The following is a 57671-nucleotide window of genomic DNA, read 5'->3' as shown; positions in this document are numbered from 1 at the left end:
CCGGGGCGACGATGACCTCGGTGAAGATCTCGGCGACCTGCTCGGCCATCTCGACCGACACGGGGCGGTTGACGGCGATGACGCCGCCGAACGCGGAGAGCGGGTCGCAGGCGTGCGCCTTGCGGTGCGCCTCGGCGACGTCGGCGCCGATCGCGATGCCGCACGGGTTGGCGTGCTTGATGATCGCGACGCAGGGCTCGTCGTGGTCGTACGCGGCCCGGCGCGCGGCGTCGGTGTCCGTGTAGTTGTTGTAGGACATCTCCTTGCCGTGCAGCTGCTCGGCCTCGGCGAGGCCGCCCGTGCCGTCGACGTAGAGCGCGGCGCCCTGGTGCGGGTTCTCGCCGTAGCGCAGCACGTTCTTGCGCGCGTAGGTGGCGCCCAGGAAGTCGGGGAAGCCGGAGTCGTCCGCGGCGGCGTAGTCGTCGGCGAACCAGGAGGCCACGGCCACGTCGTACGCGGCGGTGTGCTGGAAGGCCTGGGCGGCGAAGCGCTTGCGCTGGGCCAGCGTGAAGCCGCCCTCCTTGACCGCGTCGAGGACCGCGCCGTAAGCGCCGGGGTCGGTGACGATGGCCACGGACGGGTGGTTCTTGGCGGCGGCGCGCACCATGGAGGGGCCGCCGATGTCGATCTGCTCGACGCACTCGTCGGCGCTCGCGCCGGACGCGACGGTCTCGCGGAACGGGTAGAGGTTCACGACGACCAGGTCGAAGGGCTCGACGCCCAGCTCGGCCAGCTGCTCGCGGTGGGAGTCGAGGCGCAGGTCGGCGAGGATGCCGGCGTGCACCCGCGGGTGGAGCGTCTTGACGCGCCCGTCGAGGCACTCGGGGAAGCCGGTGAGCTCCTCGACCTTGGTGACCGGGACGCCGGCCGCGGCGATCCGCGACGCGGTGGAGCCGGTGGAGACGAGCTCGACCCCGGCCTCGTTCAGTCCACGGGCGAGCTCCTCGAGGCCCGTCTTGTCGTAGACGCTGACCAGCGCGCGGCGGATGGGCTTAACGGTGTCGTTCACCGACATGAACCTTTCGTCCCTCAATGCTGTAGCCGTTGCGGGCGAGTCGCCCCACGACCTCGACGAGCAGCGAGCGCTCGACGTCCTTGATGCGCTCGTGGAGCGCGGCCTCATCGTCCTCGTCCCGCACCTCGACCACGCCCTGGGCGATGATCGGGCCGGTGTCGACGCCGTCGTCGACGAAGTGGACGGTGCATCCGGTGACCTTCGCCCCGTAGGCGAGGGCGTCGCGCACCCCGTGGGCACCGGGAAAACTGGGGAGCAGGGCCGGGTGGGTGTTCACGACCCGGCCGCCGAAGCGGGCGAGGAACTCCTTGCCGACGATCTTCATGAAGCCGGCCGAGACGACGAGGTCCGGCTCGTGGGCGGCGGTGGCCTCGGTGAGGGCGCGGTCCCACTCCTCGCGGCTGCCGTGGTCCTTGACCCGGCAGACGAAGGTGGGGATCCCGGCCCGCTCGGCCCGCTCCAGGCCCGCGATCCCGTCGCGGTCGGCGCCCACGGCGACGACCTCGGCGCCGTACCCCTCGGGGTCGGCGGCGATGGCGTCGAGCAGGGCCTGGAGGTTCGTGCCGGACCCGGAGACCAGGACGACGAGGCGGGCGGCAGCCACTGGGTCACTCTTTCCGTGGTGTTTGTGCGGTCCTACGAAAGAATCGCAGCCCGCGATACGGGGAACCCTACGAAGGGGTCGGCCGTCAGCAACGATACCGGCACTCCGGACGGCCCCCACGGGACGGGGGCGGGGCAGGGGGGTAGCGTCAGGGTCCGACGACGTGCCACAGCAGGCCACACCCGCGCACTACAGACAGAGGGAAGACGTCCAGCACATGCCGGATCGCCAGTCCACGAACGACAACAACCCGTTCGCGCCGCCGCCGGAGGGGCAGCCCGAGCAGCCGTGGCAGCCGCGGCGCCCAGAGGGCTCCGAGGACGGTTCCGCGGGCCCGGGGTGGAGCAGCAGCCAGCCGGGACGTTCCTCCGACGGCTTCGGCCGCCGCCCCGAGCAGCCCTCGGGCGGGCAGGGCGGTCCGGGCGGCGGGCAGGGCGGTCCCGAGGGCGGTCAGGGTCCGGGCCTGCGCTGGGATCCGACCGACCCGGCCCAGCGCCGGGCGCGGTACGCGGTGCTCTCGGGCATGTGGGCGTTCTTCTTCGCGATCTTCGACATCCCCCAGCTGGCCCTGCTGCTCGGCGCGCTCGGCCTGTACTGGGCGATCAGCGCGCTGCGCACCCGGCTGAAGGCCCCGGAGGCGACCGAGGGTCCGCTGACGCCGGTGCAGGTCGCGGCGGCGGCCGGGGCGGCCCGGTCGAAGCGGACGGCGGCGATCAGCGGTCTGGTCGCCTCCTCGGTGGCCCTGATGATCGTCGCCAGCGGTTTCGCGATGCACCTCGTCTACCGGGACTTCTACGAGTGCCGGGACGACGCCCTGACCAAGCAGGCCGAGCTGGCCTGCAACGACCTGCTGCCGAAGCCGCTGCAGGACACCTTCGGGGTGCGCGAGTAGGTCACGCTTGGCCGGGTGGTTCGGGGGCCGGGCCGGGGGCCGGTCCGGCGGCCGGTTCCGGGGCCCGGGCGGGGGGCGGTTCCGGGAACGGCCGCGGAGGCGCGGGCGCGGGCGAAGGAGCCGACGGGGGCGCGAGCGGCTCCGCCGCGGGCTCCCAGGCAGCCGGCAGGAAGCCGTACCCCTCGCCGCCCGCACCGTCGTCCATGCCGCCCAGGCCGCCCATGTCGTCCAGGCCGCCCAGGCCATCCCTGGCATCCATGGCGTCCATGACGGCCAGGGCGCCCAGATGGGGCGGCGCGTCGGGGGCCACGTCGGCGGCCGGCTCCCGGGGCTCCGGCGCCGGGGACACGTTCGCCCGTCCGTTGGCCGGTCCGCTGGCCGGTCCGTTCGCAGCTCCGTTGGCCGGTCCGTCGGCCGGTACGGGCGTGGCCGCCGGCACGGCAGCCGTCGTCGGCCGGGGAGCGCGGCGCCCCCAGGCCCGTACCGCGAGCGCCGTCGGCACGCCCACGACCGAGCCCCACAGCACCGCCGCGGCCCCCGCCTCCCACCACACCGGACCGAAGGCCGCGAGCCGCCCCGCACCGAGCGGGCCGCCGGACAGCGCGGCGAGCAGGGCCACGGCCGCCCCACACGCCCAGGAGGCACCGAGCGCGGCCTGGACCGCCTCCCGGAGCTCCCAGCCGCGGGCCGCGCGCCCCACCCGGTGCCCGAGCAGCAGCACGGCGACGGCCGGGACGGCGACGGCCGTCCAGTGCAGCCACGTGCCGCGGCCCTCCGCCGGCAGGGCGGCGAGCAGCGGGAAGTCGGGCACGGCGAGGGTGCCGGCGAAGCCCAGCGGGGTGACCAGGGCACCCGTACCGACCGAGAAGCCGGGGCCGAGGCCGTAGGAGGCGCCCCAGACGACGGCGTTCGGCAGCAGCGCGACGGCGAGCAGCACGACGGCGGCCCGCCCCGACCACTCGCCCGCGAGGCCGTCGAGGGAGGCCTGGGCGTCGCCGGCGTGCCAGACCATCGAGGCCGCCGCGACGGCGGCGCCGCCGGCGCACAGGACGCCCAGCGCGAGCCCGGCGGCGCGCAGGGCGGCGGCCGTCTGCTCCCGGCCCGGCAACGGCCTGCCGTGCGCGGTCCAGGCGCCCGCGGCGGCCGCGGCGAGGACGCAGAGGGGCGTCCACACCCCGGCGGTGACCAGGTCGGCGGGCAGCTCCCCGCTCTCGGTGTAGACCACGACCACGGCCGCGACCAGCAGGTATCCGCCCGTCACGGCCGCGATGGCGCCGCTCGTCGAGGGGGCCGGCTGCCCGTCGTCGGGGTCGAGGGTGTCCCGGGCGGCGCGGTGCGCGAGCCACAGCGGCAGGGCGCTGAGCAGCAGCGGGGTGACACCGAGGGGCGCGGGGACCCTGGTCAGGGTGTCGGTGCGGATCAGGTCGGCGCCGTGGGCGAGCAGCCAGAGTCCCGCGGCGGTGTGCAGGGCCCCGCCGGGGCCGCTGTCGGGGAACGGGGAGGCGATCCAGGCCGCCGTCACGAGCACGGCCAGCGCCCCGAGCCCGAGGCCCGCCGCGACGCCGCCGCGCACGAACGCGGTGGCCAGGGCGGCGGAGCGGGCCCCCTGGGACGGGACCTCGGGTGACAACGGCAGGGGGTGCTCGGTCACTTGCGTCACGGGGCCATGCTGCCAGCGACACGCGGTTTGCCCTCGTAACAGGCGAATGGCCGTTGTGTCGCTCAAGATACGTTTATGTACTTTTCGGCCCAGAGTCGCACCGGCTGCACCGCGGGAGGTCGTCACCGATGAGTCCGACGAGTCAGGCCGTCTCGCTGCCCTCCCCCAAGGAGCGGCGGCGCCTGCGCGAGGCCCTCTCGCTGAGCGAGGAGCAGGTCGCGGAGGCCATGGGTGTCACGCGTGCCACCGTCCGGTCCTGGGAGACCGGCCGCAGCGCCCCGAGGGGCCGCAAGCGGGAGGCGTACGCGAAGCTGCTCGGCGTGTACGAGGAGCCCACGGCGCCCCGCACGGAGAAGCCCGCCCGGCCGGCCCCGGCCGCCACCCGGCCCCGTGCCGCCGCCAAGGGCTCGGCGCGCCCGCCCAAGGCCCCCTCGACCCCGATGAACCCGACGAACCCGATGAGCCCGACGGGCACCCCCTCGCCCCCCGCGTCCCACCAGGAACGCCTGAAACCGGCCACGGAGCGGACTCCCGCGAGGGCCGGGGCGAGCGCGGGGGCGAAGGCCGGGACCACGGCGGGGACCACGGCCGGGACGACGGCCGAGGCGGCGACCCTCACCGGCGGCGCGAAGGGCAGCGCCGGACCGGCCGCCGACACGAGGGGCGGCACGCCCGCAGAGCCCCCCGGGAGTGCTGAGGCCGCCGGGACTGCTGAGACCGCTGGAGCCGCGGCGGCCGCGAAAACCCCCGAGGCGTCCGGGCCCGTCGAGCCGGTCGAGGCCGGGCTCACGCCCGAGGAGGCGTTCGACGCGCTGTACGCGTACGCCGCCCCCGGTCTCGTCCACCAGACCTATCTGCTCACCGGGCGCCGCAGCCTCTCCCGCGAGTCCGTCGAGCACGCGTTCCACCACGCCTGGCAGCACTGGCCCGAGGTCGCCGTCGACCGCGACCCGGTCGGCTGGGTGCGCGCCGCGGCGTACGAGTACGCCCTCTCCCCGTGGCACCGTTTCCGGCGGCGCCACCGGCACCCCGACGCGGCGCCCACCGAGGCCTCCCGGCGCGCCCTCCTCGGGGCACTCCTGGAGCTGCCGCCCCCGTACCGGCGCACCGTGCTGCTGTACGACGGACTCGGCCTCGACCTGCCGGAGACGGCGGCGGAGACCGAGGCGAGCACCCCGGCGGCCGGGAACCGGCTGCTGCACGCCCGCACCGTCATCGGCCAGCGGGTCCCCGGGCTCGCCGATCCCGAGGCGCTGCAACGGCGACTGAGCGCCCTGGTCGCGGAGGCGCCGACGGCGACCCTCCCCGCGGCGCGCAGCGTGCGCACGGGCAGCGAGCGGCGCAGCCGACTGCTGACCCGGGCCGTCTTCGGGGTGACCGCGGCGCTCATCGGCGTCACGGCCTTCACGGTGTCCACGGCGCCGACCCGCTACATCCCCGTGAACGCGCCCGGCGAGGTCGTCGAGGGCGTCCCGGTCCGCGGCGGGCCGCAGAAGCTGGGCCCGGAGGACGAGGAGCTCCGCGACATGCTGCGCTCCCGGCCGAACCCCGGCCCGGAGCGGCTGATCCCCCGGGCGGAGTAACGGCGGGCGGGCGGCGCCGGGCCAGGACGAAGGGGCCCCGCCCCACCCGGGCGACCGGGTGGGGCGGGGCCCCTTCACGTACGGCGGGAGCAGCCGCGGACGGCTACGCCTGGAGTCAGCCCGCGAGGATCGCGCGCGCCAGCTTGGCCGTCTCGGTCGGCGTCTTGCCGACCTTGACGCCGGCGGCCTCCAGGGCCTCCTTCTTCGCCTGGGCGGTGCCGGAGGAGCCGGAGACGATGGCGCCGGCGTGGCCCATGGTCTTGCCCTCGGGCGCGGTGAAGCCCGCGACGTAGCCGACGACCGGCTTGGTGACGTTGGCCTTGATGAAGTCGGCCGCACGCTCCTCGGCGTCGCCGCCGATCTCGCCGATCATGACGATCAGGTCGGTGTCCGGGTCGGCCTCGAAGGCCGCCAGGGCGTCGATGTGCGTGGTGCCGATGACCGGGTCGCCACCGATGCCGACGGCGGAGGAGAAGCCGATGTCACGGAGCTCGTACATCATCTGGTACGTCAGCGTGCCGGACTTCGAGACCAGGCCGATGCGGCCCGGCTTCGTGATGTCGCCCGGGATGATGCCGGCGTTGGACTGGCCCGGGGTGATGAGACCGGGGCAGTTCGGGCCGATGAGGCGGGTCTTGCCGCCCTTCTCCACGGCGTACGCGTAGAACGCGGCGGAGTCGTGGACGGCGATGCCCTCGGTGATGACGACGGCGAGGGGGATCTCGGCGTCGATCGCCTCGACGACGGCGGCCTTGGCGAAGGCCGGCGGGACGAAGAGGACCGAGACGTTGGCGCCGGTCTCCTTCATCGCCTCGGCGACGGTGCCGAAGACCGGGATCTCGGTGCCGTCGAAGTCGACGGTCGTGCCGGCCTTGCGCGGGTTCACGCCACCGACGATGTTGGTGCCGTCACCCAGCATGAGCTTGGTGTGCTTCATGCCCGTGGCACCGGTCATGCCCTGGACGATGACCTTGCTGTCCTTGTTGAGGAAGATAGCCATGGCTGTGTGTCCTCGTCCCTTACTTCGCAGCCGCGAGCTCGGCGGCCTTGTCGGCCGCGCCGTCCATGGTGTCCACGCGCTGAACCAGCGGGTGGTTGGCGTCCGACAGGATCTTGCGACCCAGCTCCGCGTTGTTGCCGTCGAGGCGCACGACCAGCGGCTTGGTGACCTCTTCGCCCTTCGAGGCGAGGAGCTCCAGGGCCTGGACGATGCCGTTGGCGACCTCGTCACAGGCGGTGATGCCGCCGAAGACGTTGACGAACACGGACTTGACGTCCGCGTCGCCCAGGATGATCTCCAGGCCGTTCGCCATGACCTCGGCGGAGGCGCCGCCGCCGATGTCGAGGAAGTTGGCCGGCTTCACGCCGCCGTGGTTCTCACCGGCGTACGCGACGACGTCCAGGGTCGACATGACCAGGCCGGCGCCGTTGCCGATGATGCCGACCTCGCCGTCGAGCTTCACGTAGTTGAGGCCCTTGGCCTTGGCAGCAGCCTCGAGCGGGTTGGCTGCGGCCTTGTCCTCGAGCGCCTCGTGCTCGGGCTGACGGAAGTCGGCGTTCTCGTCGAGCGAGACCTTGCCGTCGAGGGCCAGGATGCGGCCGTCCTTGGTCTTGACCAGGGGGTTGACCTCGACGAGGAGGGCGTCCTCGGCGACGAAGGTGTCCCACAGGGTGACCAGGACCTCGGCGACGCCCTCGGCGACCTCGGCCGGGAACTTCGCCTGGGCGACGATCTCGCGGGCCTTCTCGATGTCCACGCCGTGGTTGGCGTCGACCGGGACCTTGGCGAGGGCCTCGGGGGTCTTCTCCGCGACCTCCTCGATGTCCATGCCGCCCTGCACCGAGGCCATGGCCAGGAAGGTGCGGTTGGTGCGGTCGAGCAGGTACGAGACGTAGTACTCGGCCTCGATCTCCGGGGACAGCTCGGCGATCATCACCTTGTGGACCGTGTGGCCCTTGATGTCCATGCCCAGGATGTCCGTGGCGCGGGCGACGGCCTCGTCCGCGTTGGCGGCCAGCTTGACGCCGCCGGCCTTGCCGCGGCCGCCGACCTTCACCTGCGCCTTGACGACCGACTTGCCGCCAAGCCGCTCGGTGGCCTCGCGCGCCGCCTCAGGCGTGTCGATGACTTCACCGGCCAGCACCGGTACACCGTGCTTGGCGAAGAGGTCCCTCGCCTGGTACTCGAACAGGTCCACGCGCGTCCCTTTTCTAGATGATCGCGGTTCGTTGTCTGCGTGGGCGTGCCGCGGAGGGCAACGTGACTGCGCTGTCACTAGGGAGGCGTACACGGTGTCCGTGGACGCGGCATGTCCGTCTCGCAGGTTATCCCCGTGGGACGTGGGTCCCTAAATCGCAGATCACAACGGAGCGGTGATACGGGTCACAGAACGTAGGGGTGGCGGGGCGTTCCGTGGAGGGGGCGGCCGGCTCCCCCGGCACCCTTGTGGCAGGCGGGGGGCGGGCGTTGCGCCCCTCACGGCGCGCCGGGCGGCGGGGTGAGGGGCGCGGGGACGCGATTGTGATATGAGCCTCAGTCGGGCTCCACGCACCCGTCCGGGTGGCCCGCCGGCGACGGATTCCGCAGCGGGCGGCGGAACACGCTCTCGGGGCGGGGCTCGTTCCAGAGCTCGGGCGCGGCCTCGGATCAAGGCTCGGGTATCGGCAGGGGGCGCTTCTCCAGTGCGGCGGCCATGATCTCCGGGAACAGGTCGGGGGTGCAGGCGAAGGCGGGGGCGCCGAGGGCGGCGAGCGCGGCGGCGTGCTCCCGGTCGTAGGCGGGCGCCCCCTCGTCGGAGAGCGCGAGCAGACAGACGAACTGCACTCCGGAGGCCTTCATCGCGGCGACCCGCTTCAGCATCTCGTCGCGGATGCCGCCCTCGTAGAGATCACTGATGAGGACGACGACGGTGTCGGCGGGACGGGTGATCCGCGACTGGCAGTAGGCCAGCGCCCGGTTGATGTCCGTGCCGCCGCCGAGCTGGGTGCCGAAGAGGACGTCGACGGGGTCGTCGAGCTGGTCGGTGAGGTCGACGACCGCGGTGTCGAAGACGACGAGGCGGGTGTCGAGGGCACGCATGGAGGCGAGGACGGCCCCGAAGACGGAGGAGTAGACGACGGAGGCGGCCATGGAGCCGGACTGGTCGACGCAGAGGACCACCTCCTTCTTGACCGACTGGGCGGCCCGGCCGTAGCCGACGAGCCGTTCGGGCACGACCGTGCGGTACTCCGGGAGGTAGTTCTTGAGGTTGGCGCGGATGGTGCGGTCCCAGTCGATGTCCCGGTGGCGGGGGCGGCTGATCCGGGCCGACCGGTCCAGCGCGCCGGTGAGGGTGGCGCGGGTGCGGGTGGCCAGCCGCCGCTCCAGGTCGTCGACGACCTTGCGCACGACGGCCCGCGCGGTGTCCTTGGTGGTCTCCGGCATGGCCTTGCCGAGGGAGAGCAGGGTGCCGACGAGGTGCACGTCCGGCTCCACGGCCGCCAGCATCTCGGGCTCCAGGAGCAGCGTGGCGAGCCCGAGCCGGTCGATCGCGTCGCGCTGCATGACCTGGACGACGGAGCTGGGGAAGTACGTACGGATGTCGCCGAGCCAGCGGGCGACGGAGGGCGCGGAGCCGCCGAGCCCGGCGGACCGGTCGCGGCCTGCGGAGCGGTCCTCGCGCTTCTCGTAGAGGGCCCCGAGGGCGCCGTCCATGGCGGCGTCGACGCCGGTGAGGGTGTGGCCGGTGCCGTCGGCGGCGCCGCCGCCGAGGACGAGCCGCCAGCGGCGCAGTCGCTCGTCGTCCGTGAGGCTCATGCGGGGACCTCCGTGCCGAGGATGAGGTGCAGCAGGGGCAGGACGCCGTCGGCGCGCTCCTGGTCGGGTGCGGTGGCGAAGCCCGGTATCGCCGCGGCGGGCCGGGCCGGCCCCGCCGCGGGGCCGCGGGCGACGAGCTCGCCGAGGGTGCGGCGCACCCCGGGCTCGTACGCCGAGAACGTGCGCCGCAGCAGCGGCAGCACATCGGTGAAGGCCTCGTCCGGTACGGCGCGGAGCCATCCGTCGACGAGCCCGAGCAGCCGCTCGTCGTGCACGAGCAGCAGCCCGCCGCCGGAGGCCCCGCCGACGAAGCCCTCGATCCAGGCGGCGGCGTCGGCCGGTGGCGTCCCGGGCGACAGCGCGAGCCCCATCAGCCGGGCGGCGTCGTCCTCGTCGAGCCGCCCCTCGTCGAGGAGGAGCCGGGCGGCCCGCCCCCGCAGCACGCCGGGCACCCGCTCCCGCCCGACGAGCCGGCGGAGCACCGCGGCCCAGCGGTCGACGAGGGTGGCGGCGCCCGGGGTCGCGGGGGCCGCGCCCGGGGTCGCGGGGGCCGGGTCGTCGCCGTCGCCGGCGGGCCCGGCGGTGGCGTCGTGGAGCAGCCCGACGGCGGTGTGGACGCCGTCGAGGTGGCCGCGCATCTCGGTGGCGGCGTCGGTGTCGAGGCCGGTGCAGGCGGGCGGGAGGCCGACGCAGACGCGTTCGGCGAGTCCCGCGGCGACCTCGCCGAGCGCGGTGGTGTCGGTGGCGCGCACGTCGCCGTAGCGCAGGGAACGGGCGAGGGCGGGCAGGGCCTGGGCGAGGTGGGCCACGTCGGCGTCCAGCGCGGCGCGGTCGGCGAGCGCCCCGAGGACGGCGGGCAGGGCCTCGGAGAGCCCGGCCAGGAGGCACTGCTCGGCGAGGGCCGTGAGTGCGGCGAGGTCCTGCGCGGCGGCGGCCCTGGCCTCGGCGCGCGCGGTGGCGGCGGCCTCGACGGTGGTGCCCCACACCCCCGCCTCGGCGACCTGCACATGGAGCTCGGGCTCCCAGCGCAGCCGCCAGCTCTCCCGGAAGGTGCCGGTGGAGGCGCGTCCCGTGGCGGGGGCGCCCCAGTCGACGCCGAGCAGCCGGAGCCGGTGGAGCAGCCGGCTGCGGGCCGCGTCGTTGTCCTTGCGGAGGTCGAGCTCCAGCTCGCGCTGCTCGGCCTCGGGCTTGAGGCGCAGGGAGCGCTGGAGCCGGGAGAGGTCGCGCTGGAGGGGGACGGCGGGGGCTCCGTCGGGGACGGTGCCGAGGACGTCCCCGACGACGAGCCGGTCGCGGACGAGGTCGAGGGGGACGTCGGAGCCGTCGCACATCACGGCCCGCACCGCGTCGCCGGTCTCGGCGAGCCCTGCGCCCGGGCGGCCGCGCATCGCGGCGAGGGTGTCGGCGAGCCGGACGGCCTCGATGACGTGCGCGGAGGAGACGGCGAGGTCCTCGGCCCGCAGGAGCCCGGCGACCTTGGTCATCCACCGCTCCAGGGGCCGGTCGGGGACGGTGAACAGGTGCGCGTACCAGCCGGGTGCCTCGATGCCGGCGCCGTAGCCGGAGCGGCGGGCGAGCCTGCGGTGCGTCCAGGGCACCCAGGTGAGCTCGGTCCTGACCTTGGGCAGGCCCTTGAGCAGGGCCCGGTCGGCGGTGACGGTGCTCGCCCGGCGCAGCGCGGGCACGTGCCAGGCGCCGCAGACGACGGCGACGTCGTCGCCGAACTCCTTCCGCGCGGCGCGCAGCTGCAGCCGCATGTACGCCTCGCGCACCAGGTCGCGCGGGTGTCCGCCGTGCCCGTACGCCTCGCGCAGGGCGCCCATCGCCTCGGCGAGGGCGTCGAAGGGCGCGAACGGGTCGGCGGAGCCGCGCAGTTCGATCACGTCCTCCCACCAGCGCTCGGCGTCCTCGTACCCGGCGGCGGCGGCGAGCTCGGCCACGGGGTCGACGCGCAGGCCCCGGCCGCGGGCGGCGTCCTGGGGGCCCTCGCCGTCCGCGCCGGGCCCGTCGGACGTGCCGTCCGTGCCGTCCGCGTCGCCCGGGTGCCCCTCCGGGAGCGGTTCGGTGACGGCGAGGGTGTGGGCGGCGGGCAGGTCGATGAAGCGGACCTCCGCGCCGTGTCCCAGCGCCCAGCGGATCGCGACCCACTCGGGAGAGAACTCGGCCATCGGCCAGAACGCGGCGCGCCCCGGGTCGTCCACGGCGTGCGCGAGCAGCGCGACGGGCGGGCGCATCCCCTCCTGCGCGGCGAGCCCGACCAGGCCGTCCGCCTCGGGCGGCCCCTCGATCAGCAGCGCCTTGGGCCGCCCCGCCTCCAGCGCGGCGCGCACGGCCCGCGCGGAGCCGGGCCCGTGGTGCCGCACGCCGAGCAGCAGCGGACCGGCGGCGCTCCGGGTCACGCCGTCACCTCGCGGCAGGCGCGGTAGAAGTCCTTCCAGCCGTCTCTCTCCCGCACCACCGTCTCCAGGTACTCCTGCCAGATGACGCGGTCCGCGGCCGGGTCGCGGACGACCGCGCCGAGGATGCCCGCGGCGACGTCGGCGGAGCGCAGCACGCCGTCGCCGAAGTGGGCGGCGAGGGCGAGGCCGCCGGTGACGACGGAGATCGCCTCGGCCGTGGACAGCGTCCCCGAGGGGGACTTGAGCTTGGTGCGCCCGTCCGTCGTGATCCCGTCGCGCAGCTCGCGGAAGACGGTGACGACGCGGCGGATCTCCTCGACGCCCTCCGGCACGGCCGGCAGCTCCAACGAGCGCCCGATCTGGTCGACGCGCCGCGCCACGATGTCGACCTCGGCGTCCGGGGTGGCGGGCAGCGGCAGCACGACGGTGTTGAAGCGGCGGCGCAGGGCGCTGGAGAGCTCGTTGACGCCCCGGTCGCGGTCGTTGGCGGTGGCGATGAGGTTGAAGCCGCCGACGGCCTGGACCTCCTCGCCGAGCTCGGGGATCGGCAGCGTCTTCTCGGAGAGCACGGTGATGAGCGTGTCCTGCACGTCCGCGGGGATGCGGGTCAGCTCCTCGACCCGGGCGGTCATGCCCCGCGCCATGGCCCGCATGACGGGGCTGGGCACGAGCGCGCTCCGGCTGGGGCCGTGGGCGAGCAGCTGCGCGTAGTTCCAGCCGTAGCGGATCGCCTCCTCGGGCGTGCCGGCGGTGCCCTGGACCAGCAGGGTCGAGTCGCCGCTGACGGCGGCGGCCAGGTGCTCGGAGACCCAGGTCTTGGCGGTGCCGGGGACGCCGAGCAGGAGCAGGGCGCGGTCGGTGGCGAGAGTGGTGACGGCGACCTCGACGATCCGGCGCGGTCCCACGTACTTGGGTGTGATCACCGTGCCGTCGGGCAGCGTCCCGCCGAGCAGATAGGTGGCGACGGCCCAGGGCGAGAGCCGCCAGCGGGCGGGGCGCGGCCGGTCGTCCGCGGCGGCGAGCGCGGCGAGTTCATGGGCGAAGGCGTCCTCGGCGTGCGGCCGCAGGGCCTGGCCGCCGGTGGTGGGCGCGTCCGTGGTGGTTTCGGGCAGGGTCATGGGTCCCCCTCCAGATCGTTCGACCTGCTGTGCGATCCACGGTGCACCATCCCACTGACAATCGGCCCCGGTCGCCTGCCGGCCGGGGGAAACCGCAGGTGGTGGCCGTTGTCAGTGAAGGGTCGTACGGTCGGTCACATGAACGAACAGGGGGCGCTCTGGACGGTGGATCAGGTGCTGGCACTGGCTCCTGACGACGCCTCACGCAGAGCGGGAAGCAAGCTGGGCTCGGCCGGACCCTGGTCGGGCGCGGGGAGCGCCGGGGGTGCCGTGTGGGGCCTGTGCAAGGGCAGCGGGCGGACGCCGTACCGCACGGTGGTGGACACCACGGGCCCGGCGTACAGGTGCAGTTGCCCGAGCCGGAAGTTCCCGTGCAAGCACGCGCTGGGGTTGCTGCTGCTGTGGGCCGGCGGCGGCGCCCCGGCCGCGGGCGTCCCCGACTGGGCGGAGGAGTGGCTCGCGGCCCGGCGCGAGCGGACACCGGCCGCCGGGGCCGCGGCGGAGGCGGGCCCCGCCGACCCGGAGGCGGCGCGCCGCCGTGCGGAGCGCCGGGCGGCCCGGGTGACCGCGGGTGCGCAGGAGTTGGAGCAGCGCCTGGCCGACCTGCTGCGGGGCGGACTCGCCGCGGCGGAGCAGTCGGGGTACGGGCTGTGGGAGGAGACGGCGGCCCGCATGGTCGACGCGCAGGCGCCGGGGCTCGCGGGCCGGGTGCGGGAGCTGGGGGCGATATCGGGCTCGGGTCCCGGCTGGCCGGTGCGGCTCCTGGAGGAGTGCGCGCTGACCCATCTCCTCGACCGGGCCTGGCTGTCGGCGGACCGGCTGCCCGCCCCGCTGGCGGCGACGGTGCGGACCCGGGTGGGGCTCACGGCCCCGCCGGAGGGCCCGGTGCTGCGGGACCGCTGGCTGGTCCTCGCGCAGCACGACTCCGCCGACGGCAAGCTGACGATGCGTCGCATATGGCTGCACGGCGAGTCCGGCGGGCGCACGGCGCTGCTGCTCTCCTTCGGTGCGGGGGGCCGGGCCCCCCAGCACGCCTTCCCGGTGGGGGCGGTGCTCGACGCGGCGCTGCGGCCGTACGAGGGCGGGGGCGGGCTCCGCGCGGAGCTGGTCGAGCAGTTCGGCGTGGCCGCGCCCGCCGGTGCCCCGCCCGCCGGCGGCACGGTCGGCGCCGCGCTCACGGCGTACGGGCGCGCGCTGCGCGACGATCCGTGGCTGGACGCCTGGCCGGTGACCCTGACCGAGGTCGCCCCGGCCCGCGCGGAGTACGGCTGGCAGCTCGCGGACGCCGGGTGCGCCGGGGGCGACGAGCGGGAGGCCGTGCCCCTCACCCGCGCGGCGCAGGCCCGGCCGGGCCTGTGGCGTCTGGTGGCCCTGTCGGGCGGCGGCCCGCTCACGGTCTTCGGCGAGTGCGGCCATCAGGGCTTCACCCCGCTCGCCGCCTGGTCGCCGGAGGCCCCGGGCGAGACGGTGCCGCTGGTCTGACGCCCCGTCCGCACGCCCCCGACCCGTCTCGGAACGACCCTGACCCACACTTCTGGAGGAGGCCATGGCGGCCATGGACGCCTGGGAAGAGCTCGTCACCTCGGCACTGCTGGGCACCGACCGCAGACCGCACCCGGGCGCCTCCGGGGACGCGGCGCCGGTCGCCCTGCTCGACGCCGCCGCCGTGCACACCGTGCGGCGCAGGGCGGGGCTGCGGCCCGGGCCCGCCGCGCCGCCGCTGGAGGCAGCCCCGGAGGACGGCCGCCGACCGCTGCCGGCGGCGGCCAGACGCCGGCTGGCCCGGCTGCTCGCGGGCCGGGCCGCGCCCGCGCCGTCCGGGGGGCGGCGCGGGGCGGCGCCCGATCTGACGGAGCTGCTGCCCCAGTGGCTGGCCGCCGCCCACGAGCGGGGCTACCGCGCACCGGCGGCCGCACTGCCCGCGCTCCTCGACGCCGCCCGTGCCAGGACCGATCTGCGGCCCCAGGCGCTGGCCTTCGCCGGGCCGCGGGGGCTGTGGCTGGCCCGGCTGAACGCGGAGTGGAAGTTCGCGCTGCGCGGCTCCGGCGGGGGCGGCGCGCTGCCCGCCCCCGGCGACGCCGAGGCCGTCGCGGCCCTGTGGGAGGAGGGCCTGTTCGCGGAGCGGGTGGCGCTGCTCGCGGCCGTGCGGGCCGATGACCCCGCCGAGGGGCGCCGGCTGCTCGCCTCGACGTGGGGCACGGAGCGCGCGGAGGACCGGCTGATGTTCCTGGACTCGCTGCGCGCGGGTCTGTCCGCGGCGGACGAGGAGTTCCTGGAGGCGGCGCTGTCGGACCGCAGCCGCAACGTCCGGGCGACGGCCGCCGAGCTGCTCTCGGCGCTGCCGGGCTCGGCGCTGGCCGCGCGGATGGCGGAGCGGGCCGTGTCGTGCGTCTCCCTGGACCGTACGGAGGGTGCGGAGGCGATCGTCGTCGAGGCACCGCACGAGTGCGACGCGGGCATGCAGCACGACGGGGTGACGGCCACGCCGCCCACCGGCCGGGGCGAGCGGTCCTGGTGGCTCGGCCAGCTCGTCGAGGCCGCGCCGCTGGACTGCTGGCGGGCCCGGTTCGCGGGGCGCGCGCCCGAGGAGATCGTGGCCCTGCCGGTCGCCGACGACTGGCAGGGCGAGCTGCACGCGGCCTGGTGCCGGGCGGCGGTGCGGCAGCGCGACGCGGACTGGTCGCGGGCCCTGCTGGGCTCCCCCGCGGCCCCCCAGGCCGGCGGCCCCGGCACGTCCTCGCTCGCGGAGCGGGCCAAGCTGCTGTCGACGCTCCCGGAGGAGGAGCGGGCGCACTGGGTGGCCTCGTTCATCGCGGCGCACGGCCTGTCGGAGGCGTTCCAGCTGCTCGGGGTGTGCGCGGTGCCGTGGGCGGAGCCGCTCGGCCGGGCGGTGGTCGACGCGCTGGACATCGCGCGGGACGCGGGCAGCTACCCCTGGAGCTTCAGCGGGGTGATGGGGCTCGCCGAGCGCTGCCTCTCCCCGGACGCCGCTCCCCAGCTGGCCGCCCTGACCACGCTCCCGGACGAAACGGAGGACGCCTCCCCGGGTGCCGGCGGCTACTGGTCCGAGGCCTTCCAGCGGCTCGTGGCGACGCTGGAGCTCCGCGCGACGATGCACGCGGAGCTGGCGGCGGAATCGGGGGAAGCCGAGGACTCCGCGGAATCGGGAGAAGCCGGGGAATCGGGAGAAGCCGGGGAATCGGCGGAAGCTGAGGAACCAGGGGAGTCAGTGGAATCCGGGGAACCGGGGGAATCCGAGCAATCCGGGGAATCGGGGCGCTGACGGAGCGGGCGGCGCGCACCGCGCACCGCCCGTCCCCATGAGCCCCTACGCGTCACGCCGCGACGCGGACGTTCGCGTTGACCCACTCCACGATGGAGGCGGTCGTCGCGCCCGGGGTGAAGATCTCGGCCACGCCCTTCTCCTTCAGCGGCGCGATGTCCGCCTCGGGGATGATGCCGCCGCCGAAGACCTTGATGTCCTCCGCGTCGCGCTCCTTCAGGAGCTCCAGCACCTTCGCGAACAGCGTGTTGTGCGCGCCCGAGAGGATCGAGAGGCCGATCGCGTCGGCGTCCTCCTGGATCGCGGTGTCCACGATCTGCTCGGGCGTCTGGTGGAGCCCGGTGTAGATGACCTCCATGCCGGCGTCGCGCAGCGCCCGCGCGATCACCTTGGCCCCGCGATCGTGGCCGTCGAGGCCCGGCTTGGCCACCACCACTCGGATCGGACCGGTCACACCCATTCAGTGCCTCCACATGCGACCCCCGCGCCTGGCCGCGGGAAAGTGAACGAACGTTATCGCCAGCATCCCGCAAGCGACCGTTTCACGGTGGACAGCGAGGGGGAAATCACACGTGGGACATTGTTCGCTCCGCGGAGCCCCCTCCGCGAAGGAGCCGCCACGGGGTCGCCGTACCACCGCGCCGCCAGCCGCACGGCACGGAGGTGCGGCGCACCGCCGTACCGGGACGGAGGCCGGCGATGCAGCTCTTTCCCGGCGCTGTCGCCGATCGGATGAAGGCCGCGGCCCTCGAGCTGGCGGTCCTCACCGGTCGTCTGGTGCTCTACCCCTCCGGCCTCGTTGCCGAACGGCGCCCGTCGCGCCCCGCCGGCGACGTCGGCAGCAGCACCCGCCCGGTCGTGCTGCTGCACGGCTTCGTCGACAACCACTCGGTCTTCCTGCTGCTGCGCCGCGCGCTGGCCCGGCACGGCCGCGACTGCGTCGAGTCGCTCGACTACTCCCCGCTCACCTGCGACCTGCGGACCGCCGCCGAGCTGCTCGGCCGGCGGGTGGCGGAGCTCCAGGCCCGCACGGGACACGCGGAGGTCGACCTGGTGGGCCACAGTCTGGGCGGCCTGATCGCCCGCTACTACGTGCAGCGCCTCGGCGGTGACGCCCGGGTGCGCACCCTGGTCATGCTGGGCACCCCGCACTCCGGCACCAGGTTCGTGCCGCTGGCCGACGCGCATCCCCTGGTGCGCCAGATGCGGCCGGGCTCGGAGGTGCTGCGCGAGCTCGCGGGGCCCGCGCCGGGCATCCGGACGCGCTTCGTGAGCTTCTGGAGCGATCTGGACCAGGTGATGGTGCCGGCGGAGACCGCCCGCCTCGACCACCCGGATCTGCTGGTCCACAACGTGCGGGTGAGCGGTATCGGCCATCTCGCCCTGCCGGTGCACCCGACGGTCGCCGCCGGGATCCTCGACGCGCTGGACGGGGACCCGGCCGCCGGGGCGCCGGGCGCGGCGTCCGGCGCGAGCTCGGTGGCCTGACGGCTCGTCGGGGGCCCGCCCGCAGCGCCGTCCACAACCCGGCCCACACCCCCGGCCCGCCCACCCACACCCCGGCCCGCAGCCCGCCGACCGGCACCTGTTCTTCGAACGTTCCTCGAACACAGAGCCAAAGCTCTCTCCGCTACCCGCCGAAAGACGGCCGATTGCCCGTTTCCTGGCGGCTCGAAACCCCCGGAAGATTGTCGGGCGCGCATACCGCCGGGTACAGTCACGGCCACCGCTTGGCCCCCTGCTCCCGAGGCGAGAGAGAAGTTGGTGAACGACCAGCACCCCCACGCCGGGTACGTCTCGGACGGCACCCAGACCACCGGGAGTTTCACCGTCGACCCGCTCTTCGGCACGTACGACGCCGGTTACGCAGCAGGTCACGACGCAGGTCAGAGCATGTACGGCGGATACGCCGACCCCCACGCCCACGGCACCTACGCCGGGCACGCCGACTACAGCGGCCAGTGGAACACGGGCGCCTACGACGCCTCGTACACCGCCACCGGCCAGTGGGACGCCACCGCCTGGACCGAGGCCCAGCAGACCGAGGCCGCGGCCTTCGCCTCCTACGACACCACCGGCCAGTGGACGACGCCCGGCTTCGAGACCGGGACGTACGACATGACCGCCGCGACCGCCTGGAACCAGGCCGCGACGCCCGAGCCGGTCGTCCCGCAGCAGTACACGCCCACCGGCCCCGAGCACACCGCCGAGTTCGAGTTCGACGCCGACGCGTACACCCCGGAAGGCGCGTACGCCCCGGAAGGCGCGTACACCCCGGAAGGCGCGTACGCCCCGGGCGCCGAGCACGCCGAGTACCTCGACTACTCCGAGACCACGCAGGTCCCCGCGTACGAGCCGGAGGCGGAGCCCGAGCCGCACGCCTTCCACGACGCCGAGACCATGATCGGACTCGCGCTCGACCAGGAACTCGCCCCGGCGCCCGGCGCCGAGGAGCTGTCGCCCGTGGCCGCCCGCCCCGTGCGGCGCTCCTCCGGCGGCAGCCGCGGCCGGCGCCGTACGCCCGCCAAGCGGTCCGCGCTCCTGACCGTCGCCGTCCCGTCCGCCTGCGTCATGGGCGTCGCCGGCATCGCCGCCGCCTCGGTCGGCGGACTCACCGACTCCGGCGCGGACACCAAGGACGACACGACCACGCTCGCCGCGGCCGACCCGGCCTCCGTGAAGCAGGTCGCCGCCAACAGCAAGCTGGACACCCAGCTCGCCGCGCTCAGCGCCGACGCCCGCGACTTCGGCGACCGCGCCAGCCGCACCCAGGAGCGCATCGACCTGCGCCTTCGTCAGGAGGCGGAGAAGAAGAAGCGCGAGGAGGAGGCGGCCCGCAAGGAGGCCCTGCGGCCCAAGTTCCTGCTCCCGGTGAAGCTGCACCAGCTCAGCGCCCGATTCGGCCAGTCCGGCGTCAACTGGATGTCCGTGCACACCGGCATCGACTTCCCCGTGCAGTACGGCACGAAGGTCATGTCCGCCACCGACGGCACCATCCGCACCCAGTGGAACAGCGCCTACGGCAACATGGCGATCGTGACCGCCGCGGACGGCACCGAGACCTGGTACTGCCACCTCAGCAGCACCAAGATCCGCTCCGGCCAGGTCAAGGCCGGCGACGTCATCGCGTACTCCGGCAACTCCGGCAACTCCACCGGCCCGCACCTGCACTTCGAGGTCCGGCCGAACGGCGGGCAGGCGATCGACCCGCTGCCCTGGCTGCTCAGCCACGGTCTCGACCCGACCAGCTGACGCCACGCGCGTACGAGAAAGGGGCCCCGCCGCCATTCGGCCGGGGCCCCTTCCCGTGGGCGGGCGCGGCGGGCCGCTACAGCTTCTCGACCGGCGCGTACCGCAGCAGCAGACGCTTGGGCTTCTCGTCGCCGAAGTCGATCGTCGCCTGCGCGTCCGCGCCCGCGCCCTGCACCGCCATGACCGTGCCCAGACCGAACTGGTCGTGGGTGACCCGGTCGCCGACCTGGAGCGAGATCACCGGCTTGTCGCTGGTGCGCCGGGTGGCGAAGCCCGAGGGGCCGGAGCGGGCGCGCGAGGAGGACAGCGAGGAGGTGATCCCCGAGGTAGGCCCGGCGGGCTTGGCCATGGCGCCGGTCCGCTTCCACTCCAGATACGCGGCCGGGATCTCCTCCAGGAAGCGCGAGGCCGGGTTGTACGAGGGCTGGCCCCAGGCGCTGCGCATCGAGGAACGCGTCAGATAGAGCCGCTCGCGGGCGCGCGTGATGCCCACGTAGGCGAGGCGGCGCTCCTCCTCCAGCTCCTTGGTCTGGCCGAGCGCCCGCATGTGCGGGAAGACGCCGTCCTCCATGCCCGTGAGGAAGACGACCGGGAACTCCAGGCCCTTGGCGGTGTGCAGGGTCATCAGGGTGATGACCCCGGAGCCCTCCTCGTCCTCGTCGGGGATCTGGTCGGAGTCGGCGACGAGGGCGACCTTCTCCAGGAACTCGGCCAGGGTGGCGGGCTCTTCGCCGCGCTCCTGCTCGAACTCCAGGGCCACCGCCGCGAGTTCCTGGAGGTTCTCGATGCGGGTCTCGTCCTGCGGGTCGGTGGAGGCCTGCAGCTCGGCCAGATAGCCGGTCCGTTCGAGCACGGCCTCCAGGACCACGGCCGGTCCGGCGCCCGACTCGGCGATGGTCCGCAGCTCCTCCATGAGCGTGTTGAAGCGCTTGACGGCGTTGGCCGAGCGGGCCGCCATCCCGTACGCCTCGTCGACCCGCTTGAGCGCCTGCGGGAAGGTGATCTTCTCGCGCAGGGAGAGGGCGTCGATCATCGCCTCGGCGCGCTCGCCGATGCCCCGCTTGGGCACGTTGAGGATGCGGCGCAGCGGCACGGTGTCCTCGGGGTTGGCGAGGACGCGCAGATAGGCGAGGACGTCGCGGACCTCCTTGCGCTCGTAGAAGCGCACGCCGCCGACGACCTTGTAGGGCAGTCCGACCCGGATGAAGATCTCTTCGAAGACACGGGACTGCGCGTTGGTGCGGTAGAAGACGGCGACGTCGCCGGCCTTCGCCTCGCCGGTGTCGGTGAGCCGGTCGATCTCGTCGGCGACGAACTGCGCCTCGTCGTGCTCGGTGTCCGCGACGTAGCCGGTGATCTGCGCGCCCGCGCCCGCGTTGGTCCACAGGTTCTTGGGGCGGCGGGACTCGTTGCGCTCGATGACCGCGTTGGCGGCCGAGAGGATCGTCTGGGTGGAGCGGTAGTTCTGCTCCAGGAGGATCGTGGTCGCGTCCGGGTAGTCCTCCTCGAACTGGAGGATGTTGCGGATGGTCGCGCCGCGGAAGGCGTAGATCGACTGGTCGGCGTCGCCCACCACGCACAGCTCGGCCGGGCCGAGGTCCTCGTATCCCGTGCCGACGAGCTCGCGGACCAGGGTGTACTGGGCGTGGTTGGTGTCCTGGTACTCGTCGACGAGGACGTGGCGGAAGCGGCGGCGGTAGTGCTCGGCGACGTCCGGGAACGCCTGGAGCAGGTGGACCGTCGTCATGATGATGTCGTCGAAGTCCAGCGCGTTGGCCTCGCGCAGCCGGGCCTGGTACATCCGGTAGGCCTCGGCGAGGGTCTTCTCGAAGCCGTCGGCGGCCTGGTCGGCGAAGGTCTCCTCGTCGATCAGCTCGTTCTTCAGGTTGGAGATCTTGGCGCTGAAGGACTTCGGCGGGAACTTCTTCGGGTCGAGGTCCAGGTCGCGGCAGACCAGCGCCATCAGGCGCTTGGAGTCGGCGGCGTCGTAGATCGAGAAGGACGAGGTGAAGCCGAGCTTCTTCGACTCGCGGCGCAGGATGCGGACGCACGCGCTGTGGAAGGTCATGACCCACATGGCGTTGGCGCGCGGGCCGACGAGCTGCTCGACGCGCTCCTTCATCTCGCCGGCGGCCTTGTTGGTGAAGGTGATCGCCAGTATCTGGCCCGGGTGGACGTGCCGGGTGCCCAGGAGGTGGGCGATGCGGTGGGTGAGCACGCGCGTCTTGCCCGAGCCGGCGCCGGCGACGATGAGCAGCGGGGTGTCCGTGTGCACGACGGCGGCGCGCTGCTGCTCGTTCAGCCCCTCCAGGAGCGCGGCGGCGTCCACGACGGGCCGGGGGGCTCCGTCGCGGTAGTACGCTCCCCCGCTCTGGGCCGGGGGCGTGTCCCAGTGCTCCCCGAAGAGGTCGTGCGGAACCTCCTCCGCGGCCGGGGCACCGGGCTCGTGGTCCTCGGGCGGGGGCGGAGGCTCCTCCGAGTGGTTCTGGAGGCTCGCCAGGAAGCTGTCGTCAAAGAGGCTGTTGCTCATCGCCTATCGAGTCTAGGGCGCGGCACCGACAGTCGGTCCCCGTCCCCGGAAGTGACGGTGAACTCACGGACGGCGACCGTCCGGTTCGGGTCACGGATACGTATCGGACATACGGCGCACCGGCCTTCCCAGGCGTCCCGGGGGTCGCTAGCGTGCTCGCCCAAGCGGCCCGTCCCCTACCCCTCGCTTGGCGTCGGCGAACCACGCCGATCGGGCGGCCCACGCCGAACCCCCGCCCGTACCGGTCGGCGTCCACGGAAGGAGATGCCGGCCTTGGCGTCCCACCGCAAGCCGCGCAGCACCCGCTCCCACTCCACCGCCGTCGGCGTCACGACGGCCGCGCTCGCCTCCGTCACGCTGCTGCCCGCCCAGGGCGCACTGGCCGCGCCCGCCGCGCCGAAGCCGACGGTCGAAGAGGTCGGGAAGAAGGTCGACCAGCTGTACCGGGAGGCCGGCACGGCCACTCAGCAGTACGACCGCGCCAAGGAGGCCACCGACCGGCAGCGGGGCGAGGTCGGCCGGCTCCTCGACGACGTGGCCCGCCGCACGGAGGCGATCAACGTCTCGCGCCGCTCCCTCGGCGCGTACGCGGCGGCCCAGTACCGCGCGGGCTCCGTCGGCCCCACCGCGACCCTGATCTTCGCGGACAGCCCGCAGGACTACTTCGACCAGTCGCACCTCATGGACCGGCTCTCGGAGCGGCAGCGGACGCAGATCGCCGCGTACGAGTCCCAGCGCGCCGCCACGGCGAGGAAGCGGACGGAGGCGACGGAGAAGCTGGCGGAGCTGACCGCCTCGCAGACGGCGCTGCGGACCAGCAAGCGGACCGTGCAGGAGAAGCTGGCCGAGGCGCGGACGCTGCTCGCGCGGCTCACGGCCGAGGAGAAGGCGCACCTCGCGGAGCTGGAGCGCAAGCGGGAGGCCGAGGCCCGCCGCAAGGCGCGGGAGCGTGCCGATGCGGAGGCGGCGGCAGCGGCCGAGCGGCTGCGTCAGGAGCGGGCGGAGCCGAGCCCGACGCCGACCACGACGACGCCCCCGGCGTCGACCGCCCCGCCCCCTTCGGGCTCGACGTACGCGGCCAAGGCCGGGCTCGCGCTCTCCTTCGCCCGCGCCCAGATCGGCAAGCCGTACGTGTGGGGGGCGACGGGCCCGAGCTCGTACGACTGCTCGGGGCTGACCCAGGCGGCGTGGCGCGCGGCGGGCGTCGACCTGCCCCGCACGACCTGGGACCAGGTGAAGGTCGGCACCCGGGTGGCCACGGCGGATCTGCTCCCCGGCGACCTCGTCTTCTTCTACGACGACATCAGCCACGTCGGGATCTACCTCGGCGACGGGATGATGATCCACGCGCCGAAGCCCGGCGCGTACGTGCGCGAGGAGTCGATCTACTACATGCCGATCTACGGCGGGGTGCGCCCGGTCTGAACCGTCAGACCCAGAGGGTCGCGATGAAGATGTTCGCCATGGTGAGGCCGCCGACGGCGCCGAAGAGGGCCTTGTCGACCTTCTCCTCGTCGCGCTTGACGTAGACCAGGCCGAGGATCACCACGAGGATCAGCAGCTTGATGCCGACCTTGAGGTTGTTGACCGTGTGGTCGTCGGCCTGGTTGAGGCCGACCAGGGCGACACCGGTGACGAGCATCGTCAGGGCGCCGTGCAGCATCGCCGGGACGAAGCGGGCGGTGCCCGCGCCCATCGCCTTCATCTGGGTGAGGAAGCCGCCGAGCAGGCTGGCGATTCCGATGATGTGCAGCGCGACGAAGACATTGATGAGGACGTCCATGGGCGGAGCCTAACCGGGGCCGTAGCACCGCCCTCCGGGCGGGTCCACCTCCTCCCGTGCATCGGTCAGGCGGCTGCCGCAAGCACCGCCCGAGCGTCACCAGGGCGAACGGGTTCGGTCGTGGAGCGTCAACTGGCGCCAATAGCGGTCATCTCCCCGCAGCCGCCCGGCGGCCAGGTTTAGCGTCCTGCCCCAGGTGACCGGCTCCCCACCACCGCCGACCCGGCGGTTGTCGGTCACCCCCGCCGAGAAAGACCGGCGGCGGCCCGTCTCCCCTGTGCGGACCGTCGCCGGCCCCGGCGGGCAGCGTCCCCCACAGGGAGAGGATGTGACCCGCCCTCGTGGCAGCGCACCGCAAGCCCAAGCTTTCCCCCCTCGGCGGCCAGGCGGCCCGCACCGCCGCCACCCTGGCCCTCGCCTCCGCGGCCACCGCGACCGTCTTCGAGGGCTCCGGGCACGCCGCGCCGCGGCCGACGCCCGCCCAGGTCAAGACGGAGGTCGACCGGCTCTACGAGCAGGCCGAGGTCGCCACCGAGAAGTACAACGGGGCGAAGGAGAAGGCGGACCGGGCACGCGCGGCCTTCGACCGGCTGCGCGACGAGGCGGCCCGCAGGACCGAGCGGCTGAACCGGTCCCGCGACGCGCTGGGCATGATCGCCGCCGCGCAGTACCGCTCCGGTGGTCTCGACCCCGCCCTCCAGCTCGCCCTCACCTCCGACCCGGACCAGTATCTGGAGCGGGCCGCGATCGCCGAGAAGGCCGGGGACCGGCAGGCCGCGGCCGTCGCCGCCGTACGGCGTGAGCTGGCGGCCGTACGGCAGCTGCGCGGCGAGTCCGAGGGGCGGCTGCGGGAGCTGCGGGCGCAGGAGGCGGAGCTGCGGCGGCAGAAGGCGGCCGTGCAGGGCAAGCTGAACGCGGCACGGTCCCTGCTCGCCCGGCTCACCGCCGAGGAGAGGGCCCGGTACGAGGCGACCGTGGCCGCCGGCGGCCACGGCGGGGCCGAACGGGCCTCCGGCACCTCCGGGGCGGGGGCCAGGGCCGACCGCTCCTCGGCCTTCCGCGGCCCCGTCACGGCGCCCGGCACCCGCGCCGCCGAGGCCGTCGCCTTCGCCCAGGCCCAGCTCGGCAAGCCCTACGTCTGGGGCGCGACCGGCCCCTCCGCCTACGACTGCTCGGGGCTCACCCAGGCGGCCTGGCGGGCGGCCGGGGTCTCGCTGCCGCGCACCACCTACACCCAGATCAACGCCGGCCGCCGGGTCTCGCGCGCCGAGCTGGCCCCGGGCGACCTGGTGTTCTTCTACTCCGGGATCAGCCATGTCGGCCTCTACATCGGCGGCGGCCAGATGATCCACGCCCCCCGGCCGGGTGCCCCGGTGCGGATCGCACCCATCGACGAGATGCCGTTCGCGGGCGCGACCCGGGTGGGGTGAACGGGCCCCGCCTCACGGCCGGGCCCCGGACGGGTCTCAGACCAGGCGGCGGGCGGCCGCCCAGCGGGTCAGCTCGTGCCGGTTGGAGAGCTGGAGCTTGCGCAGCACCGCCGAGACATGGGACTCGACGGTCTTCACCGAGATGAAGAGCTGCTTGGCGATCTCCTTGTAGGCATAGCCGCGGGCGATCAGCCGCAGCACCTCCCGCTCCCGCTGGGTCAGCCGGTCCAGGTCCTCGTCCACGGGCGGCGCGTCCGTGGAGGCGAAGGCGTCGAGGACGAAGCCCGCGAGGCGAGGGGAGAAGACGGCGTCGCCCTCCTGGACCCGGAAGATCGAGTCGACCAGGTCGGTACCGGTGATCGTCTTGGTGACATAGCCGCGGGCACCGCCGCGGATCACTCCGATCACGTCCTCGGCGGCGTCGGAGACCGACAGGGCCAGGAACCGCACCGGGTGCTCGGGCGCCGCCATCAGGCTGGCGCAGCGGCGCAGCACCTCGACGCCGCCGCCGCCCGGCAGATGCACGTCGAGCAGGACGACCTCGGGACGGGTGGCGGTGATCACCGTCACCGCCTGGTCGACGTCGGCGGCCTCGCCGACCACCTCGACGCCCGTCACATCGGTCCGGCCGATCTCGGCCTGCACCCCCGTGCGGAACATCCGGTGGTCGTCGACGAGCACGACCCGCACCCGGCGCTCCGCACCCGGCGCCGCCGCCCCGCTCCCGGTCCCCGTCTCGTCGCTCATCCGTCCGCCCTCTCCATCTCGAGCTCCACTTCGGTGCCCCCGCCCGGCACGGACCTCAGCCGCGCCGATCCGCCGTTGCGCTGCATCCGGCCGATGATCGATTCTCGTACGCCCATGCGGTCGTCGGGGACCGCGTCCAGGTCGAAGCCCGGGCCGCGGTCCTTCACCGAGACGAAGACCGAACGGCCCTCCACCTCCGCGTAGACCTGCACCGGTCCGCCCTCGCCACCGTACTTGGCGGCGTTGACCATCGCCTCGCGCGCGGCCTGCATCTGCGCGCCCAGTTTCTCGTCGAGCGGGCAGTCGCCGACGACCACGACCTCCAGCGGGACGCCGTGCTTGTCCTCGACCTCGGCCGCGGCCCGCTTGACCGCCTCGGCGAGGGTGGCCGGCTCCTCGTCGGCGTCCTTGCCCGTGCCCTCCGGCTTGTACAGCCAGTTGCGCAGCTCCCGCTCCTGGGCCCGGGCCAGCCGGCGGACCTCGCCGGGATCGTCGGCGTTGCGCTGGATCAGGGTGAGGGTGTGCAGGACGGAGTCGTGGACGTGGGCCGCGACCTCGGCGCGCTCCTGGGCCCGGATGCGCAGGGTGCGCTCCTCGTTGAGGTCCTGGGACATGCGCACCAGCCAGGGGCCGGCGAGCAGCGCGATGCCGGTGAGGACCGCGACGGCCGCGGTGAGCGCCGTGCCGAGCTGGGCGACGGAGCCGCGGACCACGAGGAAGACGGCGAGGCCCGTGCCGACGAGCGCGACGCCGACGAGTCCGCGGACGAGCTGCAGGACGCGTCTCCTGCGGCCGGGGTCGCTCCAGCTGGCCCGGCGGGCGTTGTCCGCCTGCCGCCAGACGAGGATGACGCCGACGCCTATCAGCAGCGAGGGCCAGACGTACCGGCCGGCCTCCTTGTCCACGTTGAGGTTGCCGATGAAGACGGAGGCGCCGAGCGCCGCCGCGATCAGCGCGAAGATCTGGCCCTTGTCGGGCTTGCGGAGGCGTCTGCGGCCGTCCGGTGTCGTCTCGAAGACCGGCCGGGGCGCGGCGCGGCCGCCGACCCCGAGCGGCACGATGATCCAGAACACGCCGTACAGCAGCGCGCCGAGGCCGTCCGTGAGCATCAGGGCCACGAAGAAGGCGCGGACCCAGATCACGGGCAGCCCGAGGTGTCCGGCGAGGCCGCGCGCGACACCGCCGAGCATCCGGCCGTCGGCGCTCCGGTAGAGCCTGCGGGCGGGCGGTTCGTCGGTCTCTGCGACACGGGCGGCTGCGGACATGCATTGATCGTCACACGTCCGGCCCTTCCGGGACATCAGGGTCCGCCCGGATATCGGCCCCCGAGCCGTCTCGGGGTTCGGGCGGGGTGTCGGGGCCCCGGAAGATCAGGGTCAAGGCAGGGTCGGTCCCGGTGCCGCCGGGCGTCACGGGCCGTCACCATGGAGACATGACGAGTTCGACGCCTTCGCACCACGAGGCCCCGCCGCCGGCGGAGGCCGCGCCCGCCGCGCCCCTGCGCAGGTCGCGCGGGCAGAAGGTCGTGGCCGGCGTGTGCGGCGGTCTCGGCCGGCACTTCGACCTGGACCCGGTGATCTTCCGGATCGCGCTCGGCGTGCTGGCGGTGACCGGCGGCGTCGGGCTGATCTTCTACGGCTTCGCGTGGCTGCTGGTCCCGCTCGCGGGCGAGGAGGAGAGCGAGGGGCGTCGGCTGCTGACCGGCCGGGTCTCCGGCTCCTCGCTGACGGCGGTCCTGACGGCCCTGATCGGCTGCGGGATCTTCCTGTCGATGCTGCACAACGGCGGGACGCTGGCCTTCGCCCTGCTGCTGTCGCTCGGGGTGAGCGGGGCCGCGGTGTGGTCGCAGCGTCGCCGCACGGTCGCCGCGACCGCCGAGGAGGGCGGCCGGATAGACGCGGCCGCGGCGCTCGCGGTCGCCGAGGCGCCGCCCGAGACCAAGGCCCCACCGCTGGTCGAGTTCCCGTCCTGGTGGCGGGACCCGATCGTCAAGGACGGCTCGACCGGCAGGATCGCCGTGGGCTACATGTGGGGTCCGCACGGCGTCCTCGACGAGGACGGCACGATCGGCGGCGAGGTCCCGGCGCCCGGCAGCCAGTGGGGTCCGCCGTCCGCCGCGCCGGAGCGGCCCACGCCGTCGACCCGGGTGCGCACGAGCCCGCCGTCCATCGGCGGTCTGGTCTTCCTGCTCGCCCTGGTGGCGGGCGGCCTCGGCACCGGGCTCTCCTGGCACACGCATCCGCTGGGCACGAGCCTGCAGATCGGTCTCGCCGCGGCGCTCGCGGTGTTCGGTCTGGGCCTGGTCGTCAGCAGCCTCGTCGGCCGGACCGGCTTCGGCACGGTGTTCCTCGCGGTCGTGACGGCGGGTCTGCTCGCGGGGGCCTCGGCGCTGCCGAAGGACATCCCGACGGAGTGGGTCCGCGAGACCTGGCGCCCGGCGGCCGTCGCGGCCGTGCAGCCCCGGTACGAGCTGGGCCTCGGCGTCGGCACGCTGGACCTGTCCGGCCTGGCCGTCCCCGCGGGCACGACGGTGGTGACGCAGGCGGAGGTCGGCGCCGGACGGCTGAAGGTGATCGTCCCGAGGAACGTCACGGTGAGGCTGCGGGCCCAGGCGGGCCTCGGCGATCTCCGGCTGCCCGCCCAGCAGACGCCCGCCACCCCGGTGGCCTCGCCCCCGGCGCCGAACGCACCGGCGGCCCCGAACGCACCGGCGGCGACGGCCACCCCGTCGGCGGCCACCCCGGCGACGGCCACCCCGTCGGCGGCCGCCCCGTCGGCGGCTCCGCGGTCGGCCGCGGAGCCCGCACCGAGCGGGTCCGCGCGGCCCACGCGCGCGGCGGACGACATCGACATCGCGCCGGGGCTCGACGAGACCCGGACGCTCGCACCGCCGCCGGGCGTCCCGGCGGGCGGCACCCTCGACCTCTTCCTGAAGGTCGGACTCGGACAGGTGGAGGTCACCCGTGCTGGTTCATGAGTTCCGCCCCGGCCGCCTCGTCCTGGGCCTCGCCGCCCTCGCCCTCGCGGGCCTCTACGCGGGCGACGCCGCGGGCCGCTGGTCCGTCGGCTGGTTCCTGGTGATCCCGGTGCTGGGCGGCGCCCTGGTCCTCGCGGCCCTGACGTCCTGGATCGCCTACGGGGTACGGCGCCGCTCGGCGAGGAGGGCGTCGAGCGAGAGCACGGGGGTCCCGGCGAGCAGCAGCGGGAGCCACGACATGAGATAGGCGAGGTCGTTGCCGAGGTAGTACGGGTTCACCTGCCAGCTCACGGTCAGCCAGAGGCTCAGCGAGATCAGCGCCCCGCCGAGCGCGGCGACCCTGCCGTACAGGCCGAACAGGGTCCCGACCCCGACCAGCAGCTCGCCGAGCGCGATGGCGTAGCCGAAGCCGACGGGGCTGTGGAGGGCCAGGTCCACCAGGGCCGGGAGGGCCGAGGTGTCCCGGACGCCCCGCATGACCTCGCCGATCGACCCGGGACCGGTGTCGGCGAGGAAGCCGGGGTCGGTCAGCTTGTCGAGCCCGGCGTAGACGAAGGTGATGCCGAGGAAGATCCGCAGCGGCACGAGGGCGTAGCGGGAGGCGAGGGCCTTCCAGCCGTCCGCGCCGAGACCGCCTCGCCCACCGGAAGCGCCGAGACCGCCGAAGCCCCCGCGACCGTCCGCCGCCCCGCCCGGTCCGCTCTCCGCGCCCGAACCTGAACCCGCATCCGAACCCGAACCCGAACTCGTACCCGAACCCGACCGTTCCGCCATCCCAAGCCGCCTCTCCACGCCCCGCGCACTGCCCGTGCCGCTCACGGTCCGGGCCGCTGTGCCGGCCGGTTCCGCGGAACGATTCTCCCCGGCTTTCCCGTGGCCGGGGAGGGGGGCTCAGTCGACGACGTCGATCGTGACCCGGTTGGTCTCGACCCCGGCGGCCGTCACGACCGACACCTCGACCCGGCCCGGTTCGACATCGGCGGGGAGGGGCACGGTCAGGGCGGTGTCGGTCGGGTTGGCGAAGCCTCCGGGGACGGGGACGAGCGGGACATGGGCGTGGACCGGGCCGATCCGCACGACGAGCCGGGTCAGGGGCTCGGGGCCGGCCGCCCCGGCCGGGACGAAGCCGGTGCCGCGGATCTCGATGTCGTCGCCGGTGCGGATCGGGGCGTCCAGGTCGCCCGCCTCGCGCGCCCGGACCACCGAGAAGATCTTGGGCCGTCCGCCCTCCACGCACTTGCCGGCGAGGTAACCGGCGGCGGAGACGGCGACCAGGAGCACCAGGGCCCAGGGCAGTTCGGGCAGCCGGTCGGGGGTGCGGCCGAGCCGGACGGCGGCGAGCAGGAGCACCGCGCCGGAGACCAGGACGTACTGGACGTCGGTGAGGCTGGCCTGCCCGTCGTCGTCGCACAGCAGGTCGGCGGGGCGCGGGCGGTCGGCGCGGACCTTCTGCAGCCGCCGCGCCGCGACCCTCAGCGAGACGATCAGGCGGGCGGTGACGGCGACGACGGAGACGAGGGCGAAGACGGCGAGCAGTCCGGCGCCGCGCCGCAGGCCCAGGTCCACCCCGTCCGCCCCGCCGGCCAGCCGCAGACAGAGCAGCAGCACGGCGTAGACGCAGAGGAGGAGCCAGCAGGCGGCGACGGTGCGGGAGGTGGAGAGCCGCCGGTCCTCGCCGAGAAGCGGGGCGAGGATCCCGCCGCGGGCGCGGTGCAGCCGGGCGACCGCGGTGAGCGCGAGGGCCGGCAGGACGGCGGCGGCCAGCGCGGCCGTGCGGGTCCCCGTCCATCCCGTACCCATGGCGGTGAGGGCCTGCCCGAGGAGGAGGGCGAGCACGGCGCCCCAGACGGCGGCGAGGGTGCCGCGGCGCACCCGGCCGAGCCGGGCCGCGCCCGCCTCCCGGCCGCGGGCGGTGACGGTGCGGGCGGACTGGGCGAGTTCGTCGGAGACCCACTGGCGGGAGGCGACCGGCGAGTGGGCGAGGGCGGCGGGCACGCCGTGGCCCGTGGCGAGCTCGTCGCGGCGGGCCAGGAAGGCGGCGACGGCGCGCCGGTGGCCGGAGCCGTCGCAGTGCGGGCAGCCGCCGCCGTCCGGTTCCGCCCCGCACTGTCTCGCCTCTTGCACCGCCACGGCGCCGCCCACTTCCCGGTCGGTCGAATGCCTTCGTCAACTGGTGTCGACGGGAGTCAACTGGCTGTTGATTCCTGGGAATTGTGCCGCACCGACCACGCACTCCGAGCGCTCTGCACACCCCGCACAGGAGTGATTGAAGAGTCATCACATTGACGTAAAGGCACCTTCTACGACAGGAGTTCGGGCTCCGCGCGGCTGATCCGCCGCCACAGCGGCTGGTAGTTGATCCAGGCGACCAGGTCGTTGCCGAGCTGTTCGCGGGTGGCGACGGCGTCCCGGTGGTCGATCAGCACCGGCTTGCCCGCCGCCCGCGCGGTCAGCTGCACCTGGGCGCAGCGTTCCATGGCGATGAACCACCAGGCCGCCGCGTCCACGGAGGAGCCGACGGTGAGCAGCCCGTGGTTGCGCAGCACGATCCCCTTGAAGGGGCCGAGGCCGACCGCGATCCGCCGGCCCTCCTCCGGGTCGACGGTGACCCCGGTGTACGCGTCGTAGAGGGCGTGGTCCTGGTAGAAGGCGCAGGCCTCCTGGGTGATCGGGTCGATCAGCTCGCCGAGGGCGGCCAGGGCCCGCCCGTGCGGGGAGTGGGTGTGCGCGACCGCCACCACGTCGGGCCGGGCCCGGTGGACCTCGGCGTGCACGGTGAACGCGGCCTGGTTGACGTGGTGGGCGCCGTAGACGACCCGGCCCGCGCCGTCGACGAGGATCAGGTCGCTCGCGGTGAGCTCGGCGAAGGGGGCGCCGAAGGGGTTCACCCAGAAGCAGTCGGGGTGCTCCGGGTCGCGGGCGGTGATGTGACCGGAGACCCCCTCCTCGTACCCGAGACTCCCGAAGACCCGGAGCGCGGCGGCGAGTCGCTGCTTGCGGTGGGTGCGCTCCTCGGCGGCCGTCGCGTGGACGGGCGGCATGGCGAAGTGGAGCTGCTCGACGGGGACGGGCGCCGGTATCTCGGTCATGCGCCGGAAGGTAACGCCCGCCCCCGCAAGTGACCAGAGCCCGTACGGACCAAGTCGGCGGAGCCCGTACGGACCGAGCCGGCGGAGCCCCTACGGACCGAGCCGGCGGAGCCCGTACGGAGCGAGTCGGTGGAGGCGCTCCGGAGGCTCGGTCCGTAGGGGCCCGCACAAACGGCGAGACCGCCGCCCCCGTGGTGGACGGGGACGGCGGTCTCAGGCGCTTGTCTCGGCGCGAGGGGAGGGACTACTCCCACTCGATGGTGCCCGGCGGCTTGCTCGTCACGTCGAGGACGACGCGGTTGACGTCGGCGACCTCGTTGGTGATCCGGGTCGAGATGCGGGCGAGCACCTCGTACGGCAGGCGCGACCAGTCCGCCGTCATGGCGTCCTCGGACGAGACCGGACGCAGCACGATCGGGTGGCCGTAGGTGCGGCCGTCGCCCTGGACGCCCACGGAGCGGACGTCGGCGAGCAGCACGACCGGGCACTGCCAGATCTCGCGGTCCAGACCGGCGGCCGTCAGCTCCTCGCGGGCGATGGCGTCGGCCTCGCGCAGCAGGTCCAGGCGCTCCTTGGTGACCTCGCCGACGATGCGGATGCCGAGGCCGGGGCCGGGGAACGGCTGGCGCTGGACGATCTCCTCCGGCAGGCCGAGCTCCTGGCCGACCATGCGGACCTCGTCCTTGAACAGCTGGCGCAGCGGCTCGACGAGCTGGAACTCGATGTCGTCGGGGAGGCCGCCCACGTTGTGGTGCGACTTGATGTTGGCGGTGCCGGTGCCGCCGCCGGACTCGACGATGTCCGGGTAGAGCGTGCCCTGGACCAGGAACGCGACCTCGGGGCCCTCCTCCTGGAGGATCTCCAGCTGCGCCTGCTCGAAGACGCGGATGAACTCGCGGCCGATGATCTTCCGCTTGGTCTCCGGGTCGGAGACGCCGGCGAGCGCGGTGAGGAACCGCTCCTGCGCGTCGACGACCTTCAGCTGGACGCCGGTGGCGGCCACGAAGTCCTTCTCGACCTGCTCGGTCTCGCCCTTGCGCATCAGACCGTGGTCGACGTAGACGCAGGTGAGCTGCGAGCCGATGGCCTTCTGCACGAGGGCGGCGGCCACGGCGGAGTCGACGCCGCCGGACAGGCCGCAGATGGCGCGCTTGTCGCCGACCTGGGCGCGGATGGCCGCGACCTGCTCCTCGATGACGTTGCCGGTGGTCCAGCTGGGCTCGATGCCGGCGCCGCGGTAGAGGAAGTGCTCCAGGATCTGCTGGCCGTGCGTGGAGTGCAGCACCTCGGGGTGGTACTGGACGCCGTACAGCTTCTTCTCGTCGTTCTCGAAGGCGGCGACCGGCACGACGTCGGTGGACGCGGTGACGGTGAAGCCCTCGGGGGCGGCCGAGCAGGCGTCGCCGTGCGACATCCACACGGACTGCTCGGTCGGGGTGCCCTCGAAGAGGGTCGAGCCGGCCTTGGAGACGTGCAGAGGCGTACGGCCGTACTCGCGGGCACCCGTGTTGTCCACGGTGCCGCCGAGGGTGGTCGCCATCAGCTGGAAGCCGTAGCACATGCCGAAGACGGGGACGCCGGCTTCGAACAGCGCTCGGTCGAGGCGGGGGGCGCCCTCCGCGTACACGGAGGACGGGCCGCCGGAGAGGATGATCGCCTTCGGGTTCTTGGCCAGCATCTCGGCCACCGGCATGGTGGACGGGACGATCTCGCTGTAGACCCGGGCCTCACGGACGCGGCGGGCGATGAGCTGGGCGTACTGGGCGCCGAAGTCGACAACGAGGACTACGTCCGGGTTGGTGACGTCGGGCGCGGCAGCGGGGGTCGCTGATGACACTACGGCGGCCTTCCGGCGGTAGGAGGGGTTCCCCCGAAGGGGGGCTATTTGTCGATTCTACCGGCGCGCCACGGCCGGTTTTCGTCTCACCATCCGAACCCGGTTTGTGACCGGGGCCGCGTCGGGGTCCATACTGGGGCCATGCGCAAGCTCACGACCTTCCTGTTTACCTATGGCAACCGGCCCACCGGCTGCCATGGTCGTGCTGCTTGAGCAACTGACAAGCGACTTCCCAGGCGCCCCGGGCCGACAAGGCCCGGGGCGTTCTGCTTTCCTCCGGGCCTTGCCGCTCCGGGGCACCGAGAACCACGAGGAGCCCCGACATGACCGCGATGACCCAGACCGAGAAGACCGGCGCCCGCACCGACGAGGCGGCGGCGCTGATCGGTGACGCCCGTGAGCGCATCGACGCGCTCGACGACCGGATCATCGGCCTGATCCAGGAGCGGGTCGCCGTCTCGGCCGTGATCCAGGAGGCCCGGATCTCCTCCGGCGGCCGCCGGGTGAACCTGGCCCGCGAGATGGAGGTCCTCGGCCACTACCGCGACGCGCTGGGCAAGCCGGGCACCGCGCTCGCGATGACGATGCTGGAGCTGTGCCGGGGCCGCATCTGACGAGCCGGGCCGGGGCCGCGCCCGCGAGGCCCGCCGGTGCCGCGTCCTACGGCCCGTGGCCGGCGGGGGTGCTCCCCCGCACCCGAGTTCGGGCGCGGCCTCACCCGTACGGCGCGTGACCGGGCCGGGCGCCGCTTCGTTGGTGGTGTTGTCCGTGCCAGCCAGGGGCGGGCCCGAAAAAGACCACGCGTGGCTTCGCTGGGGCGTGTGACGTACCTCTGGTGCGTCGTGGGACCTCGCTCCAGCGCGCGTGACCGGACGGCAGGGGACAGCAGCCCGGTCACCCAGAAAGGGCGGTCGGTCCCGGGGACGCCCGGGGCCGACCGCAACCGGCCGAACGACCCGAGACCCCCACACCGTCCCCGTTCCCACCGCACTTCCCACTCCAGCGGCGCACTCCACTCCCCCGGCGCCGCTTTCCCCAGGGGCCCCGCGACCGCGACCGGAATCGCGACGCGGGGCCCCTGCACGTCCCGCCTCCGGATACGTGACGCGCGTCACATAAAGATCTCGTGAGCGCGCTACAACCAATCCCCCAGGTCACCGGTCATCTATGCAGCACCACCCAGAAGCTGGAGAGGCGCTGCACTCGGAGGGGGGTGCAGCGCCTCTCCGCTTTTGTGGAATCTCGGGGCAATCCCCGGGAATCCCCGGGAATCCCCGGGGGAATCTCCAGGGCTCTCCGGGGAATCGAGCGCGGGGCCTCGCCTGCCCCGTCTCACACCTTCTTCGGCGGTACGGCCGGGATCCCCAGGAACGGCAGCCTCAGCGCGCCGAAGGCCTCCGCGGGGACCGCCGGGGACTTGGGCTCGACCGGGGCGAGGCGGACGTAGGCCTCGCCCTGACGCGGACGCGGATCCTCCTCGCCCTTGTTCGGCCAGAAGGACATCGCCCGCTCCGCCTGCGCCGTGATCGTCAGCGAGGGGTTGACGCCGAGGTTGGCGGAGACCGCCGCGCCGTCGACGACGGAGATGCCCGGGTGACCGTAGAGGCGGTGGTACGGGTCGATGACGCCCGAGTCCGCGTCCGCGCCGATCGGGCAGCCGCCCAGGAAGTGCGCGGTGAGCGGGGTGCCCATCAGTTCGCCGATGTTGGAGCCGGCGAAGCCGTTGATCTCCTCGGCCATCAGGGAGGCGGCCCGGGTCGCCGCCTCGATCTGGGTCGGGTTGGGCGCGCCGTGGCCCTGCCGGGCGGTGAGCAGGCCCTTGCCGAGGCCGCCGGGCTTGCGGAAGGTCGTCAGGGAGTTGTCCAGGGACTGCATGACCAGTCCGATGATGGTCCGCTCCGACCAGCGGAAGTTGGACAGCGAGCGCACGGCGAGCGCCGGGTGCTTGACCAGTTCGAGGAGCCAGTTGCGGACCCGGTGGGCGCCGTAGGGCACCTGGAGGACGGTCATGCCGCCCATGGAGTTGGAGCCCTTGCCGTAGCGGACGGGCTCGATGTGGGTGTTCTCGTCCGGGTGGATCGAGGAGGTGATCGCGACGCCCCGGGTGAAGTCGACCCGGTCCTTGCCGTGCCGCTTGCGGTAGCGGCGGTCGGTGGTCTGCGAGCCGACGAGCGCCTCCGAGTTCGTCCGGGTCAGCTCGCCGAGCCGGCCGGAGATGTGGGGCAGCAGCCCGGTGTCCTTCATCCGGTGCAGCAGGGTCTGCGTGCCGTACGTGCCGGCCGCGACGACCACGCGGGGGGCACGGAAGGTCCGGCCGGCGCCCTTCTTCCTGTTGTCGGTCGGCAGGGTCCTGACCGCGTAGCCGCCGCGCGAGTCCTCGGTGAGGGCGACGACCGAGGTCATCGGGTGGACGACCGCGCCGGCCTGCTCGGCGAGGTAGAGGTAGTTCTCGTTGAGGGTGTTCTTGGCGCCGTGGCGGCAGCCGGTCATGCACTCGCCGCACTCGGTGCAGGCCTTGCGGGAGGGGCCCGCGCCGCCGAAGTAGGGGTCGGCGACCTCGCCGCCGGGCTTCGCGCGCACCTTCGGGGACCCGTCGGCGTCGGCGCCGTCACCGAAGAAGACGCCGACCGGGGCCATGTGGAAGGTGTCGCCGATCCCCATGGCCTGGGCGGTGGCCTTGAGGTGCACGTCGGAGGGGGTCATCGTCGGGTTGAGCCGGACGCCCAGCATCCGCTTGGCCTGGTCGTAGTACGGCGAGAGCTCCGCCCGCCAGTCGGTGATGTCCTTCCACTGCGGGTCCTCGAAGAACGGCGCGAGCGGCTCGTAGAGGGTGTTGGCGTAGTTGAGGGAGCCGCCGCCCACGCCCGCGCCGGCCAGCACCATGACGTTGCCGAGCAGGTGGATGCGCTGGATGCCGTAGAGGCCGAGCGCGGGGGCCCACAGGAAGTTCTTCAGGTCCCAGGAGTTCTTGGGCAGGCTCGCGCGGGTGAAGCGGCGGCCGGCCTCCAGGACGCCGACCCGGTAGCCCTTCTCGGTCAGGCGCAGGGCCGTGACCGAACCGCCGAAGCCGGAGCCGACGACGATGACGTCGTAGTCGTACGCGTCGTCGGCGAAGCCGCCGTACGAGCCGTCCTCGACCTGGTTCTGGGCAGGGGGTACCGCGGTCATGGCTCTCCTCGGACGAGAAAGGGGCGGGCGGGTGGGGCGGCGGGTCAGCGCAGGCGCAGGGCCTTCATCAGCTTCAGGGAGGTGCTCATGAACGCCGCGTACTTCTCGTCGTCCATCCCGAAGGAGGGGGCGAGCGGGACGAGCCGCTGCTGGGCGACGGTCTGGGCCTCGGTGAACTTGAGGATGCCCTCGGAGCCGTGGCGCCGGCCGAGGCCGGAGTCCTTCATGCCGCCCATCGGGGCGCGGACGCTGCCGTACGCGGGCGCGTAGCCCTCGTTGATGTTGACCGTGCCGGTGCGCAGCCGGGCGGCGATCGCGTGGCCGCGGCGGGAGTCCGTCGTCCACACGGAGGAGTTCAGTCCGTACGGGGTGCCGTTGGCCAGCTCGACGGCCTCGTCCTCGTCGCGGAAGCGGTAGATCGAGACGACCGGGCCGAAGGTCTCCTCGGTGCACACCGCCATCGGGGCCTCGACGCCGTCGAGGATGGTCGGCTCGTAGAAGAGCGGGCCGATGTCGGGGCGGGCGACACCGCCGGCGACCAGCTTGGCACCCTTGGCGACGGCCTCGTCGACGTGCCGGGAGACGGTCTCCAGCTGCCGCTCGCCGACGAGCGAGCCCATGTCGGCGCCGTACGCGAGGGAGTTGCCGAGCCGCATGGCCTTCGTCCGGGCGGCGAAGCGGGCGACGAAGGCGTCGGCGACGGACTCGTGGACGTACAGCCGCTCGATGGAGATGCAGAGCTGACCCGCGGAGGAGAAGCAGGCGCGCACGGCGCCGGCGGCGGCCTTCTCGATGTCGGCGTCCTCGAGGACGAGCATCGCGTTCTTGCCGCCGAGCTCCAGGGTGACGCCGACGAGCCGGGCCGCCGCGCCCTGGGCGACCTCGCGGCCGGTGCGGGTGGAGCCGGTGAAGGAGACGTAGTCGGCGTGGCGGACGACCTCGGGGCCGACGACCGGGCCCTCGCCGATGACGACCTGGAAGACCTCGGCGGGCAGACCGGCCTCGATGAGCAGGTCGCGGGCCCACAGCGCGGTCAGCGCGGTCTCGGTGTCGGGCTTCATCACGACGGCGTTGCCGGCGACGAACGCGGGCAGCGCGTCGCCGACCGAGAGCTCCAGCGGGTAGTTCCAGGGGGCGATCTGGCCGACGACCCCGCGCGGCTGACGCAGCTCGGTCACCTTGGTGAGGGTCGGCACGACGCCGGTGTGGTGCTTGGGCCGCAGGTAGGCGGGGGCCTTGCGGCCGTAGTGGCGGGCGGCGACGGCGACCGACTGGACCTCCTCGTGGGCGTGCAGCCGCGCCTTGCCGGTCTCCAGCTGGATGAGGTCGAGGATCTCGCCCTGCCGCTGGAGGATCAGGTCGTGGAAGCGCAGCAGCACGGCCGCGCGGGCCTTGACGGGGGTCGCGGCCCACGCGCCCTGGGCGGCGCGGGCGCGGGCGAAGGCCTCGGCGACGTCCTCGGGGGTGGCCTCGGGCAGGTCCGCCAGCTTCGCCCCGGTGAAGGGGGTGTGGTTGGCGGTGCGGCCGGAGCCCGCGACCCCGCGGACCAGCCGGGCGACCAGCTCGGGCGTGACGACGTCGGCGGCCGTGCGCGCCCCGGCGGGCGCCGGCGCGACGGGGTTGGTGCCGCTCGGGGCGGGGGCCGTGGCGGCGGCCTGCTCCGCGGCCGGGCTTTCGGCCTGCTCCGTGGCCTGGCCGGTGGCCTGCTCCGTGACCTGGTCCGTGGCCTGGTTCTTGGCCTGATCCGTGACCTGGCCCTCGGCCTGCTCCGCGGCCTGCTGCTCGGCCGGGTCCGTCGCCTGGTCCGTGGGGATCGCCTGCGAGTCCGTCATGAGGCCGAGGGTAGGCGGCAAACCCGCCTTTGGGTACCCGTCAGTAACGCGTTTTCACCGCCCCCGCACAACCGCGCCAGCGATCGCTGGCACATAAGTCCTGATCAGGGGCTTACGGCGTCGCCCGGGGCCCTCCAGTACTTCTTCACGATGTCGAACTGCTCCCGCGTCCGGCTCCAGCTGTCCTCCGGCGAGGCCATGTACAGGGCGTACTCCGTGCCGTCGTCCCCGTAGTAGACCTGGTCGATCGCGTGGCGGGGGCCCGGGAAGGTCTGCTTCTCGATCCAGGTGAACTCCCAGACGCAGGAGTTGACCTGGTCACGGAAGGTGTTCTGGGTCAGGCGGATCCGCTCGTACTTCGCCCGCCTCTGCACGATCTTCTCCAGGTCGAGCATGTGCATGTACGGGTTCTCGAAGTCGGGCGACCGGTCGATGCTGATGCGGATCCGGTGGCGTCCGTTGTCCGGCGTGTAGTCGATCTGGTCGCCGTCCATCTGGCGCTTCCAGCCGTCCGGGACGAGCAGGCTGAAACCCTCCGGGTCGTTGACCCGGTGCCAGCCGGGCGGGATCCCGCCCTTGTCCTTCGCCTCCGTGGTGGCGGTCGGCGTGGTGTCGCCCTTGGCGCCGCCCCCGCTCCCGTCGGGCCGGGTCATGACGAAGAAGACCGCCCCGCCGGCCACCAGACCGGCGAGCACCGCCGCGAGCACCGCGGCACGCCAGCGGCCACGGGTCCCGGACCGCTCGCCGGAGTCCGGGCGGGGGGCCTGGGCGGGCGTCGCGGACTCCTCGTACGAGGACGGCAGCTGCGCCGTCGCCGAGGGAGCGGCGGCCACCAGCTCCTCCGCCTGCATCCGCTGCGTCGGCACGTACGCCTGCGCGGCCTGCGGCGCACGCCCCTCCATCGCGTCGAGCAGCATCCGCTCCGCCTCGTCCGCGTGCGGGCGCTGCGCCGGGTCCTTGCGCAGCAGGGCCACGATGACGGACGCGAGCGGGCCGGCCTTCTCGGGGTACGGCGGCTCCTCCGTCACCACGGCCTGCATGGTGCTGATCGGCGAGCTGCGGCGGAACGGCGAGCTGCCCTCCACGGCCGCGTACAGCGTGGCGCCGAGCGACCACAGGTCCGAGGCGGGACCCGGATCGCCGCCCTGGACCCGTTCGGGTGCCAGATAGTCGATGGAGCCGACGAGTTCACCCGTACGGGTGATGGACGAATCGCCCTCGATCGCCGCGATCCCGAAATCGGTGATGAGGACCCGGCCGTCGCGCGCGAGCAGCACATTGCCCGGCTTCACATCGCGGTGCAGCACGCCGGCCGCGTGCGCGGCGCGCAGCGCGCCCAGGACGTGCAGGCCGATCCGGGCCGCCTCGCGGGGCTCGATCGTGCCGGCCTCCTTGGCCGCGTCGGCCAGCGAGGGCCCGTCCACGTACTGCATGACGATCCACGGCCGGTCGTCGTGCTCCAGGACGTCGTGCACGGTGACCACGCCGGGATGCGTGATCCGGGCCGCCGCGCGCGCCTCCTTCTGCGTCCGGGCGTGCAGGACCAGCCGGTCGGCCTCCGCCACGAACCGGCCCGCCGTCAACTCCTTGACGGCCACGACGCGGTGCAGCACCTCGTCGTGCGCGCGCCACACCTTGCCCATGCCGCCGCGGCCGATGGACTCGCCGAGACGGTAGCGCCCGGCGAGCAGCAGTCCGGTCCCGGTGCTCTGGCCGGCGCCCTGACCGGATCTCTCGCCGGTGCTCTCAGAATGTTCCACGTGCCCCCGCCTGTTTGCTCGGAAGCAAGGGTACGGAGGGGGCGCGGGACACGGAACCTAGGGGGTTGTTGTGGAACAACACTGTGACCAGGGGGAGGTCGGTCCCTCGGCGGTTCGCTCGGACTTCGCTCACCGCGTCGCCCGGTACGCCTTCACCGCCTGGTCGTAGATCTCGGAGACCTTGTCCCGCTCGCTCTCCGGGCCGATGACCTGGACGACGTGGTAGCGGCCGCCCTCGATCAGCGCCAGATTGCGTACGAAGACCTCACGGCCGGTGCTGTCCTGCCAGGTGAACTGCCCCACCGCCATGGCCTGTCGGCCGATGTCGATCCGGCGCAGACCGGAGGCGCTGGACCAGGAGGAGTCCCGCCAGGGCTGGAGCTCGCGCTCCCTGGTCCGCTGGTACGCCATGGGGTCGGCACCGTTCGCCTGCACGGTGTCCCGCCCCGGGACCACGATCAGGGTGAAATCACCACCGGTGTAGCGCACTTGCCCGGCGTCGTTGACCGGGCTGCGCCGCCAGTCGCGCGGCACGCCGACCTCGAAGCCCTCGGTGTCCTTGCGGAGCACGTACCCCGGGGCGAGGGCCACGGACGAGGGCGGGGCGGTGGTCGGGGCGGGCTCGGTGGACGGCTTCGCGGTCGGCTTCGTCGGCGCCGGCTCGCCCGAGGGGGACGGGGCCGAGCTCCCGGCCGTGGGGGGCGCGGTCTGCCCGCTCGCCCCGCCCTTGCCGCCGTTGCCGTCCTTGCCGGGCAGGAAGAGCATGGCGTACGCGACGGCGCCGGCGAGCAGCAGGAGGATCAGGATCAGCAGCAGTCGCCCCAGCGAACGCGGGGAGCCCGACGTACGCGGGGCGCGCGGGGCGCGCTGCGGGAGCTCCTCGTGGAAGGCGCCGTCGAGCGGGAACTCGTGCGGGGCGTCGGCCTGGTGGACGCCCGCGGGCACCTTGTGCGGGACGCGCCCCCGCGCGTGCCGGTGGCGGCCGCCCGCCGCACCCCCGCGGCGCCGGCGCACCAGCTCGCCGCGACGGCGCACGATGGGCAGCCGGGTCGCGTCCGGCGAGGGCAGCGGTATGACGCCGATCCCGGCCTCCGGCTCGGGCGCCGAACGGACCAGCGAGCGCAGCCAGCCGCTCAGCACCTCGACGTCGGGGCGCTCGGTGGGGTCCTGGTGCAGCAGCGACTCCACGACCGGCCGCAGCGGACCGCACTCCTCGGCGAAGGCCGGGGGCTCGGCGCAGACCAGCTGGACCAGCTCGGCGGCGCTGTCCTCCGGGTACGGGGCGTGGCCCTGGACGGCCCGGTAGAGCAGCGCGCCCAGCGCCCACAGGTCGGTGGCGGGGCCGATGGGCGGGGCCAGCCGCCAGTGCTCGTGGACGGGGCCCGCCTGCTCGGGCGCCCAGCGCTCGGTGACGGCGCCGACGACCGCGATCCGCGCCTGGCGGGCCCGCTCGGCGGCGAGCCGGGTGACCGGGCCGCGGTAGGCGTCACCCGACGGGGCGCCCTGGGCGGGCGCGGGCACGGGCAGGGGTGCGGGGGCCGCGGCCGTGTATCCGGCGGGGAGCGCGGGCAGGGCGCCGCCGCCCGCCGGGACCGAGCGCGCACCGTCCCGGGAGGCGTGCGGGCCGTCGCTCCAGGTGCCGGTGAGATACACGCGCGGCGGCGTGCTGCCGCCGTACGCCCCGCCGGTCTCGTCGCCGTCGTCCTCCTCGTCCCCGTCGTCCTCGGCCTCCACCCGCGCCCACCACTGCGGCTCGGGGTGCGCGGCGGGGGCCACGGGCGGGGCCGGGGGCCGGGCCTGGGGCGGTACGGGCGGCTCCGCGGGCGGCGTGGCCTGGGCGGGCGGCGCCGGCGCGGCCGGGCGCTGGACCGGCAGCGCCCCGGTCTCGCCGAGCCGTGCGGCGGCCCTGGCCCCCGCCCGGTACGCGGCGATGGCCCCGGCCCGCGCCGCCCGCACATCCGCGGCGGCGGGCGTGCCGGAGGCGGTGGGGGCGGTGGGGAGCTCGGCGGCCGGGGGGAGCTCGGGGTGGGCGGGGCCTGGGCCGGGGAAGGGCCGGGGACCACGGGGTGCTTCGCAGCCCCCGTCGTTCCCGGCAGCCGGCTCGTCGTACGCCGTCGCGGACGCCTCGGCCGCGTACGCCTCGGCCGCGTACTCCTCGGCCGCGTACTCCTCGGCCGCGTACGCCTCAGCGCCGTCCGCCTCGGCGCCGTCCGCCTCGGCCTCGTACCACTCGGCGGCGTACTCCTCGCCCTCCCGGTACTCCTCCGTCTCCCCGTACCCCTCGGTCTCCCGGTACCCCGCGGTCGCTCCGTACCCCCCGGTCTCCCGGTACTCCTCGGTCTCCCCGTACTCCGGCTCCGGCTCCGGCTCCTGGGCGCGCGGGCGCGGTGCGAACGGCTCGATCCCGTCGTCCGGGAGGGGCACCGGGGCGTAGCCGCAGAGGGCCTCCTCCGCCGCGCCCGCGGCGAGGCCGGTCAGGACGACGCGGCCGTCCTCGCAGACGAGGACCGTGCGCGGGGTGACGTTCCGGTGGGTCCATCCGTGCGCGTGCAGGGCGCGCAGGGCGGTGAGGAGGTCGGAGCCGATCTCGGCGGCCCGGTAGGGGCTCAGCGGGGCCTCGGCGAGCAGTTCGGCGAGCGGGGTGGCCGCGACGAACTCGCTCACTATCCACAGCGAGCCGGCCTCCGCGAACACGTCGAAGACCTGGTCGAGGCGGGGGTGGTCGGGGATCTGCGCGGCGGACTGGGCGGCTTCGAGGGCGCGGCGGACGCCGGGGTCGGCGGGGCGGCGGGTGGCCCGGCCCTGTGCGGGGTAGGGCTCGTCGCCGACGAGTTCGGCGTCGACGACCTCGGGCAGCGGCACCTGACGGATCCGGACTTCCTGTCCGCTGTAGGTGTCGAAGGCGCGCGTCTCGACGAGCTCGTACGCGTCGGCCGGCGGCAGGGGCAGGCGGTAGCGGTCCGCGAGCACCCTTCCCGCGTAGTCGTCCACGACGCCTCCCCACGCGCCTGCCGTCCCCCGTGCCCCGGTCCTCGGGGGCCGGGGCCTTTCACGATACGTGCGCCGGTCAGTCCTTGGGGCTGAACGTGGCGAACGCCGTCTCCCTCAGCGTCTTGCACTCCGCGGCGTCCCACGCGTCGGCCTTGCAGCTGACCATGATCGAGTAGCCGTGTCCGGCGTCGACCTTGAATCCGCGGTTGAGTATCCGGATCCGCATGCCGTTCTGGGTGCGCTCGAACTCCCAGTCGGCGACGGTCGGATAGCCCTTGTACTCCACCGGGCGGATGGCGATGTGCTTGTAGCCGTTGCTGGACGCGGCCACCGCGGCGACGGCGGCGCGCCAGGCGCTGGCGGCGTCGTCGCGGGGGCTGTCGTTGAAGTCGACCTGGACCCGCGGGAATCCGCTGCCGCCGGCGTGGAAGATGCCGCCCGAGTTCTGGCCCGCTATCGCGGCGAGCTTGAAGGAGGCGGGCATCGCCATCCGGAAGTGGAAGCGGTCGTTGGTCACCATCACATAGCCGGCGGGCAGCTGCGGGCCGCCGGCCTGGCCGCCGGTCTGGGCGCCGCCGGAGGTCCCGGTGGGCGTGGTGCCGCTCTGGCCTCCGCTGTTGCCCGCGGGCTTGTCGCCGCCGCCCTGCTGGCCGGGGTCGCCCGAGGTGCCGGTGTCGGTGCTCGGGTCGCTGCCGCCGCTGCCGGCGGTGGACCCGGCCGAGGCGGTCGTGCCGCCGGAGCTGCCGCCCTTGCCCTGGTCCGCACCGTCCTTGCCGCCGCCGAGGGAGACGTACAGGATCGTGCCGAGCAGGGCGGCGACCACGACCGCGGCGATGATCACCAGGGTGCGGCGCGGGACGACGTCGGTGAGCGAGGCCCGGGGCTGTGCGGGCCGGTCCGGCGTCGCGGGGCCGGACCCGCGCTCGGGCTCGGACTTCGCCGCGACCGCCGCGTTGCGCACGGACTTCAGCGCGCCGCGCATCCGCTCGGCCGCCTCACCGGTCTTCTCGCGGGCGGGCTTCTCCCGGGTGGGCACGGGCGGTGCCGTCGGCGGGCGGTCGGGGAGCGGGGGCAGCGGGACGACCCGGGTCGTCTCGGGGCCCGGCGCCGGCGGGGCCTCGGGGGCGTCGAGCACGGCGCGCAGCAGCACCCGCGCCCCGGCGTCGTCGAGCCGCTGGTCGGGGTCCTTGGCGAGCAGGCCGTAGATGACCTTCTCCAGCTCGGGGCCCGCGTTCTTCGGCGGGTCGACCGGCTCGGTCATCACCGCGGTGAGCGTGGCGATGGCGGAGCCCTTGTCGTAGGGCGGGCTGCCCTCGACCGCCGCGTAGAGCAGCCCGCCGAGCGACCAGAGGTCGGCGGCCGGGCCGGGCTTGTGGCCGCGGGCCCGCTCAGGCGAGATGTACGAGGGGGCGCCGACGAGCATGCCGGTCGAGGTGATCGAGGGGTCTCCCTCGACCTGGGCGATGCCGAAGTCGGTGAGGACGACGCGGCCGTCCTCGGCGATCAGCACGTTGGACGGCTTCACGTCGCGGTGGAGGATGCCCTCGCGGTGCGCGGAGCGCAGCACGTCGAGGATGGCGAGGCCGACCTCGGCGGTGCGGCGCGGGGTGAGCGTGCCGTCCTCGCGCACGGCGTCGGCGAGGGACTTGCCCTCGATGAGCTCCATGACGATCCACGGGCGGTCGTCCTCGTCGACCACGTCGTAGACGGTCACGGCGCCGTTGTTGCGGATCCGGGCGATGGCCTTGGCCTCGCGCAGGGTGCGGGTGATGAGGCGTCGCTTCTCGTCGTCGTCGACGCTGTTGGGGAAGCGCAGCTCCTTGACGGCGACGGTCCGCCCGAGGGTCTCGTCGACCGCCCGCCACACGGTGCCCATGCCGCCGCGGCCGAGGACGACGCCGAGGCGGTAGCGGCCGGCGAGCAGCCGTCCCTCCGCGGACGCCTTGTCAGCGCGGCCGGTGCGCCCGCCCGTTCCGGCGGACCGCTTCGCGTCGACGTCCGCCACGTCCGCCCCGAATCCGGTGGCGGGCGCCGCCCCGTCGGTCGATCCGCTGCCGGACTCGCGCCCGGCCGCCGGCTTCTTCGACAGGTCCGCGGCCGCCCGGGCCCCGGCTCCGGAGGCCGCTGGGGCTCCGGCCGCGCCGTCGTCGTCCGCCGGGTCCTGCGCGGCCTTCGCCGCGTCCCGGACTTCGTCCTTCGCCGCGCCGTCCCGCTCCGCCTTGCGCGCGGCCGGAACCGCACCCAGGGCGCCGTCGGTGGCGGCCCCCGCGGCGGAGTCCCGCCGGGGGTCCTGCCCCGATTCCCGCGACTGCTCCGCCTCCGACATGCGTCCCCTCGTCGATCCCTGATCTCGCCCGCGTCGGCCGCTCCCGCGCGATGCGGCAACCCGCCCTGGAAGAGAGCTCATTGTCCCTCACTCCGGGACCGATGCCTCCCCCGGGTCCGTACTCCGAGAAGCTTTCCCGCGCCCGAGCCGGTCAGATCGGCACGATGTCGGGCGCCCCCAGCCTGGCGGCGTCCGCCGTCAGGTCGTCGGGCTGGCGCTGCGATTCGCGCTCCGCCTGGACCCGCTTCTCGTAGTGCTCGACCTCCTTGTCGATCTGGTGGGCGTCCCAGCCGAGGACGGGCGCCATGAGTTCGGCGCACTCACGGGCGCTGCGCGTGCCCCGGTCGAAGGTCTCGATGGAGATGCGGGTGCGCCGGGTGAGGACGTCGTCGAGGTGGCGCGCCCCTTCGTGCGAGGCGGCGTAGACGATCTCGGCCTTCAGATAGTCCTCGGCGGCGGGCAGCGGTGCGCCGAGGGCGGGGTCGGCGGCGACGAGGTCGAGGATCTCCTCCGTCAGGGAGCCGTAGCGGTTGAGCAGATGCTCGACCCTGGCCACATGGAGCCCGGTGCGGGCGGCGATCCCGGCGCGGGCGTTCCACAGGGCCCGGTAGCCCTCGGCGCCGAGCAGCGGGGTGTCCTCGGTGACGCAGGCGGCGACCCGCTTGTCGAGTCCGTGGACGGCCTCGTCGACGGCGTCCTTCGCCATGACCCGGTAGGTCGTGTACTTGCCGCCGGCGACGACGACGAGGCCGGGCACCGGGTGGGCGACGGTGTGTTCGCGGGAGAGCTTGCTGGTGGCGTCGGACTCGCCGGCGAGCAGCGGGCGCAGGCCCGCGTAGACGCCCTGGACGTCGTCGCGGGTGAGCGGGGTCGCGAGGACGCTGTTGACGTGCTCCAGGAGGTAGTCGATGTCGGCGCTGGAGGCGGCGGGGTGGGCCTTGTCGAGGTCCCAGTCGGTGTCGGTGGTGCCGACGATCCAGTGCCGGCCCCAGGGGATCACGAACAGCACGGACTTCTCGGTGCGCAGGATGAGTCCGCTGGTGGAGTGGATGCGGTCCTTGGGCACGACCAGGTGGATGCCCTTGGAGGCGCGGACGTGGAACTGGCCGCGCTCTCCGATGAGGGCCTGGGTGTCGTCGGTCCACACCCCGGTGGCGTTGACGATCTGACGGGCCCTGATCTCGTACTCCCCGCCGGTCTCGACGTCCTGGACGCGGGCGCCGACGACCCGCTCGCCCTCCCGCAGGAAGCCGGCGACCCGGGCCCGGCTGGCGACCTGCGCCCCGTAGCTCGCGGCGGTGCGGACGAGGGTGGTGACGAAGCGGGCGTCGTCCATCTGGGCGTCGTAGTACTGCAGGGCGCCGACGAGCGCGTCCTTCCTGAGGCAGGGGGCGACCCGCAGGGCGCGGCTGCGGCTGAGGTGGCGGTGGACGGGCAGGCCGCGTCCGTGGCCCGAGGAGACCGACATCGCGTCGTACAGCGCGACGCCCGAGCCGGCGTACCAGCGCTCCCAGCCCCGGTGCTGGAGGGGGTAGAGGAACGGGACGGGTTTGACCAGGTGGGGTGCGAGCCGTTCGAGGAGGAGGCCGCGCTCCTTCAGAGCCTCGCGGACAAGGGCGAAGTCCAGCATCTCCAGATAGCGCAGGCCGCCGTGGATGAGCTTGCTGGAGCGGCTCGACGTGCCGGAGGCCCAGTCGCGGGCCTCGACGAGGCCGGTCGTGAGGCCGCGGGTGACGGCGTCGAGCGCGGTGCCCGCGCCGACGACTCCGGCGCCGACGACCAGCACATCCAGCTCGCGCTCGGCCATGGCCGCGAGCGCGGCCGTCCGCTCGGCCGGTCCCAGTGTCGCTGTCCTCACCGCTGCCTCCCGTCGTCCCCCCGTGTGGTCGGGCTCACAGAGTCGATTCTGTCCCGGCCCCCCGACTTCAGCCACCGCCTGAACCGCAGCCTGTGGATAACACTCGGCGATCTTCCGCCCCACAATGCCGCATATCGGTCATATTTACGCTTAGTCTGACATTGCGCTCGCCCCGTTCTGTCCACAGGGCTTGCGCGTCGCGCCCCCTCCGGCTAACGGCCCCCCGGCTCACGGCCCTCTCCGGCACCAGGGAAGGACGGCCCACTCCATGCCAGCTGATCTCGCCGTCATCGGCCTCGGCCACCACGGTCTCCCCCTCGCCCAGGCGGCCACCGCGGCCGGTGTCGACACCATCGGCTACGACACCGACCCCCGCCCCGTCGCCGAACTCGCCGCCGGACGGCCCCCCGTCGACGGCTCGCTCACCGCCGCCGAGATCCGCCGGATGCTCGCCGCGGGCTTCCGCCCCGCCGGCAACCCCGCCGAACTCGGCCGCGTCCGCACCGCCGTCATCTGCGCCCCCACCCCGCCGGGGCCCGACGGCGCCCTCGACCTCACCGCCGTCACCGACGCCGCCCGCGCGCTGGCCGCCAGGCTGCGGCCCCACACCACGGTCCTCCTGGAGTCGCCCGTGCCCCCCGGCACCACCGAGGGACCGTTCCGCGAACTCCTCGAAGCGGGCTCGGGACTGCGCGCCGGGCGCGACTTCCACCTCGCGTACTCCCCCGGCCGCCTCGACCCCGGCAGCCGCACCCACGGCTTCGCCGGCACCCCCAAGGTCATCGGCGGGCTCACCCCCGCCTGCACCGAGTCCGCCGCCACCTTCTACGGCCGCCTCACCGACAAGGTGGTCCGCGCCCGCGGCCCGCGCGAGGCCGAGACCGTCAAACTCCTGGAGACCAACTTCCGGCACGTCAACATCGCCCTCGTCAACGAGATGGCGGTGCTCTGCCACGAACTCGGCGTCGACCTCTGGGACGTCATCCGCTGCGCCGAGACCAAGCCCTTCGGCTTCCAGGCCTTCCGCCCCGGCCCCGGCGTCGGCGGCCACGGCGTCCCCGTCGACACCGTCGGCGCCCACCGCCCGCTGCGCCTGGTCGAACTCGCCGGCCAGGTCAACGAGCGCATGCCGCAGTACGTCGTCCAGCGCTGCGCCACCCTCCTCAACGAGCACGGCAAGTCCGCCCGCGGGGCGCGCGTCCTCCTGCTCGGCGTCACGTACAAACCCGACCTCGCCGACCGGCAGGGCTCCCCCGCCGACGAGATCGCCCGCCGCCTGATGGACCTCGGCGCCGCGGTCAGCTACCACGACCCGTACGTCCCCGACTGGCGCGTCCGCGACCTCCCCGTCCCCCGCGCCGACGCCCTCTACGAGGCCGCCGCCCACGCCGACCTGACGATCCTGCTCCAGCACCACCGCACGTACGACCTCCAGGGCCTGTCCGTGAAGGCCCAACTGCTCCTCGACACCCGTGGCGCCACCCCGGCGGGCGCCGCGCACCGCTTGTAGAAAACGTCCCGAAGTAAACCCCCTGTGAAGATGTCGTGGGCGCCTGCTAGCCTCCAGGCCGCTTCATCACGCGTCCCATGGGGGGATCTTCTTCATGTCTCAGCCCGTTCCGCCGCCCGGCAACCCGTTCGCCCAGGGCGCCGCCGAGCCCTTCCCGCAGCCGCCGGTCGCCCCGGCCCCGCCGGCCCGCTCCCACGTCGGTCTCGGCCTGGTCGTCGCGGTCGTCGCCGCGCTCGTCGCCGGCGGCGTCTACGGCGGGATCGCCGGCGCCATCGAGCGCGAGATCGGCTGGGCGGCCGTCGGCGTCGGCTTCCTCGTCGGCTTCGCGGCCGGCAAGGCCGGCGGCCGCAACCCGGCCCTGCCCGTGGTCAGCGCGGTGCTCTCGCTCGGCGCGGTCTACTTCGGCCAGCTGCTCGCCATCTCGATCATCGGCGCCAAGGAGCTGAACGTCTCGGTCACCACGCTCCTCTTCGAGCACCTCGACGTCGTGCAGGCGGCGTGGAAGGAAGACCTGGACCCGCTGACCTTCCTCTTCTTCGCCCTCGCCGCCTTCGCCGCCTTCAGCGGCTCGAAGAAGGCCGCGGCCGCGGAGTAGGCGACGCCGCTACGCGAGAGGGGCCCCGCACCACCCGGTGCGGGGCCCCTCCCGTGCGTGCGGTGGGCGCGTCAGCGCTTGTGCTGCGCGTCCGCGACCGTCACCTCGACGCGCTGGAACTCCTTGAGCTCGCTGTAGCCCGTGGTGGCCATCGCGCGACGCAGGGCGCCGAAGAAGTTCATCGAGCCGTCCGGGGTGTGCGACGGGCCGGTGAGGACCTCCTCGGTGGTGCCGACGATGCCGAGGTCGACCAGCTTGCCGCGCGGCACGTCCTCGTGGACGGCCTCCATGCCCCAGTGGTGGCCCTTGCCGGGCGCGTCCGTGGCACGGGCCAGCGGGGAGCCCATCATGACCGCGTCGGCGCCGCAGGCGATGGCCTTCGGCAGGTCGCCGGACCAGCCCACGCCGCCGTCGGCGATCACGTGCACGTAGCGGCCGCCGGACTCGTCCATGTAGTCGCGGCGGGCCGCGGCCACGTCGGCGACGGCGGTGGCCATCGGGACCTGGATGCCGAGCACGTTGCGCGTGGTGTGCGCGGCGCCGCCGCCGAAGCCGACCAGGACACCCGCGGCGCCGGTGCGCATCAGGTGCAGGGCCGCGGTGTACGTGGCGCAGCCGCCGACGATGACCGGGACGTCGAGCTCGTAGATGAACTGCTTGAGGTTCAGCGGCTCGGCCGCGCCGGAGACGTGCTCGGCGGAGACGGTCGTGCCGCGGATGACGAAGATGTCCACGCCGGCGTCGACCACGGCCTTGGAGAACTGCGCGGTGCGCTGCGGGGAGAGCGCGGCGGCGGTGACCACACCCGAGTCGCGCACCTCCTTGATGCGCTGCCCGATCAGCTCCTCCTTGATCGGAGCCGCGTAGATCTCCTGCAGACGGCGGGTCGCGGTCGCCTCGTCCAGCTCGGCGATCTCGTCGAGCAGCGGCTGCGGGTCCTCGTAGCGAGTCCACAGGCCCTCGAGGTTCAGCACGCCCAGGCCGCCGAGCTCGCCGATGCGGATGGCGGTCGCCGGCGAGACGACCGAGTCCATGGGGGCGGCCAGGAAGGGCAGCTCGAAGCGGTAGGCGTCGATCTGCCAGGCGATCGAGACCTCCTTCGGGTCCCGGGTGCGCCGGCTCGGTACGACGGCGATGTCGTCGAACGCGTACGCCCTGCGGCCGCGCTTGCCGCGCCCGATCTCGATCTCAGTCACGTTGTGTGGCCTTTCCCTCTTGGTCTGCGCCTACCAGTATCCCCGACACACGCCGAAGGGGCGGCTCCGGCCACATGCCGGAACCGCCCCCCTGCGTCGCGGAGTGTTACTTCCTGCTGTAGTTCGGCGCCTCGACGGTCATCTGGATGTCGTGCGGGTGGCTCTCCTTGAGGCCCGCGGACGTGATCCGGACGAAGCGGCCCTTCGACTCCATCTCCTCGATGGTGGCGGCGCCCACGTAGCCCATCGTCTGGCGCAGGCCGCCGACGAGCTGGTGCAGCACGTTGGCCAGCGGGCCGCGGTAGGGCACCTGGCCCTCGATGCCCTCCGGCACGAGCTTGTCGTCGGAGGCGACGTCGGCCTGGAAGTAGCGGTCCTTCGAGTAGGACTTGCCCTGCCCACGGGACTGCATGGCGCCGAGCGAGCCCATGCCGCGGTACGACTTGAACTGCTTGCCGTTGATGAAGAGCAGCTCGCCGGGCGACTCCTCACAGCCCGCCAGGAGGCTGCCGAGCATCACGGTGTCGGCGCCGGCGGCCAGCGCCTTGCCGATGTCGCCGGAGTACTGCAGGCCGCCGTCGCCGATCAGCGGGACACCGGCGGCGCGGGCCGCGAGGGAGGCCTCGTAGATGGCGGTGACCTGCGGGACGCCGATGCCGGCGACCACGCGGGTGGTGCAGATCGAGCCGGGGCCCACGCCGACCTTGATGCCGTCGACACCGGCGTCGATCATCGCCTGGGCGCCGTCGCGCGTGGCGACGTTGCCGCCGATCACGTCGACGTTCACGCTGGACTTGATCTTCGACATCCAGCTCAGGGCGTTGCTGTTGTGGCCGTGCGAGGTGTCGACGATGAGGAAGTCGACACCGACGGCGGCGAGCGCCTGGGCGCGCTCGAGCGCCTCGGGGCTGGCGCCGACGGCGGCACCGACGAGCAGCCGGCCCTCGGCGTCCTTGGCGGCGTTCGGGTACTTCTCCGCCTTGACGAAGTCCTTGACGGTGATGAGGCCCTTGAGCACGCCCTTGTCGTCGACGAGGGGGAGCTTCTCGATCTTGTGGCGGCGCAGCAGCTCCATGGCGTCGACGCCGGAGATGCCGACCTTGCCGGTGACCAGCGGCATCGGCGTCATGACCTCGCGGACCTGACGGCTGCGGTCGCTCTCGAAGGCCATGTCGCGGTTGGTCACGATGCCCAGCAGCTTGCCGGCCGGGTCGGTGACGGGGACACCGCTGATGCGGAACTTGGCGCACAGGGCGTCGGCCTCGGCGAGCGTGGCCTCGGGGTGCACGGTGATGGGGTCGGTGACCATGCCGGACTCGGACCGCTTGACGAGGTCGACCTGGTTGACCTGGTCCTCGACGGAGAGGTTCCGGTGCAGCACGCCGACGCCGCCCAGGCGGGCCATGGCGATGGCCATGCGGGACTCGGTCACCTTGTCCATCGCCGCGGAGAGCAGCGGGATGTTCACCCGGACGTTGCGCGAGATGCGGGACGAGGTGTCGACCGCGTTCGGGAGGACCTCGGACGCTCCCGGCAGCAGCAGCACGTCGTCGTAGGTCAGCCCGAGTGTCGCGAATTTCTCGGGCACTCCGTCGACGTTTGCAGTCATGACACCTTCCCCAATGGCCTTGATCGGTGCGGATGTCCATGCTAACGGGCCGGAGCCGTGTCTCATTCCACGAGCAAGATCAGCGGGAAGCTTTGGACGTTCGTACGTGTACGAAAGGGCCGACTGGTCCTGTCGACGCTTACTGCTCGGCCAGCGCGCGCAGCCGGCTGAGCGCACGGTGCTGCGCCACCCGGACCGCGCCCGGGGACATCCCGAGCATCTGCCCGGTCTCCTCGGCGGTCAGCCCGACGGCCACCCGCAGCACGAGCAGCTCGCGCTGGTTCTCCGGGAGGTTGGCGAGCAGCTTCTTGGCCCATTCGGCGTCGTCGCTGAGGAGCGCGCGCTCCTCGGGACCCAGGGAGTCGTCGGGCCGCTCGGGCATCTCGTCGGAGGGCACGGCCGTCGAGCCCGGGTGCCGCATGGCGGCCCGCTGGAGGTCGGCGACCTTGTGTCCCGCGATGGCGAAGACGAAGGCCTCGAAGGGCCTGCCGGTGTCCTTGTAGCGGGGCAGCGCCATGAGGACGGCGACACAGACCTCTTGGGCCAGGTCCTCCACGAAGTGGCGGGCGTCACCGGGGAGCCGGTTCAGCCGGGTGCGGCAGTAGCGCAGGGCGAGGGGGTGCACGCGCGCGAGGAGGTCGTGCGTCGCCTGCTGGTCCCCCTCGACGGCACGGTGAACGAGTGCACCGATCTCCCCCTGCCCGGCGGGCACGGGGGACCCCATGGTCTCGTCGTCGCGCATCGCTCCATGGTGCCTTGACGCCTGCTGGTTCGCGGCACCGCGTCCGTAGTTGTGCACCGAAGCGTTATGAGCAGGTGCGCCGGCACTCATCTCCTGCGCCCTCCCCTTCCGCTCGTTGTCGGCTCGCTCGTCCGTCTCGTCCCCAAGGAACTCCACACCTTCAAGGATGCGGCATTCCGCGGAGAAGTGACACAAGCCCACCCCGTCCGCCCCTCGGCGGACGGGGATGCGACCGATGGCCGCAGGTCAGCGGACCAGGCCCCAGCGGAACCCGAGCGCGACCGCGTGCGCCCGGTCGGAGGCGCCCAGCTTCTTGAACAGCCTGCGCGCGTGCGTCTTGACCGTGTCCTCGGAGAGGAAGAGCTCGCGCCCGATCTCCGCGTTGGAACGGCCGTGGCTCATGCCCTCGAGCACCTGGATCTCACGGGCGGTGAGGGTGGGCGCGGCGCCCATCTCGGCCGAGCGCAGCCGGCGCGGGGCGAGCCGCCAGGTCGGGTCGGCGAGGGCCTGGGTGACGGTGGCCCGCAGCTCGGCGCGCGAGGCGTCCTTGTGCAGATAGCCACGGGCACCGGCGGCGACCGCGAGCGCGACACCGTCCAGGTCCTCGGCGACGGTGAGCATGATGATGCGGGCGCCGGGGTCGGCCGAGAGCAGCCGGCGGACGGTCTCGACGCCGCCCAGGCCGGGCATGCGCACGTCCATCAGAATCAGGTCCGAGCGGTCCGCGCCCCAGCGGCGGAGGACTTCCTCGCCGTTGGCCGCGGTGGTCACGCGCTCCACGCCGGGCACGGTCGCGACCGCGCGGCGAAGCGCCTCTCGGGCAAGCGGGGAGTCGTCGCAGACGAGGACGGAAGTCATGCCTGACCTCCGCGGCTCTCGCAGCTGAAGCGCGTCACCTTGAGCCTCCAGGGCTGTACGTATCGTCACCTGTGCGGTTGACACCCCCGGACACCTGTCCGAGCGCTTTCTCCTTCAACCGCCTCCGCACTCTCTAACGACGGTCACTCGAAAGAGTTACGGGTCGGACGGCCGCCTTCGGCACTCTACGTGAGGGGCCGTACGCGGAGGAGAGCGCCGCAGGTCATCCGTCCTTCACTCGAAGCTATGCCCCATTTAGCGGGTTTTCTTCCCTTTTCGCGGTGTCTGTGGCTAGATTCGCAATGAGTCATATTTACATCTACTTAGACAGTAGTTGTACGCCCGGATCGAACCCGCGAGAGCGGGTACGCGAGACGCACGGGGCCGAAGGACCCCCGGTTCGATCAGCCATCCACCCGCCCACCATCCGTTCGACACGGTTTCAAGGGGACTAGCGCAATGGCAGATTTCTCCCGCCTTCCCGGACCCAACGCCGATCTGTGGGACTGGCAACTGCTCGCGGCCTGCCGCGGGGTCGACAGCTCCCTGTTCTTCCACCCCGAGGGAGAGCGCGGCGCGGCACGGAGTGCGCGCGAGAACTCGGCGAAAGAGGTCTGCATGCGGTGCCCGGTACGCGCGGAGTGCGCGGCACACGCGCTCGCCGTACGGGAGCCCTACGGCGTCTGGGGCGGCCTCACCGAGGACGAACGCGAAGAGCTCATGGGACGAGCCCGCAACCGCCTGGTCACGACGTCCGCCGCCGCGCGGACGTCCCATACGAGCACGGCAGGCGTGGGTCACGCCTGAAGTAACGTTTCTGCACCCCGAATCGGGACAATCGAACGACGTGGGCCGGGCCCGCACCCACCCGGCCCCGGGAGCCGCGCCGCACGCGGCCCGGGGGCGTGCGGCGGCCGGGTCCGACAGGTCGTCGGCCCCCCGACCCGACGCGGAACCGGGCCCGGCCGTCGCCCGGACGGCGGGCGCGCATCCGGTCGCGGCGGAGAGCGCTCGGCCGGGCGATACCGGGGGCCTCACCCACACGGCAGGGTGACGCTCACCCGTACGGCCCGGCGCACTCACTCCGACGGGCGTGCGCCAGCACCCGTACGGCGGCGCCCGGTTCCCCCGGACGGCGCCCCCCTTCCCGTGTCCGCGTCCCCCGTACGGAGGTCCACGGACCACCCGTACGGCCGCGCCCCGGGCTCACTCCAACGGTCTACGCGTGTGTCGCGGCCGGCCGCGCGGCGGCGGCGTCCGCGGCGCGGGTCAGCTCGTCCAGGGTGGCCGCGACGGCGGGGACCTGGGCGAGGTCCGGAAGGGTGAGCGCCACGATCTCGCGCTCCACGGCGGGCTCCACCGCCACGGTGACGGCGCCCTTGGGCCGTACGGACTCGATGGCGAGCTGCGGCAGGACGGCGACGCCGAGACCGGCGCCCACCAGGCCGACCACGGCCGGGTAGTCGTCGGTGGCGAAGTCGATGCGCGGGGCGAAGCCGGCCTCCCGGCAGACGTCCACCAGCTGGCGGCGGCAGCGCGGGCAGCCCGCGATCCACGGGTCCTCGGCCAGCTCGCCGATGGCCACCGAGCCGGCCCCGGCCAGCCGGTGCCCCTCGGGTACGAGTCCGACGAGCCGGTCGGCGAGGAGCGGGCGCACCACGAGGTCGTCCCAGGCGTCCGGGCCGGCCCCGTAGCGGAAGGCGAGGGCCACGTCGCAGTCCCCCTCGCGCAGCATCTCCACCGAGCGCGGCGGCTCGGCCTCCACCAGGGAGACCCGGGTACCGGGGTGGGCGGCGCGCAGCGCGGCGAGGGCGGTGGGGACGAGGGTGGAGCTGCCGCTGGGGAAGGAGACGAGCCGCACCCGGCCGGCCCGCAGCCCGGCGATGGCGGCGACCTCCTCCTCGGCGGCGGTGAGCCCGGCGAGGATCCCGGAGGCGTGCCGCACGAGGGCCTCGCCCGCCTGGGTCAGGCGCATCTCCCGTCCGGTGCGGATCAGCAGCGGTGTGCCGGCGGAGCTCTCCAGCGCCTTCATCTGCTGGCTCACGGCGGGCTGCGTACAGCCCAGTTCGCGCGCGGCGGCGGAGAAGGAGCCGGTGGCGGCGACGGCGCGCAGGACGCGGAGGTGGCGGGCCTCGATCATCCCTCGATCATAAGCCCCCCTTGGATACGACGCCGAATTCTTGTACGAACCTTTGAGGAGGCTCGCCTAGGCTTCCGCCATGGAACTCCTGAGCGTGAACGTGGGCCGCCCCAAGGCCGTCGCCTACACCGGCGCCCCGTCGGGCATGACCGGCATCGACAAGCGCCCGGTCGAGGGCCCGGTCCGGGTCGAGGCCCCCGCCTCGGGCGCCTCCAGCGGCCTGGCCGGGGACAGCGTGTGCGACCTGCGCTTCCACGGCGGTGCCGACCGTGCCGTCTACGCCTTCGCCCGCGAGGACCTGGACCTGTGGGAGCGGGAACTCGGCCGCCCCCTGGCCGCCGGTTCCTTCGGCGAGAACCTCACCACCCGGGGCCTCGACGTGAACGGCGCCCTCGTCGGCGAGCGCTGGCGCGTCGGCTCCGACCTGGTCCTGGAGGTGACCGGCGGCCGCATCCCCTGCCGTACCTTCGCCGGCTTCGTCCAGGAGGACGCCTGGGTCCGCCGTTTCAACGGGTCCGCCGCGGGTCCCGGGGCCCTGCTCCGGGTGATCGCCCCGGGCGAGATCCGGGCCGGCGACCCCATCGAGGTCGTCCACCGCCCTTCCCACCCCGTCACCCTCACCCGCCTGCACCACGCCGCCACCGTCGACCGCACCCTCCTGCCGAGCACGCTGGTGGCCGCGGAGTGGATGGAGTCGGGGCTGCTGGCGCTGGCGCGGAAGTACGCGGAGAAGTACGGAGAGAAGTAGGGGGAGAAGTACGCGGAGCAGGGAGCGGCGCTTCCCGTACGTAGGGGGCGGCGCTTCCCACACACGGCGTTCACACACCGCGGGTTACCGTGCCGCGTATGACGACTGCACTGATTACGGGCGCGACCGCCGGCATCGGCGCCGCCTTCGCACGGCGGCTGGCCTCGGACGGACACGATGTGGTGCTCGTGGCACGGGATGTGAAGCGGCTTCGGGAACAGGCGACGGAGCTGCACGACCGGCACGGGATCGAGGCGGAGGTGCTGGCGGCCGACCTCTCCGAGGAGGAGGGGATCGAGGCCGTCGTGGCGCGCCTCTCGGACGGCAAGAGGCCCGTGGACCT

44 protein-coding genes (2 of these 44 cut by a window edge) are annotated in these 57671 nt (G+C 73.8%); 16 read left to right on the top strand and 28 right to left on the bottom strand.

The features are described from left to right. Together purH and purN are read right to left on the bottom strand one after the other, a co-directional pair. Positions 1–1015: the 5' portion of a bifunctional phosphoribosylaminoimidazolecarboxamide formyltransferase/IMP cyclohydrolase gene (gene purH / locus ACH414_RS16950; protein ID WP_386568236.1), read on the bottom strand. 548 nt of this gene lie to the left of the window's left edge; the window shows 1015 of its 1563 coding nt (coding positions 1–1015); the start codon lies at positions 1013–1015; its stop codon lies beyond the left edge, outside the window. Beyond that, a complete protein-coding gene (gene purN / locus ACH414_RS16945) occupies positions 993–1619 on the bottom strand; it encodes a phosphoribosylglycinamide formyltransferase (protein WP_382532349.1) in 627 nt (208 codons plus the stop codon). The genes purH and purN overlap by 23 nt, the downstream gene beginning before the upstream one ends. A gap of 217 nt (positions 1620–1836) precedes the next feature. Between purN and ACH414_RS16940 the strand changes: the two genes are divergently transcribed. Beyond that, a complete protein-coding gene (locus ACH414_RS16940; protein WP_382532351.1) occupies positions 1837–2511 on the top strand; it encodes a hypothetical protein in 675 nt (224 codons plus the stop codon). 1 nt (position 2512) lies between these two features. On the opposite strand, the gene ACH414_RS16935 is transcribed toward ACH414_RS16940, so the two are convergent. Then, complete coding sequence (locus ACH414_RS16935) at positions 2513–4171, bottom strand: DUF6350 family protein (protein WP_398942235.1); 1659 nt, start codon at positions 4169–4171, stop codon at positions 2513–2515. 128 nt (positions 4172–4299) lie between these two features. On the opposite strand from ACH414_RS16935, the gene ACH414_RS16930 reads away from it, so the two are divergent. After that, positions 4300–5754: a sigma factor-like helix-turn-helix DNA-binding protein gene (locus tag ACH414_RS16930; RefSeq protein WP_398942233.1), complete on the top strand. Its 1455-nt coding sequence runs from the start codon at positions 4300–4302 to the stop codon at positions 5752–5754. A gap of 115 nt (positions 5755–5869) precedes the next feature. Here the strand turns inward: ACH414_RS16930 and sucD are convergent, their stop codons facing one another. From sucD to ACH414_RS16905, 5 genes are all read right to left on the bottom strand, one after another. Then, positions 5870–6754 carry a succinate--CoA ligase subunit alpha gene (gene sucD, locus ACH414_RS16925; RefSeq protein ID WP_382532357.1) on the bottom strand — a complete coding sequence of 295 codons (885 nt, stop codon included), beginning with the start codon at positions 6752–6754 and terminating at the stop codon, positions 5870–5872. A gap of 19 nt (positions 6755–6773) precedes the next feature. Then, the gene (gene sucC, locus ACH414_RS16920) at positions 6774–7952 is read right to left on the bottom strand and encodes an ADP-forming succinate--CoA ligase subunit beta (protein WP_382532359.1); all 1179 of its coding nucleotides are present in this window, start codon (positions 7950–7952) and stop codon (positions 6774–6776) included. Between the two features lie 449 nt (positions 7953–8401). Beyond that, positions 8402–9550: a VWA domain-containing protein gene (locus ACH414_RS16915; protein WP_382532361.1), complete on the bottom strand. Its 1149-nt coding sequence runs from the start codon at positions 9548–9550 to the stop codon at positions 8402–8404. Further along, the gene (locus ACH414_RS16910; RefSeq protein ID WP_398942231.1) at positions 9547–11949 is read right to left on the bottom strand and encodes a DUF5682 family protein; all 2403 of its coding nucleotides are present in this window, start codon (positions 11947–11949) and stop codon (positions 9547–9549) included. The genes ACH414_RS16915 and ACH414_RS16910 overlap by 4 nt, the downstream gene beginning before the upstream one ends. Continuing rightward, positions 11946–13067 (bottom strand): AAA family ATPase, encoded by a 1122-nt coding sequence (locus tag ACH414_RS16905; RefSeq protein ID WP_382532365.1) that lies wholly within the window; start codon positions 13065–13067, stop codon positions 11946–11948. The genes ACH414_RS16910 and ACH414_RS16905 overlap by 4 nt, the downstream gene beginning before the upstream one ends. Positions 13068–13205: 138 nt before the next feature. Here ACH414_RS16905 and ACH414_RS16900 point away from each other — a divergent pair, with 138 nt between their 5' ends. Together ACH414_RS16900 and ACH414_RS16895 are read left to right on the top strand one after the other, a co-directional pair. Continuing rightward, on the top strand, positions 13206–14549 hold the full coding sequence (locus ACH414_RS16900) for an SWIM zinc finger family protein (protein ID WP_398942229.1): 1344 nt from the start codon (positions 13206–13208) through the stop codon (positions 14547–14549). Between the two features lie 73 nt (positions 14550–14622). Further along, positions 14623–16350, top strand: coding sequence for a DUF5691 domain-containing protein (locus tag ACH414_RS16895; RefSeq protein WP_398942228.1), 1728 nt, complete (start codon positions 14623–14625; stop codon positions 16348–16350). A gap of 52 nt (positions 16351–16402) precedes the next feature. Here ACH414_RS16895 and ACH414_RS16890 read toward each other — a convergent pair whose 3' ends face one another. After that, positions 16403–16810: a cobalamin B12-binding domain-containing protein gene (locus tag ACH414_RS16890; RefSeq protein ID WP_382532371.1), complete on the bottom strand. Its 408-nt coding sequence runs from the start codon at positions 16808–16810 to the stop codon at positions 16403–16405. Positions 16811–17049: 239 nt separating this feature from the next. Between ACH414_RS16890 and ACH414_RS16885 the strand changes: the two genes are divergently transcribed. After that, positions 17050–17838 (top strand): lipase family alpha/beta hydrolase, encoded by a 789-nt coding sequence (locus ACH414_RS16885; RefSeq protein ID WP_398942227.1) that lies wholly within the window; start codon positions 17050–17052, stop codon positions 17836–17838. Positions 17839–18114: 276 nt separating this feature from the next. Next, positions 18115–19602: a peptidoglycan DD-metalloendopeptidase family protein gene (locus ACH414_RS16880; RefSeq protein WP_398942226.1), complete on the top strand. Its 1488-nt coding sequence runs from the start codon at positions 18115–18117 to the stop codon at positions 19600–19602. 76 nt (positions 19603–19678) lie between these two features. Here the strand turns inward: ACH414_RS16880 and pcrA are convergent, their stop codons facing one another. Next, entirely contained in the window at positions 19679–22132 is a 2454-nt protein-coding gene (gene pcrA, locus ACH414_RS16875; RefSeq protein ID WP_382532375.1) for a DNA helicase PcrA, read from the bottom strand. A gap of 264 nt (positions 22133–22396) precedes the next feature. Between pcrA and ACH414_RS16870 the strand changes: the two genes are divergently transcribed. Next, positions 22397–23557: an NlpC/P60 family protein gene (locus ACH414_RS16870; RefSeq protein WP_398942224.1), complete on the top strand. Its 1161-nt coding sequence runs from the start codon at positions 22397–22399 to the stop codon at positions 23555–23557. 4 nt (positions 23558–23561) lie between these two features. Here the strand turns inward: ACH414_RS16870 and ACH414_RS16865 are convergent, their stop codons facing one another. Continuing rightward, a complete protein-coding gene (locus tag ACH414_RS16865) occupies positions 23562–23915 on the bottom strand; it encodes a hypothetical protein (protein WP_382532378.1) in 354 nt (117 codons plus the stop codon). 341 nt (positions 23916–24256) lie between these two features. Between ACH414_RS16865 and ACH414_RS16860 the strand changes: the two genes are divergently transcribed. Then, positions 24257–25345, top strand: a complete 1089-nt coding sequence (locus ACH414_RS16860; RefSeq protein ID WP_382532380.1) for an NlpC/P60 family protein — start codon at positions 24257–24259, stop codon at positions 25343–25345. 36 nt (positions 25346–25381) lie between these two features. On the opposite strand, the gene ACH414_RS16855 is transcribed toward ACH414_RS16860, so the two are convergent. Together ACH414_RS16855 and ACH414_RS16850 are read right to left on the bottom strand one after the other, a co-directional pair. Further along, entirely contained in the window at positions 25382–26092 is a 711-nt protein-coding gene (locus ACH414_RS16855; protein ID WP_382532382.1) for a LuxR C-terminal-related transcriptional regulator, read from the bottom strand. After that, entirely contained in the window at positions 26089–27357 is a 1269-nt protein-coding gene (locus ACH414_RS16850; protein ID WP_382532384.1) for a PspC domain-containing protein, read from the bottom strand. The genes ACH414_RS16855 and ACH414_RS16850 overlap by 4 nt, the downstream gene beginning before the upstream one ends. Before the next feature lie 167 nt (positions 27358–27524). Here ACH414_RS16850 and ACH414_RS16845 point away from each other — a divergent pair, with 167 nt between their 5' ends. Together ACH414_RS16845 and ACH414_RS16840 are read left to right on the top strand one after the other, a co-directional pair. Then, on the top strand, positions 27525–29069 hold the full coding sequence (locus tag ACH414_RS16845; RefSeq protein WP_398942223.1) for a PspC domain-containing protein: 1545 nt from the start codon (positions 27525–27527) through the stop codon (positions 29067–29069). Beyond that, positions 29056–29316 (top strand): hypothetical protein, encoded by a 261-nt coding sequence (locus ACH414_RS16840; protein ID WP_382532388.1) that lies wholly within the window; start codon positions 29056–29058, stop codon positions 29314–29316. Before ACH414_RS16845 ends, ACH414_RS16840 begins: the two co-directional genes overlap by 14 nt. On the opposite strand, the gene ACH414_RS16835 is transcribed toward ACH414_RS16840, so the two are convergent. The 4 genes from ACH414_RS16835 to guaA all read right to left on the bottom strand — a co-directional run bounded on the left by ACH414_RS16835 (position 29226) and on the right by guaA (position 33995). After that, entirely contained in the window at positions 29226–29843 is a 618-nt protein-coding gene (locus tag ACH414_RS16835; RefSeq protein ID WP_382532390.1) for a DoxX family protein, read from the bottom strand. The genes ACH414_RS16840 and ACH414_RS16835 overlap by 91 nt on opposite strands. Positions 29844–29960: 117 nt before the next feature. Beyond that, on the bottom strand, positions 29961–31199 hold the full coding sequence (locus ACH414_RS16830; RefSeq protein ID WP_386568266.1) for a hypothetical protein: 1239 nt from the start codon (positions 31197–31199) through the stop codon (positions 29961–29963). Between the two features lie 170 nt (positions 31200–31369). Then, positions 31370–32158 (bottom strand): class II aldolase/adducin family protein, encoded by a 789-nt coding sequence (locus tag ACH414_RS16825; RefSeq protein WP_382532393.1) that lies wholly within the window; start codon positions 32156–32158, stop codon positions 31370–31372. A gap of 244 nt (positions 32159–32402) precedes the next feature. Next, a complete protein-coding gene (guaA, locus tag ACH414_RS16820; RefSeq protein ID WP_382532395.1) occupies positions 32403–33995 on the bottom strand; it encodes a glutamine-hydrolyzing GMP synthase in 1593 nt (530 codons plus the stop codon). A gap of 323 nt (positions 33996–34318) precedes the next feature. Here guaA and ACH414_RS16815 point away from each other — a divergent pair, with 323 nt between their 5' ends. Beyond that, on the top strand, positions 34319–34609 hold the full coding sequence (locus ACH414_RS16815; protein ID WP_116159290.1) for a chorismate mutase: 291 nt from the start codon (positions 34319–34321) through the stop codon (positions 34607–34609). 718 nt (positions 34610–35327) lie between these two features. Here the strand turns inward: ACH414_RS16815 and ACH414_RS16810 are convergent. The 6 genes from ACH414_RS16810 to ACH414_RS16785 form a co-directional block, all read right to left on the bottom strand. Continuing rightward, positions 35328–37163 (bottom strand): GMC oxidoreductase, encoded by a 1836-nt coding sequence (locus tag ACH414_RS16810; protein ID WP_386568272.1) that lies wholly within the window; start codon positions 37161–37163, stop codon positions 35328–35330. Positions 37164–37207: 44 nt separating this feature from the next. Then, a complete protein-coding gene (locus ACH414_RS16805) occupies positions 37208–38995 on the bottom strand; it encodes a succinic semialdehyde dehydrogenase (protein WP_398942219.1) in 1788 nt (595 codons plus the stop codon). 104 nt (positions 38996–39099) lie between these two features. Further along, positions 39100–40638: a serine/threonine-protein kinase gene (locus ACH414_RS16800; protein WP_391769392.1), complete on the bottom strand. Its 1539-nt coding sequence runs from the start codon at positions 40636–40638 to the stop codon at positions 39100–39102. 246 nt (positions 40639–40884) lie between these two features. After that, positions 40885–43746 carry a protein kinase gene (locus tag ACH414_RS16795; RefSeq protein ID WP_398942218.1) on the bottom strand — a complete coding sequence of 954 codons (2862 nt, stop codon included), beginning with the start codon at positions 43744–43746 and terminating at the stop codon, positions 40885–40887. Between the two features lie 76 nt (positions 43747–43822). Further along, positions 43823–46072 (bottom strand): serine/threonine-protein kinase, encoded by a 2250-nt coding sequence (locus ACH414_RS16790; protein WP_382532403.1) that lies wholly within the window; start codon positions 46070–46072, stop codon positions 43823–43825. Between the two features lie 151 nt (positions 46073–46223). After that, complete coding sequence (locus ACH414_RS16785; RefSeq protein WP_386568282.1) at positions 46224–47930, bottom strand: glycerol-3-phosphate dehydrogenase/oxidase; 1707 nt, start codon at positions 47928–47930, stop codon at positions 46224–46226. A gap of 268 nt (positions 47931–48198) precedes the next feature. Here ACH414_RS16785 and ACH414_RS16780 point away from each other — a divergent pair, with 268 nt between their 5' ends. Both ACH414_RS16780 and ACH414_RS16775 read left to right on the top strand, forming a co-directional pair. Further along, on the top strand, positions 48199–49440 hold the full coding sequence (locus tag ACH414_RS16780; protein ID WP_382532407.1) for a nucleotide sugar dehydrogenase: 1242 nt from the start codon (positions 48199–48201) through the stop codon (positions 49438–49440). A 94-nt stretch (positions 49441–49534) separates the two neighbouring features. Then, positions 49535–50035, top strand: coding sequence for a hypothetical protein (locus ACH414_RS16775; RefSeq protein WP_382532409.1), 501 nt, complete (start codon positions 49535–49537; stop codon positions 50033–50035). Between the two features lie 71 nt (positions 50036–50106). Here ACH414_RS16775 and ACH414_RS16770 read toward each other — a convergent pair whose 3' ends face one another. From ACH414_RS16770 to ACH414_RS16755, 4 genes are all read right to left on the bottom strand, one after another. Further along, positions 50107–51231, bottom strand: a complete 1125-nt coding sequence (locus ACH414_RS16770; RefSeq protein WP_382532411.1) for a GuaB3 family IMP dehydrogenase-related protein — start codon at positions 51229–51231, stop codon at positions 50107–50109. Between the two features lie 106 nt (positions 51232–51337). Beyond that, positions 51338–52840, bottom strand: a complete 1503-nt coding sequence (gene guaB / locus ACH414_RS16765; RefSeq protein ID WP_382532413.1) for an IMP dehydrogenase — start codon at positions 52838–52840, stop codon at positions 51338–51340. Between the two features lie 139 nt (positions 52841–52979). Then, entirely contained in the window at positions 52980–53582 is a 603-nt protein-coding gene (locus tag ACH414_RS16760) for a sigma-70 family RNA polymerase sigma factor (RefSeq protein WP_046908296.1), read from the bottom strand. A gap of 246 nt (positions 53583–53828) precedes the next feature. After that, the gene (locus ACH414_RS16755) at positions 53829–54440 is read right to left on the bottom strand and encodes a response regulator transcription factor (RefSeq protein ID WP_003948568.1); all 612 of its coding nucleotides are present in this window, start codon (positions 54438–54440) and stop codon (positions 53829–53831) included. Positions 54441–54899: 459 nt separating this feature from the next. Here ACH414_RS16755 and ACH414_RS16750 point away from each other — a divergent pair, with 459 nt between their 5' ends. Then, positions 54900–55247, top strand: a complete 348-nt coding sequence (locus ACH414_RS16750) for a WhiB family transcriptional regulator (RefSeq protein ID WP_382532415.1) — start codon at positions 54900–54902, stop codon at positions 55245–55247. Positions 55248–55659: 412 nt separating this feature from the next. Here ACH414_RS16750 and ACH414_RS16745 read toward each other — a convergent pair whose 3' ends face one another. Continuing rightward, positions 55660–56580: a LysR family transcriptional regulator gene (locus tag ACH414_RS16745; protein ID WP_398942213.1), complete on the bottom strand. Its 921-nt coding sequence runs from the start codon at positions 56578–56580 to the stop codon at positions 55660–55662. Positions 56581–56659: 79 nt separating this feature from the next. On the opposite strand from ACH414_RS16745, the gene ACH414_RS16740 reads away from it, so the two are divergent. Next, a complete protein-coding gene (locus tag ACH414_RS16740; protein WP_382532419.1) occupies positions 56660–57328 on the top strand; it encodes an MOSC domain-containing protein in 669 nt (222 codons plus the stop codon). Between the two features lie 98 nt (positions 57329–57426). Beyond that, positions 57427–57671 carry the start of an SDR family NAD(P)-dependent oxidoreductase gene (locus ACH414_RS16735; protein ID WP_382532421.1) on the top strand. The gene runs 529 nt beyond the window's last position, so the window shows 245 of its 774 coding nt (coding positions 1–245); the start codon lies at positions 57427–57429; its stop codon lies off the right edge, out of view.

Source organism: Streptomyces sp. NPDC020422, assembly GCF_044386705.1.
GTDB lineage: Bacteria > Actinomycetota > Actinomycetes > Streptomycetales > Streptomycetaceae > Streptomyces.
The sequence above is the reverse complement of the archived record's forward strand: the minus strand, read 5'-3'. Positions and strand labels throughout refer to the sequence as shown.

Bases quoted from the DNA above. Each gene is read 5' to 3' on its own strand.
- ACH414_RS16940 (WP_382532351.1), top strand. From the start codon at position 1,837: ATGCCGGATCGCCAGTCCACGAACGACAACAACCCGTTCGCGCCGCCG.
- ACH414_RS16930 (WP_398942233.1), top strand. From the start codon at position 4,300: ATGAGTCCGACGAGTCAGGCCGTCTCGCTGCCCTCCCCCAAGGAGCGG.
- sucD (WP_382532357.1), bottom strand. From the start codon at position 6,754: ATGGCTATCTTCCTCAACAAGGACAGCAAGGTCATCGTCCAGGGCATG.
- ACH414_RS16915 (WP_382532361.1), bottom strand. From the start codon at position 9,550: ATGAGCCTCACGGACGACGAGCGACTGCGCCGCTGGCGGCTCGTCCTC.
- ACH414_RS16905 (WP_382532365.1), bottom strand. From the start codon at position 13,067: ATGACCCTGCCCGAAACCACCACGGACGCGCCCACCACCGGCGGCCAG.
- ACH414_RS16900 (WP_398942229.1), top strand. From the start codon at position 13,206: ATGAACGAACAGGGGGCGCTCTGGACGGTGGATCAGGTGCTGGCACTG.
- ACH414_RS16895 (WP_398942228.1), top strand. From the start codon at position 14,623: ATGGACGCCTGGGAAGAGCTCGTCACCTCGGCACTGCTGGGCACCGAC.
- ACH414_RS16890 (WP_382532371.1), bottom strand. From the start codon at position 16,810: ATGGGTGTGACCGGTCCGATCCGAGTGGTGGTGGCCAAGCCGGGCCTC.
- ACH414_RS16885 (WP_398942227.1), top strand. From the start codon at position 17,050: ATGCAGCTCTTTCCCGGCGCTGTCGCCGATCGGATGAAGGCCGCGGCC.
- pcrA (WP_382532375.1), bottom strand. From the start codon at position 22,132: ATGAGCAACAGCCTCTTTGACGACAGCTTCCTGGCGAGCCTCCAGAAC.
- ACH414_RS16870 (WP_398942224.1), top strand. From the start codon at position 22,397: ATGCCGGCCTTGGCGTCCCACCGCAAGCCGCGCAGCACCCGCTCCCAC.
- ACH414_RS16865 (WP_382532378.1), bottom strand. From the start codon at position 23,915: ATGGACGTCCTCATCAATGTCTTCGTCGCGCTGCACATCATCGGAATC.
- ACH414_RS16855 (WP_382532382.1), bottom strand. From the start codon at position 26,092: ATGAGCGACGAGACGGGGACCGGGAGCGGGGCGGCGGCGCCGGGTGCG.
- ACH414_RS16850 (WP_382532384.1), bottom strand. From the start codon at position 27,357: ATGTCCGCAGCCGCCCGTGTCGCAGAGACCGACGAACCGCCCGCCCGC.
- ACH414_RS16845 (WP_398942223.1), top strand. From the start codon at position 27,525: ATGACGAGTTCGACGCCTTCGCACCACGAGGCCCCGCCGCCGGCGGAG.
- ACH414_RS16835 (WP_382532390.1), bottom strand. From the start codon at position 29,843: ATGGCGGAACGGTCGGGTTCGGGTACGAGTTCGGGTTCGGGTTCGGAT.
- ACH414_RS16825 (WP_382532393.1), bottom strand. From the start codon at position 32,158: ATGACCGAGATACCGGCGCCCGTCCCCGTCGAGCAGCTCCACTTCGCC.
- ACH414_RS16815 (WP_116159290.1), top strand. From the start codon at position 34,319: ATGACCGCGATGACCCAGACCGAGAAGACCGGCGCCCGCACCGACGAG.
- ACH414_RS16810 (WP_386568272.1), bottom strand. From the start codon at position 37,163: ATGACCGCGGTACCCCCTGCCCAGAACCAGGTCGAGGACGGCTCGTAC.
- ACH414_RS16805 (WP_398942219.1), bottom strand. From the start codon at position 38,995: ATGACGGACTCGCAGGCGATCCCCACGGACCAGGCGACGGACCCGGCC.
- ACH414_RS16800 (WP_391769392.1), bottom strand. From the start codon at position 40,638: ATGGGCAAGGTGTGGCGCGCGCACGACGAGGTGCTGCACCGCGTCGTG.
- ACH414_RS16790 (WP_382532403.1), bottom strand. From the start codon at position 46,072: ATGTCGGAGGCGGAGCAGTCGCGGGAATCGGGGCAGGACCCCCGGCGG.
- ACH414_RS16780 (WP_382532407.1), top strand. From the start codon at position 48,199: ATGCCAGCTGATCTCGCCGTCATCGGCCTCGGCCACCACGGTCTCCCC.
- ACH414_RS16775 (WP_382532409.1), top strand. From the start codon at position 49,535: ATGTCTCAGCCCGTTCCGCCGCCCGGCAACCCGTTCGCCCAGGGCGCC.
- guaB (WP_382532413.1), bottom strand. From the start codon at position 52,840: ATGACTGCAAACGTCGACGGAGTGCCCGAGAAATTCGCGACACTCGGG.
- ACH414_RS16760 (WP_046908296.1), bottom strand. From the start codon at position 53,582: ATGCGCGACGACGAGACCATGGGGTCCCCCGTGCCCGCCGGGCAGGGG.
- ACH414_RS16755 (WP_003948568.1), bottom strand. From the start codon at position 54,440: ATGACTTCCGTCCTCGTCTGCGACGACTCCCCGCTTGCCCGAGAGGCG.
- ACH414_RS16750 (WP_382532415.1), top strand. From the start codon at position 54,900: ATGGCAGATTTCTCCCGCCTTCCCGGACCCAACGCCGATCTGTGGGAC.
- ACH414_RS16745 (WP_398942213.1), bottom strand. From the start codon at position 56,580: ATGATCGAGGCCCGCCACCTCCGCGTCCTGCGCGCCGTCGCCGCCACC.
- ACH414_RS16740 (WP_382532419.1), top strand. From the start codon at position 56,660: ATGGAACTCCTGAGCGTGAACGTGGGCCGCCCCAAGGCCGTCGCCTAC.